Genomic DNA, 47,301 nt, shown 5'->3' with positions numbered 1-47,301 from the left:
TCATTCTCTCCCGGCGCGGTGGCTCTAGTTCTTCTGAAAGCCACCGTTCTCATCTTTAGTTAGTCTAAACTACAGTGCTTTAATTCTTAAGGATATATTTGGCCTTTTTGGGTACTCATAATTTATTTGTCTCCTACAAAACTGCTTTCAAATCTAAGGCTGCTTCATTCAATTTTTGAGTGCCGACTTTAGTTTGACTGATACCGCAAGCGGTTTGGGCTGCGGCTTGATTGAGGGAGTTCATAGCTTGCACTACCTGTTCGATCGCGATCGATTGCTGTTTGGCATTCAGCGAAATTTGCTGAGAACTCAAAACCACATTGTTAATGGCATGGGTCACTCCTGCAAATGCCGCTGCGGTTTCTGAGGCAATATTCACGCCCGATTCCACTGTTTTAGTCCCTTCGTCTGTCACCATTACCGTTGAGTTAATCGCCCTTTGAATATCAGCAACTAATAGATTAATTTGCACTCCTGATTTTTTACTGCGATCGGCAAGTTTGCGAATTTCTGACGCCACCACGCCAAACCCCTTGCCGTGTTCTCCCGCCCGCACTGCTTCAACAGCAGCATTGAGTGCTAACATATTAGTCTGATTCGCCAAATCGCTAACTAAAGTTGAGATATTACGAATGTGATCGGTTTGTTCGCTCAACTCTATAATTTGTCCTTGGATATCTTGAACTTTAGTTTTCAAAGTTGCCATTGCTTCTAAAGTTTGTTCTACAGCTTTTGTGCCACCTCCAGCTAAATTTAAGGCTTGCATTGCTTGAACCACGGCGGTTTCGATCTGCTGTGATGTCGCCCTGGAAGATGCTCCCAATTCGTCCATTGTAGTAGTAGTTTGATTTACTGAAGCTGCTTGCTGACTTGCCATGCGTTCCTGTTCTTCCACGGTAGCTGCAATCTCAGTGGAAGAAGAGGCGATCGAGCTAATTGCCCGATCGATAGTTTGGGCAATTCGTGATGAAATCAGCCAAGCTATAACCGCACCTAACACCAATAAAAATACGGAACCAAATACCAATACCGAACTCAATAAAAGTAAAGATTCCTTCGTTTTTTTTGTGGATTGCTTAATCAAATCTAATTCTATTTCGCGAAATTGCCGATTCACTTCCACAAATTCATCCACAAATTTTGTCATTTTTCCTGTGTTAAATATAGCCACTGCTTCCGCTGTCTTATTTTGTTGTAACAACCTAACTATTTCGCTAGAACCATCATAATACTCGTTGGATAGATAAAGCATTTTCTCTAAACGAGTTTTCTGCTCTGGATTTTTAATCATAAACTCCACACTCTTAGCCGACTGGCGAGCTAATTCTCCACCTGTTTGAAAATCATTTAAAAACTGCGGATTTTTATTAATCAAATACCCGCGCAAACCCCGTACCATTTGGTCAGCACCTGCAGACATATTATTTGTGTGACTGAGCACTTTTTCGATCCTTTCTACTTCTTGAAAATTCTTCAATACCTGTTCTGTCGTTGTATAAATTAGCACAGGGCAACCTAAATATATAGCTGCTGGTGCTACATAGGCAAGCAGCATTCTATTTCTAATATTTAATTTTATTAAGTTAGCCAACATATTTTTTCTCCTTAATTTAAGTAAGTGCATACAGGAATTAGATTCCTTAGTGAAATATCGCTTGAAAAGCGGATTTGGTATAACTAACTTCTTTAGTCATGCACGCATTTCAAGATAATTATCTCATGCTGAGTCCCGATCCTTACCAGTCCTGAGCTGTGCGTTGGATCGGGATTGCGAAGGAAATGAAGTATCAAGCCAGATGCTTCACTTGACTCATGATACATAGGCTTTGCGTAAGTCCTGTTCTTGATTTGATTCAAACCTCTTCATCAACAACAACTCCTCCTTTTGTCAGCAGTTTTTGCAAGTTCAGAATAGCCATCATTTTTTCCCCGTAAATAGCCGTCCCCCGTAGATATTCGCGGTTAGCAGAATGCAGCGCTGCCGGAACAGCAGCCATTTCCGACACATTTAAGTATATAATATCTAATATTTCGTCAACCACTATGCCAGCGACTAAATCCGCCACTTCAACAATGATCGCCTTAGAGAGATAATTTGCAGTATCCAACATATTTAAAGACATATTTAAAACACTGCGAATATCAATTAGCGTCACAATTTCTCCCCGTAAATTTATATTTCCCACTATGCGATCGGGAGTGCAAGGAACCGGAGTTACTTGGTTAATATCAGTAAATTCGCGCACTATATCCAACGGAATACCAAAGTATTCACCATTCAAAACCAACACCGCCAGGGAGATATTAATTGCCGCCTCATTTTCCCCCTCGCCTTGCAGCCTCAAATTATTAGCCCGCGATTTAAAAATTGCCTTTTCTTCCGGCGTAGCTGGCGGGCAAAAAACGTGACGATTGCTCAAACTTTTAGGATTTTTGCCTAACAATTTTGCATTTATTGACCACGGTAAATTTTCCGTGTCTGACTCACCTGCTGTTTCTTTATTACCTGCATTGCTTGGAGAAACAGGCCAGCTTTCCTCGGACTTTTTGGGAGAAGATCTAATTAGGGAATCGAGGTTCAGCAGCATGATAATATCGGCTTCGCAGCGGGCCAATCCAGCTACAAAATGATGAGAGGCTTCTGAATTCTCTCGCCCGTAAGATAGCTGCGGAGTGATAGCATCTTCTGAGATTTCCTTAACTTCGCGAACTTGATTGGCAATTATACCGACTTTCGATTCTTGCCACTCTATGACGATCGTACTATCTGTCACAGCATACTCTTGCCAAGCGTATCCAAAACGAAGATTCAGATCCATCACGGGTAGAATTTCGCCCCGAAGGTCGATCGCCCCAACAATATCTTGAGGTGCTTCTGCAATTGCTGTCAACTCCGGCAAAAAGAAAATTTCCCGAACATAACAGGCTTCTATACCGCAGAGAAAACCGTTCTGTTCAAAGATAAGATACGGTTTAGTTTCCATATTTTAGTGTACAGTTTCTTTACTGTATAATCTTAACAACTTTTTTTTAACATTCATCAGCAATTGACTAGCTGTCATTTTCCCCTGTGAATCTATGGGAGTGTTGGGCGGTAGTGCTTTCAGGATTTCACAAGATGAAGTGTACATTTTAATAGCTCTTTTTACTTGACCTTCTTTATGGTATATATTCCCTAGTTCTATATAAGCTGAAACAAAAGATGGACACATATAAATAGTCCTCTTTAATAATTTTTTTGCTGTTTCCAATTGCCCCTGTTCTTCAGCAATTTGAGCTTGTAAATAATCAGTATATACTGAGCCAGGCTCTACTTTCCTAGCTCGATTACAGTATTCTATTGCCTGAGAATAATTCCCGGCATTTGCCTGAACTTGAGCGATTAAAAAATAAGCATCAAAATTATGCCCCTGCAAGTCTATTGCCTCTTGTGCCTTGCTGATTGCCTCAGCATAATCTTTATCTTTAAATAATTTTTTAGCCTCTAAAATGAGCATTTGAGGCGTTTTATTTTGAGTATTTTCTGCTATTATTTTTTCTGTAACTGACACGACATTGTTCGGCAAGCCGTTCTCCACATAGCAAGAGGGCAGCATTTTTCCCAGCGGATTAGTTATGTTTGATACGGGCGGCATCTGGGGAAAATTGCTGTTAGTAGTAACATTAGGTGGCCTCGTTTCCCCTGTTAGCAACTCACCACTATCATCGCCCATAGTATCTGCTTTCGGGAATTCCCGAAATGCCGAGTTGGCTTCCCCTACCGTCGCAACCCTAGACTCTATTTCACAGCCTTCCTCCGGTAATGAATTCCGACGCTCATACACCACCGACTCCGGGAAAATCTTGGGTTCAAACTCGTTCATAATTTGACCGAAAACTTCAGCGTGACCAGTCATTAAATATCCTCCAGGTCTGAGGGTCTTGGAAAATTTTTTCAGTACCAGTGAAATATACTTATGTTCAAAATACACAAAAACGTTTCTACACAAAATTAAGTCTATGTTATAAATATTTTGGTAAATATTAGGAAACTCATCTGTGATTAAATTTACACAGCTAAAGTTGACACTTTGGCGCAATTCTAGATTAATTTCCCAATCATTTTGCCTCTGATGAAAATACTGCTTTTGTATCTGCGGTTCAACCAAGCGAAACGACCAATGACTGTAAACTCCCTGGGGCGCTTTTTTGATTACTTTTTCATTGATATCTGTACCTAATATTAATATTTTCCATTGCTCCCAATCGGGAATCAACTGTTTTAAAACAATAGCTAAAGAATAAGGTTCTTCACCGGTGGAGCAGCCCGCACTCCAGATTCGCAGTGTCGGCTGCATTCCCAATGTCTTGTGCAAGTTTCTTTTCTGCTCTATCAATTCAGGAAAAATTACTCTTTTTAACAGAGCAAACTGTCCTTTATCTCGCATAAAATAACTTTCAATTGTTGTTAATAGCAATACTAATTCGATCCATTCATTTTTACCTCCATTTTTTTTATCGGTTAAAATTTTATAATATTTTTCGGGTTCCGTGATTTTTATTGCTCTCATTCGACTCAGGATTTTATGAGACAAATCCGCTCGATCTTGGGATCTGATTCGCACTCCAATCTCAGTAGTAATTAAGTTAATAAATAGCTGAATTATGGAATCATTCATGTCAACTCAGGTAGATTCGTTTAATAATTTTGGCAGTGGCAACTTTTACTGAGCTGGTGCTGAGTTTGTGCTGAGCATAGTTGCTAGCCTGCGGCTCGTCCGTTCGCGAAGGCGAAGGGAGCGGAAGGATAGTGCGTAGCTGAACTATTAGGAATTGGGGAACTTGTAAGCTCGTGTATTTCAAGTATGGGGAATTGGGAATTATAAATTGGGAATTATAAATTGGGAATTTAGCCGATCGCATTAACAAGAACAGTGTTACACCACATCATATCAGAAACTTGCCAGCTACTTAAAGGAAAAAGGCAGAAGGTAGAAGCCAGGAAAAAATTATCCCTTCTGCCTTCTACCTTCTGCCTTCAAACGCACCAATCTCCAACTTTAAGCTGGATATATCCGCAGGCGGCGATTGGGTTCTTCTCCAAAACTGTGGGATTTCAGGTGATAGTGTTCCACAAGTTCGTGCTGCATTTTACGGACGTTGGGAGAACGGGGTAGGAGTTCCACCGGCTGTCCCTTGGGAATGACAATTTGCTCTACAGCCAAGCGGGTTTCTTCGAGAGCTTCGAGCTCGTCAGAAGAACCGCTGCGGGCGAATAAGGCGAGGTCTGCCACTTCCGGGGTGCCCGGGTCATCCATGTCCAACAGGCGCCGCAAAGCTCTGGCTACGTGGGGAATAGTGGCGGCCTTAATTGTGTGCACGGGAACTTGGCGAGTTTTGGCCAAGTGCCTCAATTTCGACTGGTTCCGAACGTTCGATCGCAAAGCCACAACCACGTCAGCACTCTCAATATCCTTCGTCAGCAGTACCGGCAGGTTCAGCGTCGAAATCACCTGTTCGAGCTGGTGGCGAGGTATGCCGTAAGGATAAACGTGGAGGGGCAAATCTTCGCCGTTAGGGCCGACATTATGGGAATAACGTCCGGCCTTGGGTACCGGTTCGACGGACAGGGATTCTTCGAGCAGTTGCTCAAAATACCGAGTCTCAGAAACCGGCGCGCTCTTAGCAGCTAAGTTCTCGCTGGGAGCTGGCATCGGCACCATTTTGCCAGCACTCCGCCACCCTGAGATCGGTGTGACGGGCCGGATTGCTGATACAGCAGCCGGGCCGCTGGAAGCTGCCATCCCCGGAAACCGGGCGGGGGGAGCGGCTGACTCGCGCTCGATAATTATTTCTCCAGTCTCGCTGACGCTTCTGATTTGCTGGTGCGGTTCGCGTCCCCGCAGCAAAGTGTCGATCGCATCTGCAACTCGCTCGTGGATTACCCAGCGCTCGCGTTCGAGCATTTCGATGGCAATTTCAAAAGTTGGCGGTGCTTTGCGCTCCAAAACCGTCTTTTGAGAACCGCGCCGTCTTGCTTCGTCATCTCCCAGCGTCACCGCTTGGATGCCCCCAATTAAATCTGCCAGAGTCGGGTTTTTCATCAAGTTTTCGATCCGGTTCCCGTGGGCGGTACCGACCAACTGCACGCCCCTTTCGGCGATCGTCCGAGCCGCCAAAGCTTCGAGTTCCGTGCCGATTTCGTCAATCACGATCACTTCGGGCATATGGTTTTCCACTGCTTCGATCATGACTTGGTGCTGGAGTTCGGGACGGGAAACTTGCATTCTGCGAGCTCTGCCGATCGCTGGGTGTGGAATATCTCCATCTCCGGCAATTTCGTTGGAGGTGTCGATGATTACCACACGTTTTTCCAAGTCATCAGCGAGAACGCGCGCGATTTCGCGCAGGGCCGTGGTTTTGCCAACACCGGGGCGGCCGAGCATCAAAATTGACTGACCGGTTTCCACTAAATCGCGGATAATGCCGATCGTCCCGAACACAGCGCGACCAACCCTCAAAGTCAAGCCGATAATCTCGCCGCTGCGGTTGCGTAGGGCGCTAATTCGGTGCAGGGTTTGCTCGATACCGGCTCGATTGTCGCCGCCGAAGTGGCCGACTCGCTCGATGCAATAGTTGAGGTCTGCCTTGGAAACCGGTGTTTGGGAAAGAGGTTCGGCCAAGGATGGAAAACGAGCTTCAGGTCGGCGGCCCAAATCCATGACAATCTCAATGAGATTGTTGCGCTGCGGGTGCTGCTCTAAGGGCTGCCGGATCTCATCTGGCACGATGTCTAATAATCTGTTGAGGTCGTCTGTAATCTGCATTCGCCTCGATGTGTTCGGTGACGTTTTCAACTTTTTAGTCAGTTGTCAGTTGTCAGTTGTCAGTTGTCAGTTGTTTTTTACTTCTAACTAATGACTAATGACTAATAACTTCTGACTAAAATTCTTTGAGCTGGGAAACTAGAGAACAAGCTAAACTCACGGCCTCCGAGAGAAGTTCTGGGACGGCTTCGAGCTGAGGTAGCCGAGATGTTTGAACTCCGGCTCCTGGGCGCGCGGCTGCCACCGGAACGGCATAGGCTCGATCGGTCTGGATTGTTTCTAACTGTTCTAAAATTGGTGATAGCAAAACCCTGGCATAGCTGCCGTAAGCTACACCTGCAATATATGGGACAGGGGGATCTGACAAATTTTTCCCGGCATCCTTCATCAGTCCCTCGGCTCTCAACTTGCTGACAGTGTGAGCATTAGTGCCGCCTGCAAGTTGCACGTATCCCGGCAACTGGGCAGCCAAAACTTTTTGACCGAGTTTGACCGCGGCTCTAGTAGTTCCTGTTCCGATATCTCCGCTCATTGGCCTACCGTCTGTTTGCCAAATTAGGGGACAAGGAAGGGGGGAAATTATTTTATAGAGTGTCCGCAAATAATCAATCAAACCGTCTCCATCGGGGCAACTAATTGCTATTACCTTGAGTTGAGCGACCCAGGGAGCAATGCTCGACCAAAGTCGCGCAAAATCTGCCTCTCTGCCTACTTGCGTGTGGATTTCTAGGGCGTCGGCACCGGATTGCAAGATTAAAGGTGCGATCGCGGCGGGAGCAGACACGTAAGAACGAGTATAAATCAGTTGGCTCGGACAAATCGGCAGACAGCGACCGCAGCCATAGCACTGCTGGTCTATCACCCCGGAAAAACCACTGCCAGCACTCTGAAAAACTATTGCTTCGGCTGGACATATTTTTTCGCACGGCCGCCAGCAGTCCACCGGACAATCGGCTGGGTTGAATTCGGCTTTGCGAAAATGCGGGTCTTCTCCATCGTTTAAACTCACCATCAGCAACGGCAACCCTTTGCCGCCAAACCTGCGGTTTTGAGTTCTTGCCTGTAATTCGCTGGCCACTTGTAGGGCTTCTTTCGCTGCGGCGACGGCGGCGGGATCTGCCGCGACATCGATACAGTCAGCGCCTGCTAGGGTGTAAGCCAAGGTGAGATTCCGTACAGCCGGTAGGTGTTGAAAGCTCGCCCCACAGATCAGCTTGAACCAATGGCCATCTTTTAATGAGTTTAGGGGATGATAATGTTCTGTCACCCTTATATGCTAATCCTTTGAGCTGAAAATTACGATCTGAAAATTTTTACTTAATTTTAAAATTTAGGCTGATACAAGCTGGAAACGCTACTGATAGCAGTAGCTCTGGTGCTGTTGGCCCTATATGTAGAGTTCTGAGGTAAGTATTTTTGAGAAATCTAATTTTTTTGATAGTGCCTAACGATGAGGCGATTTTCAACTTTGGCGATCGCTTTGACTTACAGACAGACTCTCTACCATATCATATTCGGCTGGATTTGGCAAGCCAAAAGTAGACTAGAATTTTTTTTTAAAGTTGCCGTGCAGTGGCAGTTGCCATAAAGTTCGATCGAGCATTGAAGCCAATCGACCACCCGCAGATGAACATTCTTCTGTCTGACTTGAAGCTAAATTCATCTGCGTTAATCTACGATGCAACGAGCTCTACTACTTGCTCAGCCGTTTGTAAACCGTAGCCAAAGCATGGCTATCCCCCACATTTCCCGGAAACAAAACCACTGGTAAATTGGGAAACTGAGGATGGTCTGCCTCGGTTTTCACCACCGAACAACCTGCGATAATTTGACCGATTTGCCTGACACTTTTCAGCGACAAACCTGTACTCAAAACATCATTAGAAGTAATGCCGCCCTTGCTAATCAAAAACCCGATATCCGCAGGCATTCCCCGCACGATATCCATCAATAAAGCAGAAACCGCCTCTCCAAATTTTAACCGGATTTCCGCATTTTTAAATTGTAGCTCCTGGCGGCTGGTATAAATTACAGGTGTTTTGCCATCGGCATGAGCAGTGCGGACTTTTTCGAGAATTTCATCCAGCATTTGGGTGCGATACTCTGGTGAATCTTCTAGCAAGTGAGAGACATCTATTTCAATGCTAACTATATTGGGCTCTTTTAACAAGCGTTCTAATTGATCTGTAGTTTTCTTAACGTGGGAACCAACTATTACTGCACCCGGTTTGCCGCCCCTCACGTATTTTGCCATATTGTCGGCTGCGATGGGCTGGTGGCCGAGGTCAGCTAAGGAGGTTAAAATACTCGCCCCGCTGCGGAATAAAAACTTTTTGCCTTGACTGACTGCATCGAGAATGTGTTTGGCAAATGTGTCTAAATCGGCTTGGCTTTCGCCGTCAACAACTGCACATTGGTTGTCTGTCATGTCCATCAGTCGATCTAAACTTCCATAGCGGATGTCTGCGAGTAAAATGCGATCTACTGCATCACCTTTGATGCGACCTTTTGTTTTTTCTTCTACATAATCTGGCAGGTAACTGTGACTGTAGCCGAAGACTGAATCTTTGGCAAATTCGGTTTGGTGTACTGGTATTTCGACGCTGTTAACTATTAGGTAGTGTACGCTGTGACGGGTAATTCTTCCTCCTTCAAAAAAGGCGGGAATTAGAAAATGAGCGTCGAAGGGGCCGAGTTCTTCGGCGATCGCGTCGGTTTCGATGGGATAGTGACCGCGCAGGGTAGAATCGGAACGGCTAACTATTATGAAGTCTTCGATTTTTTCGCTGGCGATCGCCTTTTTGAGATTTTGGCACACTTCGCGGGTGACACTGGCTGCTTTTTCCGGAGTTAGCGATCGAGTATTTGTCAGGATGAAGAAAATCGGGCACTTGTCGCGCAGCCCCAAACGCAGGGTGTCTTCGTCCCAACGTGTCAGCAGCAAGCAACTGTGCACGGTTTGAGAACCTGTCGGATCGTCGTCGAGAACTATAATCTTGGGTTTGGCAGAAGACATACTGACCTGGTTGTTAACGTCACCTTTCCAAGATATCCTTACCTGTTACGTAACAGGAAAAAATTTACAATAGTTATGATATTTTTTTCACAATTCTCATAACTTATAATTTGGAGAATGTGTTTGACTTCTAGCGGTTCAGTAAGCTGCATATTGCTACTGGCTAAGAGGCGCACGCAGCCGTGCACACTACTAAGTTTTGCCATTTTTAAAATTAGTGGCGTTTCGATCTTGCAACTTTTTCATTTCTGCTTGAACTTCCACGGCTACCTGCAAAGCTTCGTTGAGCAATCGTCCCGGCTGGCTCGATCTATCGCTAATTTGCAGGGCATTCAAATTTCTTAAGTTATTGGCAAACAATTCTGAGTTAGTAGCGACAAATTTTTTGTTTTCCCTAAGAATTCTTTCGGTTTTCAAAGCTCTAACTAAATCGTCTCTGATTAGCTGCAAAGCTTGAATTACTTTTGCGCGATCGCCGATTTTGACTTCCGCATTGCCAGCATCTTCTATCCGATCGTTAATTGCGATCGCTTCGATTATACCATTATAGCGATCGACATCATCAAAAAGATTAATTAAATGTTGGTTTTGCCGGCTGCACTGAATTTTCCACGCATCCTCAAAGATTAAACCGACGATCGCAGCCAAGTGAAGGGCGAACCACAACAAATAAGCTCTAGGAAATATGGCAACCAGCAGCCAACAACTGATTAGAACCAAAACAATTAAACCGACAGTTTTCAAAGCTTCGCGGGCAAACTTAGTCGCTGTCGGCGGCCGGTATACGCGATCGGGCCCCGCGCCGGTGAGGTGCTTGAGCTCACCGAGAGTAATTTCTAATCCCTGAATGTCAGCTCGCATAAATCTTTACAAATATTTGTTAATTATAAAGTTTTGTAGTAGAACAAGGGGCTCGTCTACAATAAACCTAACACTTTTTTCACCCAAAACTGCACTATGTCCGCACGTCCTATATACCTCGACAACCACGCCACAACCCCCGTAGACAAACGGGTACTTGATGCGATGCTGCCGTATTTCACCGAACAATTCGGCAACGCAGCCAGTATCAACCACGTCTACGGCTGGGAAGCAGAAGCAGCGGTAAAACAGTCACGACAAATCATAGCAGAAGCGATCAACGCCTCCCCAGAAGAAATTGTTTTTACCAGCGGCGCAAGCGAAGCAAATAACTTAGCGATCAAAGGCATCGCCGAAGCTTATTTCAGTAAAGGAAAGCACATTATCACAGTAAAAACCGAACACAATGCAATTCTCGACCCCTGTACCTATTTGCAAAAATTAGGGTTTGACATCACGGTTTTACCGGTGAAAAGCGATGGGCTGATTGATATAGGCGATTTGATCAAAGCGATTCGCGCGGAGACAATTTTAGTTTCAGTGATGACGGCTAACAACGAAATTGGCGTCATCCAGCCGATCGCAGAAATTGCAGCAATTTGCCGCGGAAATGACATTCTTTTCCACACAGATGCGGCACAGGCGATCGGGAAAATTCCCCTCGATGTAGAGGAGATGAATATCGATCTAATGTCCTTGACAGCCCACAAAATCTACGGGCCAAAAGGCATCGGTGCTCTGTACGTGCGCCGCAACAAACCAAGAGTGCAGCTAGCGCCGCAAATGCACGGAGGAGGCCACGAAAGGGGAATGCGATCGGGAACTCTCTACCCACCCCAAATAGTTGGGTTTGCCAAAGCAGTAGAATTGGCAATTGCAGAAATGCAGTCGGAAACAGAACGAGTTGTTAATTTGCGGCAGCGTTTGTGGGAAAATTTGAGTGAATTGGGCGATGTTTATCTCAACGGTCACGCTACTAAGAGATTGCCGGGGAATCTCAATATTAGTGTAGGCGGGGTTGACGGGCAAGCGTTGATGTTGGGTTTGCAACCGGCGGCGGCAGTTTCTTCGGGATCTGCTTGCACTTCCGCAAAAATATCTCCATCTCATGTTTTAGCAGCGATCGGGCGATCGGACAAATTAGCTTATGCTTCAATTCGGTTCGGCATTGGCCGGTTTAATACCGCAGCAGAAATAGATGCAGTCTCCCAACACGCGATCGCAACTATTCAATCTCTCCGACAAGCACAAAAAGTAATGAGTTAGGAGTTAAGAGTTAGATCCCGTCTGGCTTAAATACTCCCTTTATTTCTTAGTGTCTCTGGGCTAGGACTTCGTGTGTGTAGGCGCGGTTTCAACGGCCGACTTCCTTTAGACCTCTTGCATAAATTTTTGATGGATAGAACAACCGCAGATGGAAGGCAGATAAACACAGATAAACGCCGATAATTTCAAGAAGAGTGAATGAATGCAAGAGGTCTTTTGTTTGTGTAGGGGCGGTTTCAACCGCCGATTTCCTTTGACTCTTATTTAGAACCAAACACCTCGCGCACCCGATAAATCGGTTTTCCCTGCGACTCGTGATAAGTCCGCATCATCACTTCCGCCAGCAAACCAAAACAAAATAATTGCACTCCCGTTAACAGCAAAACCACAGCCAAAATCAGCAAAGGACGATTGCCAATACTTTGACCAAAAGCCAATTTTAGGAAAGTCAAATAAATCCCTAAAACCGTTCCCAACGTCATAGAACTTAGTCCCAAAAGTCCAAAAACGTGCATCGGTCGAGTCAGAAACTTTTTCATAAAAGAAATAGTTAACAAATCCATCAACACCCGAAAAGTCCGCCAAATCCCGTACTTACTTTGACCGAAACGGCGGGCGTGGTGTCGCACCGGAAGTTCTGCAATTCTCGCCCCTTCAATAAACGCCAACGCCGGCAAAAAGCGGTGCAATTCCCCGTAGAGATTCAAGTCTGCGACTAACTCGGATTTATAAGCTTTCAAAGAACAGCCGTAGTCGTGTAAAGTTACGCCTGTAACGCGACCAATTAACCAGTTCGCAATTTTAGAAGGAATCAAGCGGCTAATAGTATTGTCTTGCCTATTTTTCCGCCAGCCACTCACTAAATCGTAGCCTTCATCTAACTTTGCCAACAACAGCGGAATATCAGCAGGGTCATTTTGCAAATCGCCGTCAAGGGTAACAACAGCACGGCCGATCGCGCGATCGAAACCTGCCGACATGGCAGCAGTTTGCCCGTAATTGCGGCGCAAAATTACAGCACAAAGGTCATCGCGAGTGCTGGCTAACTGCTGGAGAAGTTCACCAGAACCGTCCTTAGAACCGTCATCTACACAAATAATTTGATAGCTGAGTCCAGATGGTTGGATAGAAGAGGCGATCGCCTCAATCAAATGAGGCAAACTTTCCACCTCATTATACACCGGCACCACCACTGAAACGTCGAGAACAACCTCAGCCTCAGCTTGCTGTCTAGCCAATTTTTCCAAAAATAATGCAGCGTCCATTTTTTTATTCGATAATATCAACAGTCAACCGTCAACAGTCAACCGTCAACAACTAACTAGGTTGATAACTGGCCACAACTTTACCATATCCCCGCAATTGCTGGTAATAAGCTTGACTGACTCGATCGCCATCCTCCGACAAAACATCGATACCGATACCGTTGCGACCTTGTGCTTGTCCCGAACTGTGAATGTAGCAATTATCTCCGAGATACAATCCTACATGAGTTGCTTTTTCCGGCGTACCAAAAAATACTAAATCCCCTGGTTCTAAAGCACTAATACTAACAAATTTAGTAAAAGATTCCTGCTGATAAGCATCCCTCGGCAACCAGATGCCCGCAGCCACAAAAGCAGCTTGCATCAAGCCAGAACAATCATAATTTGGCCCGACTGTACCCCCCCAAAGATAATAATTGGATTGGTTCATAGCCTCACGAGCAAAAGTAATTGCAATTGGCAATTTTTCCCGAATTTCCGCCTCAGAAAGCATCCGAGGATGATACACTGTTTCTGCCACATCGAGCAACTCAACATCTCGAAAATCCAGCCATCCCGGATAATCATCTTCGCACAGCCGCACCATCACAGCGGTTGTATCCAAGTTTACATCCCTCTGGTTGAGGGGGAGTTCGACGGCACGTAAATGCCGCCCTAGGGCTGCTTGAGTGGCCAATCGATCGCACTTTGGGGAATCGTAAATATTTATGTGCGATCGGGCTCGGTACTCCACAACATCAGATAATTGATAATTGGCCATTGCTAATTGCTCATTGTTTGCTGTTAATTGTTCGCATTTAACGATAGATTGCCATTAGCTGCTAGCCGTTAACCGTTAACCGTCAGCCATTAACCATGACATTTTTTCACAAAGACGAACAATTAGAAACCCTCGGCAGTAGCATTATAGACTCCGCATTGTCAAAATTTACAGGATTAAGTGGCGATCGTATAGCCATTACCTGGATAGTCTACGATCCGCCGGTGCGAGTCAATACAGGCGGTGCCCTGAGTGCAGAAGAATTTTGGAAATATCAACCCCGAGGTTTTAGCAACCGAGCTTCCGAACGAATTTATCCAGCCAGCATCGTCAAATTATTCTACCTCGTTGCCATCTGGGAATGGGCGCAAAAAGGCATGATTCAAACATCGCCAGAATTAGAACGCGCCGTCCGAGATATGATAGTGGATTCCAGCAACGACGCCACCAGTTTAGTAGTAGACGCGCTCACCGGCACCACCAGCGGCCCAGAATTATCACCAGGCCCCTTTGAAACTTGGAAACAGCAGCGAAACCTCATCAACCGTTACTTTCAATCATTAGATTGGCCGGAATTACAAAATATTAACGCCAATCAAAAAACCTGGTGTGACGGCCCCTACGGTCGCGAGCGAGCATTTCTGGGAGAATTAATGGAAAATAGAAATATGCTGACGACAAATGCAGCGGCGCGTTTGCTGCACAGTATAATCGGCGGCGTAGCTGTTTCGGCCCAAGCATCGCAAGAAATGATGGGTTTAATGAAACGCAGTTTAGACCCAGCAGAATTAGAGGCAGATCCTGAAAATCAAGTTACAGGTTTTGTAGGTGGCGGATTGCCCGAATCAGCAAAATTGTGGTCAAAAGCGGGACTGACAAGTCAAGTTCGTCACGATGCTGCTTATATTGAAATATCGGGCTTGCGGCCGTATTTGTTAGTTGTATTTACCGAGGGGAAAGACAATAGCAAGAATGAAGAGATTTTGCCATTTATATCGCGGCAAGTTGTCGAAGCGATGAAAGCACTTAATTAGATTAAGTAGTTGATTATTGCGACTATCTTGATTCAAATACAGTATTGAGACTCGTAGGGAAACGGCAATCCCGTGTCCCTACATAAATCTCGAATAGAACGGAGAGGGAGGGATTTGAACCCTCGAAGGATGTTAACACCCTTAACAGATTAGCAATCTGCCGCTTTCGACCACTCAGCCACCTCTCCAAGATGACAGTAACTAACTATAGCACACACATCTTCTTCTTGCCAACCCCTAATTTAAAAATTCCTCAATCCCTTACTCTGTATACTTTTCGCCCCCTCAACCGCCAGCCTCTGCCCCAAAGCCCCTAGCCTTCAAGTGCTTTTCCCAACTAAAATTGGAACTCAAAAAGAACCTCTTAGTATACAAATATCCCAATCGGTACAGGTGAGCCTTGCGATCGGCATCGAGATTAAAGTCCGTCGTTGTCACCCCAGCTTGAGTCACATCAATATTAATCACCCTGCCTTTATCCATTTCCCGCTGGTGATAGCGGTCTCTTGCTTTCATCATCGTTCTGAACATCGCCGCCAGCATCGACAGCGGAGTATCAATCTTAACTTTACTCTCAATTCCACTATCAACTAATCGAAACCCAAAGGTAAACCAGCGGGGCACAGCGGGAGTCGAACCGACGGATGGTTTGTCATAAATCCACAGGGGGAAATTACTCAGAATTCCGCCATCTACAATTAAGTCATCGCCCAGTTTTCCCGGTTCAAAAAATAGGGGAATACTCATCGACAACCGAACGGCTTCAGCCACGCTAAAATCTTCTGGATGTGTGAGCTGCAACTGCTGGTATAAAGCATCGGAATCCGCCGATTCCTGCCGCTGTAAGTCGTCGGGAAGCACCAACATTTCACCGCGAGTGAGGTTAGATATTACTACTTTTAATTCCCGGTCTTTTACGATTTGTTTGACATCGGCAAAAGTGTGCAAGTTACCTCGACCGAGCATGGCTTCCAGCCACTGCCGGAACGGCTGCGCGGAATATTCTCCCATCTGACGGCTAACTGTTAGGAAAAGCAGCGTCCAAGCAGGAGATTGCAAGTCGTCGGCGGGGTCGCCGTTTAAAATTAAAGGGCTGTTTTTTTTAGTTAAAAATATGCTGTAATCGAGCTGTCCTAAAATTTCCTCTAAATCATCAATTGACAAGTCGGTTGCCAATACTGCGGCAGTAATTGCACCGGCAGAAGTACCTGCCAATTTTCGCCAGCGGATGCCCAAATCGCTACAGCACCTGAGTGCTCCTAAAAACGCAACGCCGCGCACGCCACCGCCTTCAAAAACCCCGTCGGCATAGATTTGACCGTTTTCGTCGGGAGGCGGAAATTTGCTGAGAATAGTTTCTTTCTCCGTTGCGGTCATTCTGACACCGGGTTCTTGCAAAATTTGCTGCGGATACCACTTGCTCATGGGAAATACCTCGGATCGATTTGGGATTTTAGATTTTAGAGAGATATCTATTGTTCTGGATTTTTGTCGGCATCCATGGCCTCTTTGACGTATTGTTGAACTTGCGATCGCACTTGTTCGTAAGCCACCGACGCGCACCAAGGTCGGAGAGATAAAATAGTTGTATCGGGAGTAATCTCGGCTACCAAACAAGTCGGGGGCGGATTCTCCAGCACCAGCGGGTGAGAGTGGGCAATTTCTAATAACTCAGCTACAGTTGGACGAATTGGCCGATCGCCAATATCAATCCTCAAGTCAACTCGCCTCGTTCCCATTGCCGTTGTATTTTTCAATGTACCGTTAAACAACTGATTGTTCGGGACAATAATTTTTATGCGATCGTCTGTCACCACGGTTGTTGAAAAAATCCCGATGCTATCCACTACTCCCTTAACATCGCCAGCTTCAATCCCATCCCCGACTTCAAAGGGCCGCAAACTAATCAACATTACCCCAGCAGCAAAGTGCGACAAAGTATTTTGCCACGCCAAACCAATGGCTAAACCCGCTGCACCCACCACCGCAACCACGCTGGTAGTTTGAATTCCCAACTGATTCAAAGTGGCGACTACTCCGACTACCAAAATCGTAATTTCAGCAGCTTGAACTAAGAATTTCCTCAGCGTGGCTTCGGTGCGACTCAGAGCTCGGCGAGTCACGCGGCCAGCAAAGCCGATCGCAAATCGCGTAATTAACAAAATGCCGATCGCCCACAGCAGTTGAGGTATAATTTTAAACCCCAATTCTACGAATTTTTTCGAGAATTCTTGGGCTAGTTCCAAGGCTTGTGTTCTTTCTGCATTTAGTTGAGAATAGAAGGTTTGGGCTATTGGTAAAAACGTCTGAATAACTGTCATATCAATGGGGAATTGGGACTTGGAAAGTGAGAATTGCAGTCTCAGTATTATCGCTTATTACGAGAGTCCGACAGGGGTTTAAACCCCTGTCTCATAGCGAAAGTCCTTTTTTAGAGGACTAAATTCGATAATTTTATCCTTCAAACTCTTGAGTCGGTTTAAACCGACTTTAGCTATGAGCCAGGGGTTTAAACCCCTGCCGGACTAATGTTAATAGTTTACTGCTACGCGGGGCAATCGGTGTTTAAAACCGCAGAGAATTTCCCACGAAATAGTCCCTAAAGTCGCGGCCCAATCGTCAGCACTAATTTGATATTCCCCATCTTTGCCCAACAGCGTCACCACTTCGCCGACTTCTAAATTGGGAATATCCGTTACATCCAGCATTAATTGATCCATCGTTATCGCGCCCACTTGCCGCACCAATTTACCCCTGATTAAAACCTGCATTTTATTAGAAAGATTGCGCGGAATGCCATCTGCATAGCCGATACCAATTACGGCAATCTGTGTCTGCCGCTGAGCTATAAATTGATGGCCGTAACTGACGCCGGTTCCGGCTTCAATTGTTTTCACCTGCGTTACCCTAGCTTTTACCTGCATTGCGGGCTTCAAATTGGATCTCGACTGCAAGTGAGGTGCTGGATAAAGACCGTAGGTAGCTAAACCGACTCGCACTAAATCGTAGTGCAAATCCGGGTCAGCGAGGGCGGCAGCAGAGTTGGCCAAATGGAGGCGAGGGGGGGTAATTCCTGCTATTTTAATTTGCTCGATCGCCTGTTTAAACCGCTGGTGCTGCTCTCTCATAACTGCGGGGTCGGGACTATCTGCTGTCGCCAAGTGAGAGTAAATACTGGCTAATTTTAAATTGGGCAACCGCTTGACTAATTGCACAAATTCTGTAGCTTCCTGCCAGGGCGTACCCAAGCGAGACATTCCCGTATCTAACTTAGCGTGAACAGGCAAAGATTGGTTAAGACCAGCGAGAACTTCCGAAAAAATTAGGGCTTGTTTGGCAGTACAAATGGTCGGCTGCAAGTGCCAATGGGCGATCGCCTTTACCTGTTGGGCTGTATGGGTTGCCCCCAACAGCAAAATCGGCGCTTCTATCCCAGCTTCTCGCAATTCTATTCCTTCGGGAATTGTCGCCACTCCCAGCCAACTAGCACCTGCTTGCAATGCTATTTGACTGACTGCAACAGCACCGTGCCCGTAAGCATCTGCTTTCACAACTGCCATCAGTTCTGTGTGGGGAGATAAGAGCTTTTTAAGCTGTTTTACATTGTGAGTTAAAGCTGCTAAATCCATTTCTACCCAAGCCCGCTGGCACAGTCCCCCGTCACCGTCCCCCAGCACCGTCTGGCGGGATTCTTTTGTCGTTGCTTCTGCGGTTGTTTTTTCCCCACTCCTCATTGTCGATCGCTCCTACTTGCTTACACCATTAAAAACTGCTCGGAGATTTTACCCTAAGTTTGATTATAATAATATTCTCTCTTTAATCAATGTTAATTGGTGTATCATAGCACCAAAAATACCCGGTGAAAACTATGGACGGACTGGCCTACATACATTTAGCTGAAACTTGGGAAACGGCTGCAGGTCAAACTCGATCGACCCACTCAAAAATTCACCTGAATTTAGCCTCTACTCCTTTACTTTTCTTTACGATCGCTCTCACAATTTTCAATTTAGTCAATCCCTCACTCGCCATCAAAAAAGGTGATTCAGGCTCGGAAGTAGCCGAACTCCAGAAAACTCTACAAAACGCAGGCTATTTTCGCGGTAGGGCTACAGGATTTTACGGTTCTCTCACCCAGGCTGCTGTGAAAAAGTTTCAAGCAGAGAACAACCTGAAAGTTGACGGAATTGTTGGTCCTAAAACCTTGTCAGCACTGAAAGGTAAGCCGGAGGAGGCGAGTAGTGAACCTGCGGAAAAAATCGCGCCAAATGTCGATCAATCTTCGCCATCTCCTACCGCCACAGAAAGCAAAAATGAACTAGAAAATCCAACTAAAACTCAGACCCAAGAACCTATATTTCAAGAACCCTCTCTGCCACCCTTTAAAACTGAAAAACCCGAGAAAAAAGAAAGTGAATTACCACCTAAAAGGCTAGTAAATCCTCCCGACAATACTCAAGGAAAAATGACCTTGAAAAAAATAATTTACGGCAACATCTCGCCAAAATCAATAGTTTACTCGGGCTCTGGTTTGTTTTTTGCTCAAAACATGATGTACCGCCACACAATCACAGTTTACGACAGGAACTTTAAATTAGTCAAGACTATTCCGGATACAGTAAACTTGTCGAAGTTCGGCTTTTCTAAATTCCAAGGTAATTATCAAGGCTCTCCCGTAGAAGCTGCTTTTTCAACAGATGGCAAATATGCCTATGTATCCAACTATCAAATGTACGGTTCGGGGTTTAGGAATCCGGGGAGCGACAGGTGTTCTCCAGCGGCAAAACACGACCAAAGTTTTCTGTACCGCATCAATACCCAAAGTTTGAAAATAGAAAAGGTAATTCCTGTAGGTGCAGTTCCGAAATTCAATGCTGTTTCGCCTGACAATCGCTTCGCGCTAGCTAGCAATTGGTGCAGTTGGGATTTGAGCGTAGTTGATATCAATAAAAATCTCGAAATCGAGCGCGTGAAACTCGGTGCATATCCTCGGGGTATTGTTATCACTCCTGACTCAAAAAATGCCTATGTTGCCATCATGGGTTCTTCCGATATTGCGAAAGTGAATCTCATAGACTTTTCGGTAGAATGGCTGAGAAATATTGGCAATGCGCCGCGTCATTTGACGATCGATCCCAATGGAAAGTATCTGTATGCCACTTTAAATGGTGAAGGAAATGTGGCAAAAATTGACCTAAAAACGGGTAAATTAGTGGACAAAGTGGCTACTGGAAAAGCCCCTCGCAGTATGACTATTTCTGATGAAGGCAAACTGCTTTATGTGGTGAACTATTTCTCGAATACTGTTAGCAAAGTTAGGACGAGCGATATGAAAGTGCTGCAAAAAGTTAATGTTAATTCAAGCCCTATCGGGATTACTTACGATCCCGACACTAATCAGGTTTGGGTAGCTTGCTATTCGGGCAGTATTATGGTGTTTCAAGATTAATTTAGTTGTTTGGTAATGAGGGCTTCAGTCCTGACTACAAACAAGGGGGATTAAATGTTATTGTGGGGCGGGCTAGGAGCAACGCCCCTAAAATACTATTTGGACAACTTTAAAGGCTTCACCAGATACTCAGAAGACTTAGCAGGTACTTTGCCTTTTTTTGCCATAGCTTGGTAAATCATGGCTGCTACTTCAGCGCGAGTTGCTGTTCTATTAGGCTGCAAAAGTGTGCGCTTCGGGTGGTTGACAACAATGCCAGCTTCCGTGGCTGCTGCTACTTTGTTAACTGCCCATTTCGGCACTTTTGCCCTGTCTGTATAAACTTGTAAAGTTTTGGTCGCTTTTGTTGATGGTTTCAGGTTTAAACCGCTCGCTAAAGCGGCAATGACTTCGACACGCGGAATCTGTTTGTCGGGGCGGAACTCATTGTTTGGGTATCCTTTAAGATATCCGGTTTCGACGGTGTGGTCGATCGCAGGAGCGGCAGGGCTCTTGTCTTTTACGTCTTTAAAATCAATCGGTTTTCGGATCGGCTTTTTATCGTCGGACATTCGCTGAATTAAGCGGGCTAGTTCGGCTCGCGTCATCGGTTCGTCGGGGCGAAATTTGTTGTCGGTAGAATCAGCAAAAATTTTCCCATCGACTAAAGCGACAATGAACGGACGCGCCCAATATTTGTCTGGAACATCGGAGAATCTAACGGGCCCAACTTTGGGTTTATCGGCCTTGGGTTTATCGCCTTTCGGTTTGGTAATTGCTGGAGCGGGAGTCGATCGCGCAATTGGCTTGGGAGGAACAACGATCACCCCCACGGGAGGATTTTGCGGTAAAATCGGCCCTAAAGGTGCAACAGGTGCGACTTCCCGTTGTGAAGGAATGAGCGTTGTAGCGGGCGATCGCAAATCCGAATTCGGCGCCGCAGGCGTTAATATTCCCGGGCTGGCGGGCGTAACACCAGGTTGAGAAAAAACGGCTGGAAATTGCCAATTTCTTGCATTCAATCGATCGGGATTTTTACCCGTTACCCAAAATAAAATTGCTCCCATCGTGCCGAAGGCAACCAAGATCGCAATCAATTCATCCAATCCTAGAGGGTTTTTTTCCCCTGACGGGGGTTGTGAAGAAGACATATTGTCACCTACATATCAATGTAGAAATTAAATCACATATTTTTTGGGTCTGGGGGAAACACAGAAGGCTAAATCAATTATTCCCAAGTTTTCACTCTCTATACCTGCGCCGGCGTGGCATCCGGAGGATAGATAAAATCAACTTTTACGGATCTCCGTTGCTGATTTTCGCAATTTTCTACTCAGCGCCTTCTACTCCCGAAAGAGCGACTTCGACTCGGTTGACGAGAATTCCTACCACTACCAAAACTCGGCTGTCGCTTGTATTGATTTTGAGGCTGCTGCGGCGATCGCCTCAAAGTGCTGCCACCGTAACCCGAACCGGTCGATCGATTACCATTTGGACGTGCGGAGGGTGTTACTGGCTGGTTAGATGTGGGCGAGCGCAAGCGGCCGGTCGTCCTTAAAACTTGACGGTTTCTCACCTCATGAGGCGGAGTTCGGTAGCGAGTTTGATATTGGTTAACAGCTTGGCTATAAGTATTGCCATAGCCGCCATATCCTGTCATAATTCCCGGCTGATAGACTGGCGGCATATAATATTGCGGTCTAAATAACAAACTGCCGATCGCCTGACCAGCTATAGCCCCAGCAAACGGCGCCCAGAAGCCTGACTGCTGCCGAACCACCACTGTTTGTGGCTGGCCTGTTTGAGGATTAGGAACAGTTTCGGTAACGTTGTGAACGTACTCAATTTTAAAATCTTCTGTCAAATGCAAAACCGCTTGATTGTTATCCAAATTTAGATAACTTTTCTTGCCTGCCGATATTTCTTCCTCTGTTAAGCGAGCCATTTGCAAATCCCTAGTGCGGTAAACTGGGGGACTGCCGGCGGGAGTATTCAGCAACATTAAACTGTATTCGCCATCCGCATCGTCGTAGGTAGCTTGCTGTACTGAATATTGACCTTGACTTAAGTTATTATTTGGTGCAGGGCGCACTGTGTTAATATTTGGATTGCCCGCAGGATTTGTATAAGTTTGTGTCCGAGGTGAACCGCAGCCGGTTGCCGTCCACAAAAAAGTTAAAGCCATTAAATAAATTGTCAGTTTTCGCAGCATCATAAATAGTAATTTATAATTTGTAAGTGGGCATGGGTTGTTTGATAATTGCTCCTTCTTCCTCCTTACCGACATCGGTTAGAGCCGTAACATCAGTTACATCCGTTACTGAATGCGTTGCAGAACTTGTTCCTTCCTTAAAGCGGAATAAGTTCGGGGAAATTGACTAACACTTGGTCGTTGGTAAGTTCGTCTCCCAACTGTGCAGGAGAAAAATGAACTTGCACAGCTCGGAGCCTTTCTTGGTAATGTAAATTAATCAGTGCTTTTAAACCGACTTTCAGCGGGCTGATGTCAGCGAGGTCAGTTTCTAGGGCAGGAACTTCGCCTTCATAAGCAACTGTCAGCATCACCACCACATTTCTAGTTACAGGCAAAGACAAGGGGGAATTTTTATCGTAAACAGATGTACTGTATTGAGGCTCGCTGAGATAGCGATCGGCTGAATCAATGAAAAGTTCATCCACATAATCGCCCGCTTCGCCTTCATTCCAAAAAACATCGCCTTCGTTGGCGGCTGATTGCCAGTAGTTGTCGTACTGCAACAGGTGATTGCAAATTTCTACAAGACCTTCTCCTAAAACTGTTATGTCGCCATCGGCATCAATTGCTTTTCTGGCGGTGCGGTTGAGAACTCCTAACAGCGGTGCAACTTCTTCGCCTGTTAGGTGAACGAACACCCGGCAAACTGCCAGTCTAGTTTTACCTGTAAATTGATTGAATCGATCGCGCCAAGCATTCATAATAACCTAGAGTTGTAATCTGTAGGGCTATATTTTCAACGATAACAGGTGATTTGAACTCTTGCCGTCTACCCTCAGATTGATCTGAAGAGTATTTTTAGCGATTGCCTCCACAACATACTATCTCACTATGACTCACCTAATTTTATAGGAGTTTTCAATCGCATCAAATACAGTAGGGAAACGGCACATCCTTGTCATGAGGGGGAGTGGCGACTTTTAATAATTGGTATAAGATTGAGGATTGTAGGAAAACTTTTTTAAATTGATATTAATTCAACGATCGTTTGCTTCGCTGGAATATGATATTGTGTGCTATCGATTAATCTGTCAATTGTTTGCAGTGCTTCGCGATGATCGCAATGACAAGAAATTGTAGGGGTAGATAATTTCCACTCAAAAAAACTCCAATCTTGCAAGATTGGAGGTGCGCTAAGCGAATACTTTGGTTTGAGATAACTATTTGACGATCGCGCTTTGGACTTGTTATATCGCAATTTCAGAACTCAACTCGGCAACTGGCGAAACCGCCAAATCCAACTCACCGCCTGGAGCTTCTGGGTGTTCGCGAACGGCTGCAACCGCATCTACTGACTCAGCTACAGCACCCGCCGCCGCGCAATCGAGCAAGGTTGGAACTTCCATGTATCCAGAAACACCTGCATCTGCGAGCGGATCGATCGACTCTTCAAAAACTTCAAAATTATCGGTCATCGCAGCGCAAGCAGCAGAAGCGCGCTTGCCGGCGCGGTAGCTCATGTAGGCCACACCGCCACCCAAAACTCCCGCCAAACCTAGGAAACCGAGAGCTCCTGTTTTGTAGGATTTCCACGGATTCATTCGCTCCGAACCGCCGGAACCTAGGATCGTTAGCCCCGGCCCTGAATCAGATTTACCCCCCCCAGAGTTACTGTAGGGACAGGGGAAAGCAGATGTGGCGTCACAAACAGCGATGCTACTTGTGATCGCGACGACCGAAGCAATGCCAGCTAACACTTGAAACTTCTTCATGGTGTTCTGGAGATTGTAAAGGATAATTAAAAAATTAATGGTAACAGCTCTTTACAAATGTATCAACTCTGCGCGCCTTCCCAATCGCGGATCGATCGCAAAAGTCAGCTATAGCCTCACGCAATTCAAATTTAAAATTGCCCGCTTAAACATCTTAAATGGTTGGTCTGTAAGCGTTGCGGCTAATAGACTGGTAGAAGTTCAAGTTTTGTTAACCAATACTTTGAGCGCGCCCAAATTAGAAAATCTGAGGTGAGACAGAAGAAAATTTAGTTACAGAGCGGCAAACACTTGGTGACAAACTACTTTTAAGGCTACTTTTGTAAAGGCTTAGTTATTGGAATAACTCTTATTTTTATGACAGACAACGCGACTCAAGGCATTGAGCGATCCCCTCGCCGATTGTTGGTGACGGGCGGGGCTGGATTTATCGGCTCGAATTTTGTGCATCACTGGTGCAACAGCTATCCGGGCGATCGAGTAGTCGTACTCGACGCTTTAACCTACGCCGGAAACAGACAAACCCTGGCAACTTTGGAAGGAGGAGAAAATTTTCGGTTTGTGCAGGGGGATATTTGCGATCGTACCCTAGTCGATACCTTGCTCAAAGAAGAAAACATCACCACAGTCGCCCACTTTGCCGCAGAATCCCACGTTGACAGGTCAATTATCGGGCCTGCCGCCTTTGTTCAAACAAACGTTGTCGGCACCTTCACACTTTTAGAAGCCTTCCGCAAGCATTTTGAAGCAATTGATGAGTCCTCTCTCAAAGCACAAATGCGCTTCCTCCACGTTTCTACCGACGAAGTTTACGGCAGTCTCGGCCCCGATGACCCAGCCTTCACAGAAACAACTGCCTACTCGCCCAACAGTCCCTACTCAGCCTCCAAAGCTGGTAGCGACCACCTCGCCCGCGCCTATTTCCACACCTACGGCGTCCCGACAATTATCACCAATTGTTCCAACAATTACGGCCCCTATCACTTCCCAGAAAAGCTCATTCCATTAATGTGCATCAATATGCTATTGGGCAAACCGCTGCCAGTTTACGGCGACGGTCAAAACGTGCGAGATTGGCTCTACGTTCTCGACCACTGCCGCGCTTTAGATGCCGTTATTCACCGTGGTCAGCCTGGGGAAACCTACAATGTTGGCGGCAACAACGAGGTAAAAAATCTCGATTTAGTAAAAATGCTGTGTCAGCTAATGGACGAATTAGCTGAGGATTTACCGGCCCGTCCTTGCGAACAATTGATCACATTTGTCAAAGACAGAGCCGGGCACGATCGGCGTTATGCTATTGATGCCACCAAAATTAAAACAGAGTTAGGTTGGACTCCCTCAGTAACAGTTGAAGAAGGTTTGCGGCAGACTGTAGAATGGTACTTAGCCCATCGGGAGTGGTGGGAACCCCTGCTTTCGGAGGAATATCAAACTTACTACCGGAAAGTCTACTCTAATTAATCTCCCCTGGACGCACGAGCCGCTAGAAACCGGAACCGGTAAAAAACTTGTTTTCCAGCTCAAGAGTGCGTCCAGAAAGGTTTCTGTCTTGCCTTCAAGCTTTACATTTAAACTCTAGGCGCAGAAACTGGGTTTGAGGGAGGAAAATCTTTCGTGGAGTGCGATCGATCCGAGTTAAAAAACCTGTTGTCTTGGGTCTTTGCTCCTAACTTCAGATTTAATTAAACGAAGGTATGTATCACACATATTTGCTCTTGTCAATCTTTGTGAAGATTTAGTTAAAGATCATCCGAAACGCATAAATTCAAGTGTTTGTAGCTGATAATTTTAATAGAGTTACAAGATTAAGCATTTTAGAAGCTTTTAGGAAAAACAAAAAGCACCAATGACCGAAATAAACTGGCTCAAGCACGTCCAAGAACCTAAATACTGGCTGTTAGGCATCGCCTCCGGTTTGATTGTCCTACACCTAACTCTGACTTCCCGAACAAACGACACTGACCTGTTCGGCACAATGTTCCTGTTTTGGGGAGTCGTAGCATTTCTCATTTGGGAAAGGCACGAATCCTTAACTTTTGAAAGCGGAATTTTCGCCAGCTTCTTTGGTTCATCGTTAATTGCTTTAATATTGCTCAAAAGTTCGTCGATATCGGGATACGACTTTTTTATCAGAGCAACGCCTTTTTTGTCGGGAATCAGTCTCGCATTGCTGGCTTCTGGAACAAAAGGACTGAAACAATATTGGCAGGAACTTCTAATTCTTGCCTATATAGTTATTCCTCCCGGATTTATCGGAGTATTCGTTGATGTCGCCCTATTAACGGCAAAATTCTCAGCTTTCCTCCTACACTATCTAGGCTTTGAAGTTGTGCGGAAAGGGGTTTTGCTAATTCTGGAAAAGGGCAGCGTAGAAGTTTATCACGGCTGTTCGGGGGTGAATGGGATGCTACAATTGTTAGGATTGGCTCTGGTTTTCTTGCTGATGTTTCCTACAACGGTGGGTCAGAAAATTATATTGCCCCTCGTGGCAATAATTACTGCATTTGTAGTTAATGCTGCGCGAGTTGGTCTCATGGCGGTGCTGGTATCGCTATCTCAACCCGAAGCCTTTAAATACTGGCACCAAGGAAATGGTTCAGTAATATTTTCGATGATTGCTGTATTTATTTTTGGGCTATTCTGCTGGTTTGCTATTTTGAAAGACCAACCCCCAAATAAGGAAGGACAGAATTGCTAATGGCTATTACCTCTTGGAAACCACTTAGGCTTTCCCTGTTGGCTGTTACTTTGGGAGGGGTTTTGTTGGTTGCCGGAAAATTGGTTTTCTATCCATCTGCCAACAATAATCTGGCAACCCCGTTTGAGTTTCCCGCGTCGGTGCCTCTAGCCGATTGGAAACTAAACAAGAGCGAGCCACTGGCAATTAAGGACAATTCAGGATTCAAAGCTGCCAGGAAATATGAATATCAAAAAAATAGCATGGCTCTAGACATAGAGATGCGGTATGCGGTAAACACCATTGGAGATGTGGAAGGTATGATGAAGGGACATACTATTCTCAAGTCGAATCCTGGTAAACTAACATTGGCAAACACTCAAGGCGCGGGGTTTCACGGACTTTTGCAACAGGAAAATCGACTGTATTTGAGTTCGTGTATCAATCCTCATGGCAGTGCTACAGTAACTTCCCAACAGTTTAGATATAATCGAAATACTCGCGATTGGCAGCCAAACCGTATTCTGTTTTGGTTGTTGGGTAGGGGAAATATTCAAGACCGGCGCTGTTTGTGGACTCAGATGTCTGTGCCTTTGGATAAAAAAACTCCAGAAGAGGCCAAAAAAATTCTAGAGAATGCTTGGGTTTCTTGGTATGGGTGGTGGCAGCCGCGATTCCCCGAGCCTTGACTCGATTCAGTCGATTTTAGCTTTTAGCTTTTAGCTTTTAGATTTACTCCACAGGAGAATCTGGAAGCTTGAACAAGAGTCTAAAATTTTTGGCTCTCCACGACTTTTGTCGGGGACTTGTATCCGTTCTTTGGGCGGGGTCAAGAGAGATTTTTCTTAACAGCAACTCTGATTATTTTATGAATGACTTACAAGGCGAACAAGGTTTTTCTATCTACAGACTGCGTTGGATTGGCTACGGTCTATTAATTTTGTCTGTATTAGATACGATCGCAGTTCTTATACCAGCCAATTTTGGCAATCGTCTCTGGGAATTGCAAACGATTGGGGCTGTAGTGGAACGGGTGCCAGTTCCTTTACTGGCAATGGCGCTGATCTTTTTTGGAGAAGGGTACGATCGCAGAGGTTTGGAAGACGTTTTTTTGAAGGTTTTGTCTTGGGTGTGTCTGCTGCTAGGTCTGCTTTTTCTGTTGATGCTACCTTTGGGAATTTTTGGCACTATCTACGTCAACAACCAAAACAACCAGCAAATTACTACTCAAGCAAACCAACAATTAGCTCAGTTGCAGCAGGTGGAAGAACGGCTGAATAAGGGTAGCCCTGAAGATTTAAGGAATTTGGCGGGGGAACTTACCCGTTTGGGGGTACAAGCGGATACGCAAAACCCACAGCAATTGAAAGAGCAAATTCTTTCGAGAATTACTCCGGCTAAGGAACGGTTACAGACGCAAAGTGCTGCGGTTCAGTCTAGTCAGCGCTTGGGGTTATTTAAAAATGCTATTAAGTGGCTGCTGGGCGCGCTGATTTCTAGTGTTTTGTTTTTTACGCTGTGGCGCGGTACTGACTGGGCTCGGGAGTAGTTTTGAGTTTTGAGTTGAGAGTTTTGAGCTAGTAAGGTGCGCTAGGCGCACCCCGAGAGCGTTATTGAGGACTAAGATGCGCCCTGTGTACGCAGCCGATTTCTTGGTGGTGAAGAATACCCTCAAACCCTGCAAATTTTGTTGGGGGAAGCGCTGGCTCTTCTTCTTTTCAAAAGATATCGGTAATAAATCTTGTTTATTGCCGATAGCCAACACCTAGAATGAGGCTAATCCGTCGTTAGCGCAGCCCTCGAAGACGATCGCACTTTGAGAGGGGTGGCATGGTGCAATCCCAAATTTAAAATCAAAAATCAAAAATCAAAAATCAAAAATCAAAAATCTAGAACCTAAAATCTAAAACCTAAAATTCACAATCTAAAACCTAAAATCTAAAATCTAAAACCTCAAATCTAAAACCTAAAATCCAAAATCTAAAATCTAAAATAGATGGATGGTATTTTCTAGTTTGTCCGCAATGCCTTCAACCCAGTTTTCATCTTGTTTTGTATAGCTGCGGGGCGCGTTAGCACCTAAGATTAAAACGCCTTGGGTGCCGATTGGCTGACAGATGACTCCTTGAGTATTTTCTGGCAAATAGTCAAATTCAATTCGCCCCGGATAAATATTGAGATTTACTAAATAAACTGGTTTATTTTTGTCGAGCACTCGCTGCAAAATCGGCCCTGGTTTGACTTCGGGATTGATGCCTAAAATGCCGCGCCGCAATAAAACTTTTCCCTGATACACAATTACGATCGACCTTGTGGCGGTATTTGTCAACAGCAAACGCGACGCCCAGGCTAATTCTATTTTCACTGCCTCCGGCAAATCCGGCGCAAATTCAAAACCTTCTTCGCCGATAAGTTTTACGGAATCGGGCGATCGCGCTTGCACCTGCTGCCACAGCAAACCTGTTAAAATCAGCAGAGCGCTGATAATTACTCCCAAAGCGTCCGATCGAGCTTGAGAATCTGTAATTTGCTCTGTCAGCAAGCGGTTTACCATTAGCAGCGTACCTGCTAACCCTCCTGCAACTAAGGGCAATTGCCGCAAAACTTTATTGGGATCAGATTTAGTCATTTGTCAGTTGACTGTTCGCTGTTGACTGTTCACTGTTCACTGTTGACTGTTCACTGTTGACTGTTCACTGTTGACTGTTGGTTGTCAACCGTCAACCGTCAACCGTCAACCGTCAACTGCCAACTGCCAACTGACTTTATCCTACTTCTCCAATTTCGACAATTCGCTGGAAGAGATAGCCGGTGCCGCGGGCGGTGAGAATTAATTCGGGATTGCTGGGGTCGTCTTCCAACTTTGCCCTAAGCCGCGAGATATGAACGTCCACTACGCGGGTGTCTACGTGGCGTTCTGGCGTGTATCCCCACACTTCCTGCAAAATTTCCGATCGCGAAAAAGGCTCTCCAGAACGGCTGACAAGCAGTTCTAACAGGCTGAATTCCATGCCCGTGAGGCGAATTCGTTCGTCGCCTTTGTAAACTTGGCGCTTGTTGGTGTCAATCCTAATATTGGTGACGTGGATGACTCCGGAGCTGGGAATTCCCGATGCGCCGTTTTTGTCAACCCGGCGCAGTACCGAACGGATGCGGGCTTCGAGTTCTTTGGGAGAGAAAGGTTTGACGACGTAATCGTCGGCGCCCAATTCTAAACCGGTGATGCGATCGGCTACGTCTCCCAAAGCAGTTAGCATGATGATGGGCACGTCGGATTCCTTTCGCAACTCCTGACAGACGCCGTAACCGTCTAGCTTCGGCATCATCACGTCCAAAACCACTAAGTCGGGTTCGGTGTTGCGAAATGTTTCGAGAGCTTCTTCGCCGTCAGCAGCGGTGACGACATCGTAGCCAATCATGGAAAGGCGAGTCTCCAGAATGCGGCGGATACTGGCTTCGTCATCGACTACCAGAATTTTTTCTTTATGGTTTTCCAAGTTACCGAGCACTCCTTAAGTTACATTTCAGATAATGTTAATTTTTTGTACCCTATCATAGAAGACACCAATTGAATCATATGTGGGGCTCGGTCTGAAAGCTTGATAATTGCTTTAACTCAAACTTTTCTAAATGTTATGGTGACTATTTATCATATTGACACTCCCCGACCTCAAGGCGCAGGGATTTTTGGTTCCGCGTCGTGACTTGCTGAGATAGGTTTGCACCAACCTCAGTAGCGGTCTCAACTCCCCAAACGTTTATTGGACTCGTCCAAAAGTTCCGACGTGCCCCGCCGTACTTAATCCTCGACTCAGGATATTTCTAGCTGCATTGTGGTCTCTATCTAGGACGCATCCACACTGACAAGCATGGGTACGGGTGGATAGAGTCTTTTTCACCACTGTCCCACAGCTAGAGCATTCAAGGCTCGTATAAGCTGGATTTACCGCAATCGTGATTTTCCCAAACACCTTGCCGAAATATTCCAGCCAAATACGGAACTGATACCAAGATGCGTCGTTAATCGATTTTGCAAGGCAGTGATTCTTTACCATATTTTGCACTCTCAAATCTTCATAGGCCACTACATCGTTTGATGTGATTACGCACCGCGCTAACTTGACAGCATGGTCTTTACGTTGCCTACTTATTTTGAGATGCCTCTTACCCAGAACCACCCGTGCTTTGCGACGATTGTTTGAACCCTTGACCCGCTTTGATAAGCGCTTTTGGGCCTTCTTTAATCTCCATTCACCTGTGCGGAGGAATCGGGGATTGATTGCTGTTTCACCGTTTGAATCGGTATAGAATTCCTTCAAACCCACATCTAACCCTAGAGCATTACCCGTTGCGGGGATAGATTCAGAGCGGTCTACGGAAATACTAAACTGAACATAGACACCATCAGCTCTCTTCACCAGTCGAACCCGTTTTACTTGATCTAAGCTATAGAAAAGCAGAGTGCGAGTCCCTTTCAGCTTGAGTTTACCTATCCCACATTTATCGGTGAAGGTGATTGATTTTCGGTCTTCTGCCAGTTTCCACCCAGAGGTTTTGTATTCTACAGAGCGACAATTTTTCTGGAATTGAGGGAAACCATTTTTCTTGAGAGTCTTTTTCTGGCAATTTTCGTAGAACCGAGTTATTGCAGCCCATGCCCGTTCTGCACTAGCCTGCCTTGCCATAGAATTTAATCTATTTGCAAAGTCAAACTCTTTTGCCAGAACAGCACAGTTCCGAGACATCTCTAACCAAGACTTAGCGTTGCCATCCATCCACAGCCTGAGCGATTTGTTCCGAATAAACTGAGTTATCCGAATCGCCTCGTCTACTGCAACGAACTGAAACGCTTTGCCGTAGGCTTTGAACTCAAGAACTAGCATGGTATTTCCTCCTATTCTTATAGTAGCACACCTAATATAAGAATGGCTTGAGATGCTACTATGGATTAACAAGTAGCCCTGAAGTGCGGGGCTTTAGACCCATCTTTTTGGTAAACAATGCCTAAACCTCGAATACAATATATTTGTCGGGAATGCGGCTATGATTCACCACAATATTTTGGCAGATGTCCTAGCTGTCAGAAGTGGGATTCTTTTGACGAGCAGTTAGAGCAACCTACTGCTGGTGTGCCGCGGGCTGGTTTAACTGGGGTGACAACTAAGACAGTGGGCGGTTCGCCCCCTGATAAGTCGAAGGGTCAACCAAGGGTATCTTTCAGATTATCGCAGATTTCCGACCAAACTCAGTCTCGCTGGCCTTCTGGTTACGGGGAGCTTGATCGAGTTTTGGGAGGCGGGATTGTTCCGGGTTCGCTGGTGTTGATTGGCGGGGAACCGGGAATCGGGAAATCGACGCTGCTGTTGCAGGTGGCGAATATGTTGGCCCGCAAGGATCGCATACTGTATGTCAGTGCGGAGGAGTCCGGCCAGCAGGTGAAGTTGCGATCGCAGCGTTTGGGCGTGGCTAATCCGGTTGATTTGTCAAGTAATGGCGGACATAAATCCGGCAGCAACGGGGAAGCTAAAAGGGATTCCGAGGATCATTCAGCGGAGAATTTCTACTTGCTTCCAGAGACGGATTTAGAAGTTGTTTTGCGGGAGTTGGAAGCGCTGAAACCGAATGTGGCGGTGATTGACAGCATCCAAACTATTTATTTTGCTAGTTTAACATCGGCTCCGGGTTCGGTGGCTCAGGTGCGGGAATGTACGTCTGCTTTGATGCAGGTGGCGAAACGGGAAAATATTACTTTATTTATTGTCGGTCACGTTACGAAAGATGGAGCTTTGGCTGGGCCGAGGGTTTTGGAACATTTGGTAGATACTGTACTGTATTTTGAGGGCGATCGCTTTGCTTCTCATCGACTTTTGCGATCGATGAAAAACCGTTTTGGCGCGACTCATGAAATCGGTGTTTTTGAAATGGTAGCCAACGGTTTGCGAGAAGTAGATAATCCGTCGGAGTTGTTTTTAGGGAATAGAGATGAATTTTCTCCGGGTACTTCGACGACTGTTACTTGCGAAGGAACTCGACCGATTTTAGTGGAAATTCAGGCATTAGTCAGCCCTGCGAGTTTCGGTTCGCCGCGCCGTACTACTACTGGTGTGGACAATGCTAGATTGCAGCAAATTTTAGCTGTTTTGGAGAAAAGGGTGGGGATTCCTTTATCTAAATTAGATGTGATTTTGGCGACGGTGGGCGGGTTGAAGGTGGACGAACCGGCCGCTGATTTGGCAGTTGCGATCGCCGTTGTGGCCAGTTTTCGCGATCGGGTAATCGATGCACGCACAGTTTTGCTCGGAGAAGTTGGTTTGGGGGGACAGGTGCGGCCGGTTTCCCAATTAGAGTTGCGGCTGAGGGAGGCGGCGAAATTGGGTTTCAAAAGAGCGATTATTCCTAAGAATCAACCCGTACCAGAGTTAGGGATGGAGATTATTCCTGTGGCTAAGGTAATCGATGCAATTATTGCGGCGATTCCTGCTACTCCGGCTCAGTTGCAGTCTGGTGATATGGAGTTACAGTCGGTTGATTTGGAGGAAGATGAGTTGTTTAATTGAGTTAGAATGGTAATGTCGGAAATTGACAGTAAAAAGGCAGGAATTATGTATCAAGTAGACATTATTGAGGCTAAAGAAAAGCGTGTGGGATTAATCGAAGCGGCGATGAGAGGCGAAGAAGTGGCGATTACTCAAGATAACCAGCCTGTTGTAAAATTGATAGTAATTCCTAAACAAGCTAAACCCAATCGGCAAACAGGAAGTGCCAAAGGAATGGTTTGGATGTCCGATGATTTTGACGAACCGCTAGAAGAGTTTAAGGAGTATATGGAATGAGGTTGTTGTTGGACACTCATACTTTCATTTGGTATACGACAGACAGTTCGAGACTCACCGCAACAGGGCGATCGCTAATTGACAACGGAGAGAATGATATTCTCCTCAGTACAGCTAGCGTCTGGGAAATGGCTATCAAACATAATATAGGCAAACTGAGTTTTAGTAGGTCTTTTATGGAGTTTATCAAGCAGCAGATCGCAGTTAATAGAATTAATATACTGGAAATAACTTTCGATCACATTGAGGTTGTGGCTTCACTGCCTTTGCATCACCGCGATCCATTTGACAGGCTGATAATTGCACAATCTATGGCGGAACCGATACCGATTTTGAGCGTTGATGCTATTTTTGATGCTTATGCGATCGCGCGGGTGTGGTGAATTAAGTTAGTTTAAAAATAAAGAGGCGAAGATGAAACAATTTAGAATCATCATTGAAAAACATTCCGATGGTTATGTAGCCTATCCCCTTGGTATCAAAGGTGCCGTAGTTGGTGAAGGTGACACCTATGAAGAAGCCTTAGCGGATGTCAAGTCAGCTATTCGTTGCTACATCGAAGTATTTGGCAAAGAAACAATGGAAAACGAATCACCTGCGATTGAGACTTTTTTAGTAGAAGCAGAGGTGGCTATTTAATGTCAAAGTTTCCTGTCGATGCTTCTAAAAGACGAGTCATCAGAACATTTCAGTTGTTGGGTTTTCGGATTATTAGAGAACGCGAACATATTGTCATGGTGCGAGAGAATCAGGATGGCACGGAGACTCCGTTAGTAATGCCTAACCACGATCAAATAAAATCAGGGACACTGAGAGCAATTTGTACTCAGGCGGGAATTTCTAGAGAGGAATTTTTAATAGCTTATGCACAAATTTGAGTGCAGATGCTATCTACGATAACACTTGAAATATGTCCAATTATAGATGGCCTGTTTTGAGGTACGTTTTCACTAAAACATGAACAAATCAAAAAGACGTAAAAATCAGTGGTCAAATGAACTAAACGACATCATTCGAGGTGCATCGGGTGGCTTTTTGTTCGGGATTCCCCTGCTTTATACGATGGAGGTTTGGTGGATCGGTTCGTATACTAAACCAGCGGAAATGTCGATCGCGATCGCAACTACTTTTGTCGTCGTTTTCTTGCTGACTCGCACTGAAGGTTTTCGCAAAACTAAGGATATCCGCTGGCTAGATGCTGCAATCGATACCGTAGAAGCGATCGCCATCGGCATTGTCTGCGCGGCTTTTGTCCTGTTTTTGCTCAGGGAAATTACGCCGGAGACTCCGCTGCAACAAACTTTGGGGAAAATCATCTTTGAAGGCCTGCCGTTTGCCTTGGGAGTGGCCTTAGCAAGCGGTTTCTTGAGTGGCGATCGCTATCAAAGTTCAGACAGCGACAACGAACCTACCATTAATCCAACTGTAGCAGATATCGGCGCTACTTTAATCGGCGCGATGATCATTGCTTTCAACATCGCCCCTACTGACGAAATTCCCATGCTAGCGGCAGGTATTTCGCCCCCTTGGCAATTAGCAATTATCGCCGCCTCGCTGCTAATTTCCTACGGTATTGTATTTGTAGCAGGCTTTACTTATCAAGCAAAACGGCAGCAGCAGCAAGGGATTTTTCAGCGTCCCCTCAGCGAAACTGTCATGGCCTATTTAGTGTCGCTGGCAGCTTCTGCATTTATGATGTTTTTCTTCCAAAAACTCAGTTTTGACGACCCCTGGTCGATTTGGTTGAGCTATACGTTAGTATTGGGATTGCCGGCGACTATTGGCGGCGCGGCGGGGAGGTTGACGGTATGAGTGAAAGTAATAAAGAACAGCAGCCAAAAAAAACTTTTGCTGAATGGGCGACATTTGCGATCGCCTGTTCGATCCTTTCTCTCCTCATCGGACTCGTACTCTACAACTGGCTGGCTAAAAAGCAGGAACCTCCGATTATTTCTGTCACTCGCAACACGCCTATTCGCGAAAATAAAGGGCAATTTTACGTACCGTTTACAGTTACTAACACGGGCGGCGAAACGGCAGAATCAGTGCAAATTATTGCCGAACTGCGCGTCAACGGCGAAGTCTTGGAATCCGGCGACCAACAAATTGATTTTTTATCAAGCGGCGAAACTCAAGAAGGAGCTTTTATCTTCAGCCGCAACCCCAGTCAAGGTCAATTAATTGTGCGATCGAGCAGCTACAAACTGCCTTAACACAGATCAAACTCGGCGGTTAAAACCTTTTCACCTCTGTGAACTCTTCCTCTTCCTTCGCGCCCTTAGCGTCTTCGCGGTTCGTTCAATCTAAAAACCCCCTTGCGCGTTGGCATTTATTGCTATATTCTGCGCCAGCGCGATTTCAATGGGTTTGGAATTGCGCTCGAACTACCGCTTCACCGCATTGTTTTCCCACTTCCAAACACAGCTAGAAATCAAATTCGTACAGATATGAGCCGTAATTGGCACTAACAAATTCCCAGTCGCTAAAACGCTATAACCCAACAGCAATCCGACAGCCGTTGCCCAAACAGCATAAGGCCACTGATCCATGCCTCCCAAGTGCAGAATGCCGAAACAAAAACTTGATAAAACTAAACCGGTAACATTCAATCCTAAAGCAGACAGCATCACGCCTCGAAATAGCAATTCTTCGCTAAGTCCCGGCAGCAGTCCCAGCCAAATCAAATCCGGCCAAAACAAAGGTTTGAGCACTACTTCCAAGTAAACGTCTGCACTCCGGCGATAACCGGGCCAGAGGTGATAAACGATCGCACTGCCGCCTGTAATTGCCAGTCCGATCGCACATCCTTTGAGTAAGTCGATTCCTATCAATTTGACTGGCAAAAGCGATACAGATCCAAATAGCAACCACACTTTAGCTACCGCCAGCAACATAATTGCTGTCACGCCCATTGCTACTAAAACTTGGGTGCGCGTCAAGGGTTCAATTTCAGGATTTTCGGGAATTTTTTCTGCCACTTAATCACTTTTAGATTTGAGGTTTGAGATTTTAGATTTGTTTAGTTTAGTCAGACAAACAACGCAGGGAGGAGATGTCTGCACCCACGGAAGCTGGACTGATGCCGGCCCGCAAAGCTACCAAAACTCCGATCGCCTCTAAATATGAGTTTACCTGCAAAGCTTTAATTCCGAGTTTTTCTGGAGTCGCCTGCATCTGGGTTTTGTTGTCGCCCACAGCGATGATTTGTACCGACGATCGCCCACTCAAACTCAGAATAGCACTGCCACCGCAGGCTGTGGCGGGTATCACCACCGCATCGACTCGATCAGCCCACAAACCCTGGGACTCGAAATCTCGCCTGTTTGCATAGAATTTCTCTCTTGTGGGGTGGGCATCTTGCCCGCCCAATACCTGCGACAGGCAAGATGCCTGTCCCACAGTAGGAGTGACAAATTGGGGAGCTTTGCTGAGGCCGGCAAGCACGCAAGGTAGGAAAGTATAGCCGATTTCCTCAGCAGCCGATCGCGGGGACAGGTGCGGATCGAGGGGAAGCGCAGACAACGCGGGGGCGTGGGCGCAGGGGATTTTAAACGTCCTGACGACGAGGTGACTGATCACAGCTTCCGCGCCGGCGAGGGGGTCAACTCCTTTGCCGCGGCGGTAGTTTTCGAGGGCGAGGCTGCCTTCATCGTCGGGAAATCTGGCTACAACTGCGATCGCCTCTACTCTTGCTTGTTTGATCAATTTTTCCGCAGCGCGCAATAAACTGTCTGGATTGCCGATCGTCCCCCAAGATGCCCCTGATTCAGAAATACGCAATTCTACTTGCAGAGGGCGATCGGTTAAAACACAATCGGTTATATTCAAACCTAATGTAGCTCTCGCTGCATCAGCCGCTTGCAAGTGGCGCAACTGCAAGTCTGGTTCAATGCCGGCATCGAGGATTAAGCCGATGCGATTTTGATGTACCGGTTGCAGGCCCCAGCATCCGGCAGCAAATTTGTCAAGGGCGTAACCTTCAACGTAGAGAGCGTTAAGTATCGGCCAATAAAGTTGAGCGCCGTTGAGGACGTTGGGGTGAGTGATCAGGGTGTCTGAAATTTGGGCGATCGCCCTAGCCACGGGCAGCGCATCTCCTGCAAAGCCCCCGATCGAGGCTCCAACGCCTGTGGGGACTATCAAAACCACTGTCAAAGGGCGGGGGTTCACGGTGTTGCCGGGGATGCTTCCACGAGCACGTAGCCTTCTACCACAGCCTTTTGCCGATCGACATCCACATCTGTGACTGCCCACCGCAGGGGTTCGCCGTACTTTTGCAGTTCAATTTCAATAGCCGAGTGCAGTTGCTCGGCGGTCTCGTGGAGGTCAACTTCTGCGGAAATGAAATGGGTGGTCATAGGGCGATCCATAGTGGTTTTACCGCTAACGGTACTTAGGTCAATTTTAGCTTAGTCCTAGGATTTACCGAATTGGCGATCGTACACAATGTCTTCTTTTTCGGTTTCTATCTTCAAGTTCGATCGGGGATAAGCAACACACAGCAACACATAACCTTCTGCCTGAAGCTCCGGACTAACGCCCATGCCATCAACTTGATCAACTTCACCCTCAATAATTTTAGCAGCGCAAGTAGTACAAACCCCCGCATTGCAGGAGCTCGGCAACTCAATGCCGGCGGCGTTGGCGGCGCGGAGAATTTGTTTATCTTCGGGTACTTCTACGGTATAGGTACTGCCTTGGTGGATCAATTCAACAGTGTAAGTCTTAGACATATTTCAATTATTGGTTTTAATTCCCCAATTGGAATTTACGCTAGATTTGGAAACAAAGCAATCAGTATTTTACCGCTGTTGGTGCTTTTGTGCAATTTTATTTACAACTGCATTTTTTATTGATAATATTTTTATTAATTGGGTGGGGCGAGCGATCGGCATTTTGTCAATGACTTTTTCACAAATTATTACAAGCCTCACGGCGGAACTGTGCCACAAAGCACTTATACCTAATTAATTTTTTGCCTTCAAGCCAACAACTCATCAACCCAGGGTAAACGCATCTAAATTAATTTGACCAAAACTTGAATTTGTGCACTACTAAATAACTAAAAAAACTTCTTAAAGTTCTTAATTTTAACCCGACTTGAGGAGATTGAATCAGAACCTTAAGATTTTCTGAACTTCTTACTTAAAGCCGGATAAATTGCCTTCTTAGATAGTATTAGATTTCGAGCATTAACTGGCAGAGTTTACAATTTTAACTAAATAATTATTGTCCATATAGGCTCTAGTTCCTCGTTGGGAACGTGCATGAGTTCTGGTTAAACAAGCGTAATACTCCAGTCTCATCTAAAAATACGCTCATTTTTTGGCTGGATATCCTTGACTTTTTCCCAACACTCTAACCTTAACTTTATGACTCTTTCGGTTCCTGCCGGGCTACTCCTGACAGTTTTTTTTCTATCTGATAGCCATTGCTTAATTAGCTCTTCAGGAAAGAGCTTGAACACTTTAAAAGTTATATTACTAGCCTTTTTTGAGGAACTCTAGCCACCTTTTTTTGGATATTCCGTACTTACCGCTACTTATTTTTCAGGAAAATGCCAAAAAAGTAAGGCCCCTATTTCAAAATTTATCAAATTTCTAAATCCAAAACTACATCTTTTTAAGAGCTTTAATTTAGCATTAATTCCCTCTACTATCCCATTAGTTGTTCTTTCTTCAAAATACCCCACAATCTATCCCAACCATCTTTTGATTGTTTCTACACTCTTTTTATAGTAGAATTGTGCCTTTTTTAACCAATCGGTTAATTCTAATATCCCGTCACCCAAATTATTACTATTTTCAAACAAACTGTAAAAATATTCTTTTAAAATGTGCCTTTTTTCTAGTATTTCTGAAGCATTTATTACGGGTTGTGATTTTAATTATTGTTTGTTGAACCAGTTTTTTCGAGTTTTAAAAATGTATAGTTACTTGCTGTTAAACTATCCAATATTTTTGCTTTTTCTTTCAATTTTAGCGAGGATGATGCCTTTTTTTTGTCGATTCTCGCCTGATTTAATTCCTCATGAATCATTTTTGTCACATGAAATTTATGTATCCGCTCAATAATTCGGGGCGGACTACCCACTCAGGAACGATTTTGCGTCATTTGAGGTGCATCGTTGAGGGATTTACCCCGGATTATTGAGCGGATACAAATTTATCTACCTAGCTTTAGAACCTGAATGGGAAGATCGATTCGAGCCAAACAGTTACGGATTCAGACTCTTGTCGCTCATCCTATGATGCAATAGAAGCTATTCATAGGGTAATCGCGCAAAAAGCCAAATATGTGCTGGGCGCTGACATTACCAAATGCTTTGACGGGATCAACCATCAGGCACTTCTCTCTAAACTGCATACATTCCCGACTCTAAACTGCCTCATAAAATTGTGGCTAAAATCGGGCGTGATGGACGCAAACAAGTTGTTCCCTATCGATGAAGGAACCCCTCAAGGGGAAGTTATTTCACCCTTATTAGCAAACATAGCCCTTCACGGCTTGGAAGATAGACTCAAGCAATTTGCGTCAAGTCTCCCAGAAAGAAAAAAGGAGAACATCAGCGCCCTGACAATAGTGAGATACGTTGATGACTTTGTGGTATTACACCCAAGTCTTCACCTCATCACTCAGAGCAAACAGATAGTAGCAGAATGGCTCAATGGGATGGGGTTAGAAATGAGTGAAAAGAAAACTCGAATCACTCACACCTTGATGCAAGTGAAAAACCAACAACCAGGATTAAACTTCCTGGGTTTTAATATCAGACAATATCCAGTTGGTCAAACGCATACAGGAAGAGTCCAGGGGAAATTATTGGGGTTTAAAACACTCATCAAGCCCAGCGAAAAGAAAATTCAACTCCATGTACGGGAAATCGGAGAAATAATAATATCCGCCCACAAAACGGCAAAACAGGAAGCATTAATTGCCCACCTGAATCCACTAATTATGGGATGGAGTAATTACTACTCAACATTAGTTAGCAAGGAAACGTTTAATACCTGCGATAATCACCTGTACAGCCAATTGAAGGCATGGGCAGAACGCCGTCACCCAACAAAAATTCCTCCTGGATTACTAATAAATATTGGCAAACTGTGGGAGAAAGAAACTGGGGATTTGGCACAAGTTAAGGGGAAGAAATTTTCCTTTTAGCTGAACATAGGAAAACGCCAATTATTAGACACATAAAAGTCAAAGGCAAGTTCAGCCCCTTCAATGGAGATTGGGCGTATTGGAGCACCCGTAGAGGAACTCACCCACAAACATTGACAAGAGTCTCCCGACTCATGAAGATACAAAAAGGGAAGTGTCCACACTGCAACTTATATATTCGTTCTGAGGACTTAATTGAGGTTGACCACATTATCCCCTGTTCACAAAACGGAAAAGATAACTAGAACAACATTCAATTACTCCACAGGCATTGTCACGACACAAAAACAACAATGGATACCAAATTCCCTGTTGGAAGTACCCATATCAAGGGTCAAAATACAGAGGAGCCGGATGACGCGAAAGTGTCAGGTCCGGTTCTGAAGACGAGCGGTTCCCGTGAGGGAATCGCTTAGTTTAACGGCAAGCACGGTTCCGCATGGGAGGGAGAAGGTGGTAACATCCTCTCTCGACCCTACCTCCAGCTTACCATTGAAGTATGTCGCTGTTAATTACTAGACTTGAAGTGCAGGCTTTCGCAAACAGTCTTGAAATTATCTGCGTTTATCTGCGGTTTCCTGATCAATCCAAAATTTATGCAATAAGTCTACTCTTGATATTAACTCATAAAAAAGGCAGAGAATTTAAATTCTCTACCTTTTTTATGTGAGGATTTTGAGTTGTTTGCGATTACGAGATTGGTTATTTCAAAACTTTACTCGAAATCGTACTTACTCAATCTTACTCAGCGCCTTGGGGCAGCAATTCCCGCTTTTGACCTTGCAGCACCTTAACAATTCCGTCTTCGCCCACATCCACAACAGCGGTGTCGCCGTCTTTGATGCGGCCAGAAAGGATTTCCTCAGCCAAACTGTCTTCCAGCAAGCGCATGATGGCGCGGCGCAGGGGTCGAGCTCCGTAGCTGGGGTTGTAGCCTTCTTCTACCAGGCGTTCTTTGAATTTTTCGGTCACTTCCAGGGTGATGCCCTGTTCTGTCAAGCGGCCGAACACTTCTTTGAGCATGATAACGGCAATTTCCTTGACTTCTTCCCTGTTCAACTGACGGAAGACGATAATTTCGTCGAGTCGGTTGAGGAATTCGGGGCGGAAGTAGTTTTTGAGTTCTTCGTTAACCAAAGAACGAATGCGGTTGTAATTAGCATCGGCTTGGTTGTCGCTGAACTCGAAACCGAGACCACCGCCACCTTTTTCAATCACCTTAGAACCGATGTTTGAGGTCATAATCAGCAGCGTATTTTTGAAGTCTACGGTGCGACCTTTGGCATCGGTTAAGCGGCCGTCTTCCAATATTTGCAGGAGCATATTGAAGACATCGGGGTGGGCTTTTTCGATTTCGTCGAACAGCACGACGGTGTAAGGACGGCGGCGGACTGCTTCTGTGAGTTGGCCGCCTTCGTTGTAGCCGACGTAGCCTGGAGGAGAACCGATGAGTTTGGAGACGGTGTGCCGTTCCATGTACTCCGACATATCCAGCCGAATCATCGCATCTTCGGAACCGAAGAAGTAGCCGGCTAGGGCTTTGGTGAGTTCGGTTTTGCCGACCCCGGTGGGTCCGGAGAAGATGAAACTGGCGATCGGGCGATTGGGATTTTTCAAGCCAACGCGAGCGCGACGGATGGCGCGGGAAACGGCTTTCACTGCTTCTTCCTGCCCGATCAAGCGCTGGTGCAAGGTATCTTCCATGTGCAGCAGCTTTTCGGATTCGGATTCGGTCAGTTTGTTGACCGGGACGCCCGTCCAGCTTGCCACGATTTGAGCGATATCTTCTTCGGTGACTACTGGCGATGGGTCGGTTTCGCCGGTGCGGGCCGAGTCGGTTTTTTTGGCTTGAGAAATAGCGCGAATTTCGGCTTTGATCGTCATTTCCCGATCGCGCAATTCGCCGGCTTTGTCAAAGTCTTGAGAACGCACCGCTTCGTCTTTATCTTTGAGGACTTGGCGCAGTTCTTTGTCAAGTTCTTTGGCTGCGGGGGGCAGTTGGGAGTTGATCAGCCGAACTCTCGAACCAGCTTCGTCTACCAAGTCAATTGCTTTGTCTGGGAGGAAGCGATCGGAGATGTATCGGTGAGAGAGTTTGGCTGCGGCTTCGAGGGCCGTGTCCAAGATTTTCAGCTTGTGGTGCTGTTCGTAGCGTTCCCGCAGACCGAAGAGAATCTCGATCGTCTCGTCAACGGTGGGTTCGCCGACCATGACGGGCTGGAAGCGCCGTTCTAGGGCTGCGTCGCGCTCGATGTGCTTGCGGTACTCGTCGAGGGTGGTAGCGCCGATACACTGGAGTTCGCCTCTTGCCAAAGCCGGCTTGAGAATGTTGGCGGCGTCGATCGCCCCTTCAGCCGCACCTGCACCGATCAAAGTGTGCACTTCGTCAATCACCAAAATCACGTTACCCGCTGTGCGGATTTCGTCCATGATTTTTTTGAGGCGTTCTTCAAATTCGCCCCGGTACTTAGTACCGGCAACCAGCAAGCCGATGTCGAGGGTAACAACGCGCTTTTCTTCGAGGATGTCTGGGATATCGTTATTAGCGATGCGCTGGGCGAGACCTTCGGCGATCGCGGTTTTGCCGACTCCGGGTTCGCCGATTAGCACCGGGTTATTTTTGGTGCGGCGACCTAGGATTTGAATTACCCGTTCGATTTCTTTTTGGCGTCCGACTACTGGGTCTAATTTGCCATCGACCGCCATTTGAGTGAGGTTGGCGCCGAATTCATCGAGGGTTGGGGTTTTGGTGCGGGCACCGCCGCCGGTGGCTGCGACTTCTGCGGTTTCTCCCAGCATCCGAATCACTTGGGTGCGGACTTTCGACAAGTCTACTCCCAGGTTTTCTAAGACTCTGGCCGCTACTCCTTCACCTTCGCGGATCAGGCCCAGCAGCAGGTGTTCGGTGCCGATGTAGTTGTGTCCGAGTTGGCGAGCTTCTTCGAGGGATAGTTCTAGAACCCGCTTGGCGCGGGGGGTGAACGGAATTTCTACTGCTACGAAGCCGGAACCGCGCCCGATGATTTTTTCAACCTCAATCCGAGCGTCTTTGAGGTTGACCCCCATTGATTTGAGGACTTTCGCTGCAACCCCGGTTCCTTCACCGATCAGACCCAGGAGGATCTGTTCTGTCCCTACGAAGTTGTGACCCAGGCGGCGAGCTTCTTCCTGGGCCAACATGATTACTTTTATTGCTTTTTCTGTGAAGCGTTCAAACATGATTTATTCCCATCACCTGCTGCTATGTGCCCGTTTCGAGGTCACGCTCGCACAACGAGCGTTTATTTTCTCGTAGGGACAGGGCATTGCCGTGTCCCTACTCGTACTGCTTATTCTAGCGCGACACTCCCAACCGATCTGCCGCTCTCGGCTGCGGTTGCAGATTCCAGGCTCATGTTGCAGGGTGGCTTTCAACTGGGAAGACCCAAATGGTGGCTGACCTACAACCTCCCCTAGACTGCAAGAAGATTGCTCTTCTCGGCCTGTGCCCAACCTACGACTACGTATTGATGGATTCTAGCATAATCTTTTTGGCTGTCATGCAGGTGCAAAAGTGATAATTCTCGAAGTACAGGCCGGGTTTTGCACAAAACTTATTAGTTAGATGGGCGATCGATCCCCTAAACTCATCCTTAAGCTGCTGCCCATATCAAGAATTTGTTGCTTTGGGAGGGCTAGAGCGAGCTGGGCTTTTTTTATCTAAAATTTTGCCTCAGATCCGTTGGGAATTTGGGTAGTCTTCATGTTGTCAGTTGTGCGCTCGCTGCTGATCAATTAGTGAGTGTTACTACAGTCCGAGGGGTTTGGCTCAGACTATACTCTGCACGGTCAAAGACATTGCTTTCGTAGCAGAGTGCTTAGGTCGTTAACTCGTGTGACTTAAAAGTCTGAAATTTCAATCGTGGAAAACAATCTAAATCCTGTTTAAGGGGTAGTGAAAGTAAATAATGAACACTAGAAACTTAGATGACCAGGTAGAAAGTACCGAAAATGGATCGATCGAAGTTACAAGTAAATTCCACGATGCAGCTACAACAACTTCTGCGGCTTCACCAAAAGAATTCAATGCAGAACAGCTAGGACGTGTCTACTTTATTCGGCACGGTGAAAGTACCAGTAACGAACGCAACATTTTTGCAGGAGTTCTGGATGTTGACCTCACATCCTTTGGCCGATTGCAGGCGCGCCGTGCAGGTGTTGACCTGAAGAAAAAAGGTACAAAGTTTGACGCAGTATATGTCTCCCACATGAGACGCGCTAGGCAAACCTGTGAAATCGCCCTTGCTGAAAGTCAAGCACTAAAGTCAGCAAATACCCCTGTTGAGATAGATCATCGAATTAGCGAGAAATCCTTTGGCATTTTTGCGGGCAGCACACGGCGTAAAAGTTAGCTATGCAAGAATTCTGGCACTCCAAGATTTGAATGAAGATGGTGCTTCTCTCAGAGGCCTAGATGCTATTGGTGCAGACTTAGTAGCTATTAATCTCTTTCGGGCCAATCTAAGTGAAACTAAATTGAGTGAAGCCGACCTCAGTAATGCCAATCTGAGCCACGCTAACCTCAATAATGCTAACCTCAGTCAGGCTAAATTGAGTGGTGCTAATCTCAGTGATGCCAACCTGAGTTTTGCTTGCTTGAGTCAGGTTAATCTCAGTAGTGCCAACCTCAGCGGCGCTAATTTAATTTGTGCGGACTTGAGTAACGCAAATATGAGCGGCGTCAATTTGAAGAATGCGAGTTTGAGTGGTGCTAATCTGAATAGTGCCTACCTAAGTGGTGCAAATCTAAAAGGTGCTAAAGTTAGCATTTCTGACCTGAGGGGTGCTTTGCTCACAGGTGCTGTTATGCCTGATGGATCAAAGTATAAGTCTCTCGAAGATGGAGTCACAAATAAATAAATTGATGCCAAGTTTTTTATAAGTTTGAGGTCTGCTTTTATACTAAAAGGGTGAGGATTACTTAAGGATAAAAGCTTTGGCTTACTAAAATGCGATCGCTACTAATGGTGAGAGATTACTATTTAATTTCTGAGACATAAAATGTCCGCTCAAGAGGTTGTTGGCTTGCTTAATCAAATGGTAACAGGCTTTGATGAAATGACAGAAAAATACGGTAGGTCTGCGATCGCGGCCCTGTCCTATGCTATGGTTTATATTCCGTTATCTGTAATTTGGGTGGAATTGGGCAAACTCAAAGATTAGGCCTTAAACCGCTACATTTAGGCGGAAAACTCCTTTAATTTATTTGCTCAAAACCGACAAACCCATAAGCAACGCTCATTCTATGGCCACCACAACCGACGAGCCATTACCCTTACACGAACTTATACCAATTTTCAAAAGTCATGCAACAGTAGCTAGGGCTGACAAAATGTAATTCCATCCAGTTATAGATGCTATTGTCTCTGTAGAAAATTCTTTAAGATAAGCGCAAACTTTTTCTTTAAGACCATCTAAATCATCATAAATGTCCCAACTCAGTTCTTGTTTAATAGACCTCTTGCAAAAAAAATATGTGTTATCCTTAAAAGTTTGCTCAAGTTTAGGTCAAACTTTGAATTATTGGGTTGATTGGCATCTCCTTAAACTTGCCCAGCCTGCTAGATTATAAAATTGGCTAAACTTTCCATAATAGCACAAAATTATTTTGCAAGAGGTCTACTATGGGCGATATAGTGATTGCTAATAAGGTATTTGACTATGGCTCTGGAAAAGTTGTTAGCGGAAAACTACGACCTAATTTTGAACCCGTTCAGATTGATGCTTGGATTTGGCAACTTTTAGAGCTATTCCGACATGATGAGGCTGTCATGGAGCAAATCGATCGGGAATATCCTCTAGATGAAGATCATCCTGGCAGTCCTTTGGTCGCTCACTTGGGTTCTATGGGTTGTAGATCTGCTGTTGTGGCACCTACAGCAATTATTGAAGAAATAGTGCTGACTGAAAGAAAACTATTGGCTCTTGATATGGAGTCTTATGCAGTGGCTTTAGCGATCGCTACCAGTTTCCCGAAGGTTACATGGTCAATTCGATCCAATTCGTTCCCTGCAAAGCTTCGGACAGCAGTTCGACCAAAGGTTATATTGTTTGTATGGTTTTCTTGCCCACCAGCCATGAAATCTGGATTTTTGGTGCAGAAAACGTAAGGATTCAGGTCAAAAAAACTTCAGTGGCGGCATCTGGTAAAATAAACGAATGAAAAAGCCCGCAGCCACCAGA

The 47,301-nt window shown here is 45.7% G+C and carries 43 protein-coding genes, 1 tRNA gene and 2 pseudogenes; 19 read left to right on the top strand and 27 right to left on the bottom strand.

The genetic code is table 11. From position 1 onward, the window contains the following. Positions 1 to 133: 133 nt before the first annotated feature. From QT994_RS20125 to QT994_RS20095, 7 genes are all read right to left on the bottom strand, one after another. A complete protein-coding gene (locus QT994_RS20125) occupies positions 134 to 1,594 on the bottom strand; it encodes a methyl-accepting chemotaxis protein (protein ID WP_333046813.1) in 1,461 nt (486 codons plus the stop codon). 259 nt (positions 1,595 to 1,853) lie between these two features. Continuing rightward, positions 1,854 to 2,984, bottom strand: coding sequence for a chemotaxis protein CheW (locus QT994_RS20120; protein ID WP_333177474.1), 1,131 nt, complete (start codon positions 2,982 to 2,984; stop codon positions 1,854 to 1,856). A gap of 3 nt (positions 2,985 to 2,987) precedes the next feature. Next, entirely contained in the window at positions 2,988 to 4,550 is a 1,563-nt protein-coding gene (locus QT994_RS20115) for a CheR family methyltransferase (RefSeq protein ID WP_333177471.1), read from the bottom strand. A 489-nt stretch (positions 4,551 to 5,039) separates the two neighbouring features. Next, positions 5,040 to 6,806, bottom strand: coding sequence for a R3H domain-containing nucleic acid-binding protein (locus QT994_RS20110; protein WP_333177468.1), 1,767 nt, complete (start codon positions 6,804 to 6,806; stop codon positions 5,040 to 5,042). Positions 6,807 to 6,921: 115 nt separating this feature from the next. Further along, positions 6,922 to 8,073, bottom strand: coding sequence for a circadian clock protein LdpA (gene ldpA / locus QT994_RS20105; protein ID WP_333046809.1), 1,152 nt, complete (start codon positions 8,071 to 8,073; stop codon positions 6,922 to 6,924). A 426-nt stretch (positions 8,074 to 8,499) separates the two neighbouring features. Further along, a complete protein-coding gene (locus QT994_RS20100; RefSeq protein WP_333177465.1) occupies positions 8,500 to 9,822 on the bottom strand; it encodes a four-carbon acid sugar kinase family protein in 1,323 nt (440 codons plus the stop codon). 192 nt (positions 9,823 to 10,014) lie between these two features. After that, positions 10,015 to 10,683 (bottom strand): hypothetical protein, encoded by a 669-nt coding sequence (locus QT994_RS20095; RefSeq protein WP_333177462.1) that lies wholly within the window; start codon positions 10,681 to 10,683, stop codon positions 10,015 to 10,017. A 96-nt stretch (positions 10,684 to 10,779) separates the two neighbouring features. Here QT994_RS20095 and QT994_RS20090 point away from each other — a divergent pair, with 96 nt between their 5' ends. Continuing rightward, positions 10,780 to 11,949: an IscS subfamily cysteine desulfurase gene (locus tag QT994_RS20090; RefSeq protein WP_333177459.1), complete on the top strand. Its 1,170-nt coding sequence runs from the start codon at positions 10,780 to 10,782 to the stop codon at positions 11,947 to 11,949. 260 nt (positions 11,950 to 12,209) lie between these two features. Here the strand turns inward: QT994_RS20090 and QT994_RS20085 are convergent, their stop codons facing one another. Beyond that, positions 12,210 to 13,214: a glycosyltransferase family 2 protein gene (locus QT994_RS20085; protein WP_333177456.1), complete on the bottom strand. Its 1,005-nt coding sequence runs from the start codon at positions 13,212 to 13,214 to the stop codon at positions 12,210 to 12,212. A gap of 52 nt (positions 13,215 to 13,266) precedes the next feature. Beyond that, positions 13,267 to 13,974, bottom strand: coding sequence for a C40 family peptidase (locus QT994_RS20080; protein ID WP_333177452.1), 708 nt, complete (start codon positions 13,972 to 13,974; stop codon positions 13,267 to 13,269). 95 nt (positions 13,975 to 14,069) lie between these two features. Here QT994_RS20080 and QT994_RS20075 point away from each other — a divergent pair, with 95 nt between their 5' ends. Then, positions 14,070 to 15,008: a serine hydrolase gene (locus tag QT994_RS20075; RefSeq protein WP_333177449.1), complete on the top strand. Its 939-nt coding sequence runs from the start codon at positions 14,070 to 14,072 to the stop codon at positions 15,006 to 15,008. Positions 15,009 to 15,107: 99 nt separating this feature from the next. Here the strand turns inward: QT994_RS20075 and QT994_RS20070 are convergent. From QT994_RS20070 to alr, 4 genes are all read right to left on the bottom strand, one after another. Then, a tRNA-Ser gene (locus QT994_RS20070) sits at positions 15,108 to 15,196 on the bottom strand. A gap of 97 nt (positions 15,197 to 15,293) precedes the next feature. Then, the gene (locus QT994_RS20065; protein ID WP_333177447.1) at positions 15,294 to 16,433 is read right to left on the bottom strand and encodes a patatin-like phospholipase family protein; all 1,140 of its coding nucleotides are present in this window, start codon (positions 16,431 to 16,433) and stop codon (positions 15,294 to 15,296) included. A 47-nt stretch (positions 16,434 to 16,480) separates the two neighbouring features. Next, the gene (locus QT994_RS20060; protein WP_333046799.1) at positions 16,481 to 17,329 is read right to left on the bottom strand and encodes a mechanosensitive ion channel family protein; all 849 of its coding nucleotides are present in this window, start codon (positions 17,327 to 17,329) and stop codon (positions 16,481 to 16,483) included. Positions 17,330 to 17,539: 210 nt separating this feature from the next. Next, positions 17,540 to 18,742 carry an alanine racemase gene (gene alr / locus QT994_RS20055; RefSeq protein ID WP_333177445.1) on the bottom strand — a complete coding sequence of 401 codons (1,203 nt, stop codon included), beginning with the start codon at positions 18,740 to 18,742 and terminating at the stop codon, positions 17,540 to 17,542. A 134-nt stretch (positions 18,743 to 18,876) separates the two neighbouring features. On the opposite strand from alr, the gene QT994_RS20050 reads away from it, so the two are divergent. Then, positions 18,877 to 20,457, top strand: coding sequence for a peptidoglycan-binding protein (locus QT994_RS20050; protein ID WP_333177480.1), 1,581 nt, complete (start codon positions 18,877 to 18,879; stop codon positions 20,455 to 20,457). A gap of 95 nt (positions 20,458 to 20,552) precedes the next feature. Here the strand turns inward: QT994_RS20050 and QT994_RS20045 are convergent, their stop codons facing one another. The 5 genes and pseudogenes from QT994_RS20045 to QT994_RS20030 all read right to left on the bottom strand — a co-directional run bounded on the left by QT994_RS20045 (position 20,553) and on the right by QT994_RS20030 (position 24,402). Next, positions 20,553 to 21,587, bottom strand: coding sequence for an S-layer homology domain-containing protein (locus tag QT994_RS20045; protein ID WP_333177444.1), 1,035 nt, complete (start codon positions 21,585 to 21,587; stop codon positions 20,553 to 20,555). A 98-nt stretch (positions 21,588 to 21,685) separates the two neighbouring features. After that, positions 21,686 to 21,751, bottom strand: a pseudogene (locus tag QT994_RS27900) (DUF3370 family protein); the annotation flags it as partial. Positions 21,752 to 21,769: 18 nt separating this feature from the next. Continuing rightward, the gene (locus QT994_RS20040) at positions 21,770 to 22,651 is read right to left on the bottom strand and encodes a hypothetical protein (protein WP_333177442.1); all 882 of its coding nucleotides are present in this window, start codon (positions 22,649 to 22,651) and stop codon (positions 21,770 to 21,772) included. Positions 22,652 to 22,785: 134 nt separating this feature from the next. Continuing rightward, positions 22,786 to 23,391, bottom strand: a complete 606-nt coding sequence (locus QT994_RS20035; RefSeq protein WP_333046795.1) for a DUF1517 domain-containing protein — start codon at positions 23,389 to 23,391, stop codon at positions 22,786 to 22,788. 486 nt (positions 23,392 to 23,877) lie between these two features. Then, a complete protein-coding gene (locus QT994_RS20030) occupies positions 23,878 to 24,402 on the bottom strand; it encodes a hypothetical protein (RefSeq protein ID WP_333177439.1) in 525 nt (174 codons plus the stop codon). Between the two features lie 357 nt (positions 24,403 to 24,759). Here QT994_RS20030 and rfbB point away from each other — a divergent pair, with 357 nt between their 5' ends. The 4 genes from rfbB to hpsJ-A all read left to right on the top strand — a co-directional run bounded on the left by rfbB (position 24,760) and on the right by hpsJ-A (position 28,631). Beyond that, entirely contained in the window at positions 24,760 to 25,866 is a 1,107-nt protein-coding gene (rfbB, locus tag QT994_RS20025) for a dTDP-glucose 4,6-dehydratase (RefSeq protein WP_333177437.1), read from the top strand. 385 nt (positions 25,867 to 26,251) lie between these two features. Next, positions 26,252 to 27,103 (top strand): cyanoexosortase A, encoded by an 852-nt coding sequence (gene crtA / locus QT994_RS20020; RefSeq protein ID WP_333177434.1) that lies wholly within the window; start codon positions 26,252 to 26,254, stop codon positions 27,101 to 27,103. After that, complete coding sequence (locus QT994_RS20015) at positions 27,103 to 27,771, top strand: cyanoexosortase A system-associated protein (protein WP_333046791.1); 669 nt, start codon at positions 27,103 to 27,105, stop codon at positions 27,769 to 27,771. Before crtA ends, QT994_RS20015 begins: the two co-directional genes overlap by 1 nt. Positions 27,772 to 27,950: 179 nt before the next feature. After that, positions 27,951 to 28,631: an HpsJ-like protein, cyanoexosortase A-associated gene (gene hpsJ-A, locus QT994_RS20010; RefSeq protein ID WP_333046790.1), complete on the top strand. Its 681-nt coding sequence runs from the start codon at positions 27,951 to 27,953 to the stop codon at positions 28,629 to 28,631. A 438-nt stretch (positions 28,632 to 29,069) separates the two neighbouring features. On the opposite strand, the gene QT994_RS20005 is transcribed toward hpsJ-A, so the two are convergent. From QT994_RS20005 to QT994_RS19995, 3 genes and pseudogenes are all read right to left on the bottom strand, one after another. Continuing rightward, on the bottom strand, positions 29,070 to 29,711 hold the full coding sequence (locus QT994_RS20005) for a cofactor assembly of complex C subunit B (RefSeq protein ID WP_333177432.1): 642 nt from the start codon (positions 29,709 to 29,711) through the stop codon (positions 29,070 to 29,072). Between the two features lie 136 nt (positions 29,712 to 29,847). Further along, complete coding sequence (gene rpaB / locus QT994_RS20000) at positions 29,848 to 30,579, bottom strand: response regulator transcription factor RpaB (RefSeq protein ID WP_071587789.1); 732 nt, start codon at positions 30,577 to 30,579, stop codon at positions 29,848 to 29,850. A 145-nt stretch (positions 30,580 to 30,724) separates the two neighbouring features. Beyond that, positions 30,725 to 31,965 (bottom strand): annotated as a pseudogene (locus QT994_RS19995) (RNA-guided endonuclease InsQ/TnpB family protein). A 117-nt stretch (positions 31,966 to 32,082) separates the two neighbouring features. Here QT994_RS19995 and radA point away from each other — a divergent pair. From radA to QT994_RS19960, 7 genes are all read left to right on the top strand, one after another. Beyond that, positions 32,083 to 33,639: a DNA repair protein RadA gene (radA, locus tag QT994_RS19990; protein ID WP_333177430.1), complete on the top strand. Its 1,557-nt coding sequence runs from the start codon at positions 32,083 to 32,085 to the stop codon at positions 33,637 to 33,639. Positions 33,640 to 33,651: 12 nt separating this feature from the next. Next, positions 33,652 to 33,915, top strand: a complete 264-nt coding sequence (locus tag QT994_RS19985) for a DUF2281 domain-containing protein (protein ID WP_333177428.1) — start codon at positions 33,652 to 33,654, stop codon at positions 33,913 to 33,915. Then, positions 33,912 to 34,298, top strand: a complete 387-nt coding sequence (locus tag QT994_RS19980; protein ID WP_333177425.1) for a type II toxin-antitoxin system VapC family toxin — start codon at positions 33,912 to 33,914, stop codon at positions 34,296 to 34,298. Before QT994_RS19985 ends, QT994_RS19980 begins: the two co-directional genes overlap by 4 nt. 31 nt (positions 34,299 to 34,329) lie before the next feature. Next, positions 34,330 to 34,554, top strand: a complete 225-nt coding sequence (locus QT994_RS19975; protein ID WP_333177424.1) for a type II toxin-antitoxin system HicB family antitoxin — start codon at positions 34,330 to 34,332, stop codon at positions 34,552 to 34,554. Continuing rightward, positions 34,554 to 34,793, top strand: a complete 240-nt coding sequence (locus tag QT994_RS19970; protein ID WP_333177421.1) for a type II toxin-antitoxin system HicA family toxin — start codon at positions 34,554 to 34,556, stop codon at positions 34,791 to 34,793. The genes QT994_RS19975 and QT994_RS19970 overlap by 1 nt, the downstream gene beginning before the upstream one ends. A 79-nt stretch (positions 34,794 to 34,872) precedes the next feature. Next, a complete protein-coding gene (locus QT994_RS19965) occupies positions 34,873 to 35,727 on the top strand; it encodes a TIGR02587 family membrane protein (RefSeq protein WP_333046785.1) in 855 nt (284 codons plus the stop codon). Next, entirely contained in the window at positions 35,724 to 36,128 is a 405-nt protein-coding gene (locus tag QT994_RS19960) for a TIGR02588 family protein (protein WP_333177418.1), read from the top strand. Before QT994_RS19965 ends, QT994_RS19960 begins: the two co-directional genes overlap by 4 nt. A 171-nt stretch (positions 36,129 to 36,299) precedes the next feature. Here QT994_RS19960 and QT994_RS19955 read toward each other — a convergent pair whose 3' ends face one another. From QT994_RS19955 to QT994_RS19935, 5 genes are all read right to left on the bottom strand, one after another. Next, the gene (locus tag QT994_RS19955) at positions 36,300 to 36,893 is read right to left on the bottom strand and encodes a CPBP family intramembrane glutamic endopeptidase (protein WP_333177415.1); all 594 of its coding nucleotides are present in this window, start codon (positions 36,891 to 36,893) and stop codon (positions 36,300 to 36,302) included. Positions 36,894 to 36,939: 46 nt separating this feature from the next. Next, positions 36,940 to 38,085: a DUF3326 domain-containing protein gene (locus QT994_RS19950; RefSeq protein WP_333177412.1), complete on the bottom strand. Its 1,146-nt coding sequence runs from the start codon at positions 38,083 to 38,085 to the stop codon at positions 36,940 to 36,942. After that, on the bottom strand, positions 38,082 to 38,273 hold the full coding sequence (locus QT994_RS19945) for a hypothetical protein (protein ID WP_015175652.1): 192 nt from the start codon (positions 38,271 to 38,273) through the stop codon (positions 38,082 to 38,084). Before QT994_RS19945 ends, QT994_RS19950 begins: the two co-directional genes overlap by 4 nt. 57 nt (positions 38,274 to 38,330) lie before the next feature. Then, entirely contained in the window at positions 38,331 to 38,648 is a 318-nt protein-coding gene (locus QT994_RS19940) for a 2Fe-2S iron-sulfur cluster-binding protein (RefSeq protein ID WP_333046780.1), read from the bottom strand. A gap of 809 nt (positions 38,649 to 39,457) precedes the next feature. Then, the gene (locus QT994_RS19935; protein WP_333177410.1) at positions 39,458 to 39,607 is read right to left on the bottom strand and encodes a transposase; all 150 of its coding nucleotides are present in this window, start codon (positions 39,605 to 39,607) and stop codon (positions 39,458 to 39,460) included. 494 nt (positions 39,608 to 40,101) lie between these two features. On the opposite strand from QT994_RS19935, the gene QT994_RS19930 reads away from it, so the two are divergent. Beyond that, complete coding sequence (locus QT994_RS19930; RefSeq protein WP_333177477.1) at positions 40,102 to 41,079, top strand: reverse transcriptase domain-containing protein; 978 nt, start codon at positions 40,102 to 40,104, stop codon at positions 41,077 to 41,079. Positions 41,080 to 41,820: 741 nt separating this feature from the next. On the opposite strand, the gene QT994_RS19925 is transcribed toward QT994_RS19930, so the two are convergent. Continuing rightward, positions 41,821 to 44,298: an ATP-dependent Clp protease ATP-binding subunit gene (locus QT994_RS19925; protein ID WP_333177407.1), complete on the bottom strand. Its 2,478-nt coding sequence runs from the start codon at positions 44,296 to 44,298 to the stop codon at positions 41,821 to 41,823. A gap of 728 nt (positions 44,299 to 45,026) precedes the next feature. Here QT994_RS19925 and QT994_RS19920 point away from each other — a divergent pair. The 4 genes from QT994_RS19920 (at position 45,027) to QT994_RS19905 (ending at position 47,228) form a co-directional block, all read left to right on the top strand. Further along, complete coding sequence (locus QT994_RS19920) at positions 45,027 to 45,470, top strand: phosphoglycerate mutase family protein (protein WP_333047402.1); 444 nt, start codon at positions 45,027 to 45,029, stop codon at positions 45,468 to 45,470. Continuing rightward, entirely contained in the window at positions 45,433 to 45,978 is a 546-nt protein-coding gene (locus tag QT994_RS19915) for a pentapeptide repeat-containing protein (RefSeq protein WP_333047404.1), read from the top strand. Before QT994_RS19920 ends, QT994_RS19915 begins: the two co-directional genes overlap by 38 nt. Positions 45,979 to 46,119: 141 nt before the next feature. Then, positions 46,120 to 46,281: a hypothetical protein gene (locus tag QT994_RS19910; RefSeq protein WP_333047405.1), complete on the top strand. Its 162-nt coding sequence runs from the start codon at positions 46,120 to 46,122 to the stop codon at positions 46,279 to 46,281. Between the two features lie 461 nt (positions 46,282 to 46,742). Next, on the top strand, positions 46,743 to 47,228 hold the full coding sequence (locus QT994_RS19905; protein ID WP_333177404.1) for a hypothetical protein: 486 nt from the start codon (positions 46,743 to 46,745) through the stop codon (positions 47,226 to 47,228). The last annotated feature ends 73 nt before the right edge of the window (positions 47,229 to 47,301 follow it).

Origin of the sequence: Microcoleus sp. S13_B4 (assembly GCF_036700885.1) — a bacterium.
Lineage (GTDB): Bacteria > Cyanobacteriota > Cyanobacteriia > Cyanobacteriales > Microcoleaceae > Microcoleus.
The sequence above is the reverse complement of the archived record's forward strand: the minus strand, read 5'-3'. Positions and strand labels throughout refer to the sequence as shown.

What these genes read in the sequence shown, in the direction of transcription:
- QT994_RS20125 (WP_333046813.1), bottom strand. Translation starts at nt 1,594, where the DNA reads ATGTTGGCTAACTTAATAAAATTAAATATTAGAAATAGAATGCTGCTT.
- QT994_RS20120 (WP_333177474.1), bottom strand. Translation starts at nt 2,984, where the DNA reads ATGGAAACTAAACCGTATCTTATCTTTGAACAGAACGGTTTTCTCTGC.
- QT994_RS20115 (WP_333177471.1), bottom strand. Translation starts at nt 4,550, where the DNA reads ATGAGAGCAATAAAAATCACGGAACCCGAAAAATATTATAAAATTTTA.
- QT994_RS20110 (WP_333177468.1), bottom strand. Translation starts at nt 6,806, where the DNA reads ATGCAGATTACAGACGACCTCAACAGATTATTAGACATCGTGCCAGAT.
- QT994_RS20100 (WP_333177465.1), bottom strand. Translation starts at nt 9,822, where the DNA reads ATGTCTTCTGCCAAACCCAAGATTATAGTTCTCGACGACGATCCGACA.
- QT994_RS20095 (WP_333177462.1), bottom strand. Translation starts at nt 10,683, where the DNA reads ATGCGAGCTGACATTCAGGGATTAGAAATTACTCTCGGTGAGCTCAAG.
- QT994_RS20090 (WP_333177459.1), top strand. Translation starts at nt 10,780, where the DNA reads ATGTCCGCACGTCCTATATACCTCGACAACCACGCCACAACCCCCGTA.
- QT994_RS20085 (WP_333177456.1), bottom strand. Translation starts at nt 13,214, where the DNA reads ATGGACGCTGCATTATTTTTGGAAAAATTGGCTAGACAGCAAGCTGAG.
- QT994_RS20080 (WP_333177452.1), bottom strand. Translation starts at nt 13,974, where the DNA reads ATGGCCAATTATCAATTATCTGATGTTGTGGAGTACCGAGCCCGATCG.
- QT994_RS20075 (WP_333177449.1), top strand. Translation starts at nt 14,070, where the DNA reads ATGACATTTTTTCACAAAGACGAACAATTAGAAACCCTCGGCAGTAGC.
- QT994_RS20065 (WP_333177447.1), bottom strand. Translation starts at nt 16,433, where the DNA reads ATGAGCAAGTGGTATCCGCAGCAAATTTTGCAAGAACCCGGTGTCAGA.
- QT994_RS20060 (WP_333046799.1), bottom strand. Translation starts at nt 17,329, where the DNA reads ATGACAGTTATTCAGACGTTTTTACCAATAGCCCAAACCTTCTATTCT.
- alr (WP_333177445.1), bottom strand. Translation starts at nt 18,742, where the DNA reads ATGAGGAGTGGGGAAAAAACAACCGCAGAAGCAACGACAAAAGAATCC.
- QT994_RS20050 (WP_333177480.1), top strand. Translation starts at nt 18,877, where the DNA reads ATGGACGGACTGGCCTACATACATTTAGCTGAAACTTGGGAAACGGCT.
- QT994_RS20045 (WP_333177444.1), bottom strand. Translation starts at nt 21,587, where the DNA reads ATGTCTTCTTCACAACCCCCGTCAGGGGAAAAAAACCCTCTAGGATTG.
- QT994_RS20040 (WP_333177442.1), bottom strand. Translation starts at nt 22,651, where the DNA reads ATGATGCTGCGAAAACTGACAATTTATTTAATGGCTTTAACTTTTTTG.
- QT994_RS20035 (WP_333046795.1), bottom strand. Translation starts at nt 23,391, where the DNA reads ATGAATGCTTGGCGCGATCGATTCAATCAATTTACAGGTAAAACTAGA.
- QT994_RS20030 (WP_333177439.1), bottom strand. Translation starts at nt 24,402, where the DNA reads ATGAAGAAGTTTCAAGTGTTAGCTGGCATTGCTTCGGTCGTCGCGATC.
- rfbB (WP_333177437.1), top strand. Translation starts at nt 24,760, where the DNA reads ATGACAGACAACGCGACTCAAGGCATTGAGCGATCCCCTCGCCGATTG.
- crtA (WP_333177434.1), top strand. Translation starts at nt 26,252, where the DNA reads ATGACCGAAATAAACTGGCTCAAGCACGTCCAAGAACCTAAATACTGG.
- QT994_RS20015 (WP_333046791.1), top strand. Translation starts at nt 27,103, where the DNA reads ATGGCTATTACCTCTTGGAAACCACTTAGGCTTTCCCTGTTGGCTGTT.
- hpsJ-A (WP_333046790.1), top strand. Translation starts at nt 27,951, where the DNA reads ATGAATGACTTACAAGGCGAACAAGGTTTTTCTATCTACAGACTGCGT.
- QT994_RS20005 (WP_333177432.1), bottom strand. Translation starts at nt 29,711, where the DNA reads ATGACTAAATCTGATCCCAATAAAGTTTTGCGGCAATTGCCCTTAGTT.
- radA (WP_333177430.1), top strand. Translation starts at nt 32,083, where the DNA reads ATGCCTAAACCTCGAATACAATATATTTGTCGGGAATGCGGCTATGAT.
- QT994_RS19985 (WP_333177428.1), top strand. Translation starts at nt 33,652, where the DNA reads ATGTCGGAAATTGACAGTAAAAAGGCAGGAATTATGTATCAAGTAGAC.
- QT994_RS19980 (WP_333177425.1), top strand. Translation starts at nt 33,912, where the DNA reads ATGAGGTTGTTGTTGGACACTCATACTTTCATTTGGTATACGACAGAC.
- QT994_RS19975 (WP_333177424.1), top strand. Translation starts at nt 34,330, where the DNA reads ATGAAACAATTTAGAATCATCATTGAAAAACATTCCGATGGTTATGTA.
- QT994_RS19970 (WP_333177421.1), top strand. Translation starts at nt 34,554, where the DNA reads ATGTCAAAGTTTCCTGTCGATGCTTCTAAAAGACGAGTCATCAGAACA.
- QT994_RS19965 (WP_333046785.1), top strand. Translation starts at nt 34,873, where the DNA reads ATGAACAAATCAAAAAGACGTAAAAATCAGTGGTCAAATGAACTAAAC.
- QT994_RS19960 (WP_333177418.1), top strand. Translation starts at nt 35,724, where the DNA reads ATGAGTGAAAGTAATAAAGAACAGCAGCCAAAAAAAACTTTTGCTGAA.
- QT994_RS19945 (WP_015175652.1), bottom strand. Translation starts at nt 38,273, where the DNA reads ATGACCACCCATTTCATTTCCGCAGAAGTTGACCTCCACGAGACCGCC.
- QT994_RS19940 (WP_333046780.1), bottom strand. Translation starts at nt 38,648, where the DNA reads ATGTCTAAGACTTACACTGTTGAATTGATCCACCAAGGCAGTACCTAT.
- QT994_RS19925 (WP_333177407.1), bottom strand. Translation starts at nt 44,298, where the DNA reads ATGTTTGAACGCTTCACAGAAAAAGCAATAAAAGTAATCATGTTGGCC.
- QT994_RS19920 (WP_333047402.1), top strand. Translation starts at nt 45,027, where the DNA reads ATGAACACTAGAAACTTAGATGACCAGGTAGAAAGTACCGAAAATGGA.
- QT994_RS19910 (WP_333047405.1), top strand. Translation starts at nt 46,120, where the DNA reads ATGTCCGCTCAAGAGGTTGTTGGCTTGCTTAATCAAATGGTAACAGGC.
- QT994_RS19905 (WP_333177404.1), top strand. Translation starts at nt 46,743, where the DNA reads ATGGGCGATATAGTGATTGCTAATAAGGTATTTGACTATGGCTCTGGA.